Annotated in this window: 52 protein-coding genes (1 of these 52 running past the window's edge); 12 read left to right on the forward strand and 40 right to left on the reverse strand. The window is 41.9% G+C overall.

The genetic code is table 11. The annotated features are described in order from the left end of the window. From tilS to rpsB, 18 genes are all read right to left on the reverse strand, one after another. On the reverse strand, window positions 1–1,298 hold a 1,298-nt coding region (tilS, locus tag CCS02_RS13680; protein WP_198515382.1), incomplete at its 3' end, for a tRNA lysidine(34) synthetase TilS. 82 nt (window positions 1,299–1,380) lie between these two features. Further along, window positions 1,381–2,328, reverse strand: coding sequence for an acetyl-CoA carboxylase carboxyl transferase subunit alpha (accA, locus tag CCS02_RS13685; protein ID WP_100636875.1), 948 nt, complete (start codon window positions 2,326–2,328; stop codon window positions 1,381–1,383). Between the two features lie 126 nt (window positions 2,329–2,454). Then, window positions 2,455–5,931 carry a DNA polymerase III subunit alpha gene (dnaE, locus tag CCS02_RS13690; RefSeq protein ID WP_072839647.1) on the reverse strand — a complete coding sequence of 1,159 codons (3,477 nt, stop codon included), beginning with the start codon at window positions 5,929–5,931 and terminating at the stop codon, window positions 2,455–2,457. Window positions 5,932–5,935: 4 nt separating this feature from the next. Continuing rightward, window positions 5,936–6,535, reverse strand: coding sequence for a ribonuclease HII (gene rnhB, locus CCS02_RS13695; RefSeq protein WP_100636876.1), 600 nt, complete (start codon window positions 6,533–6,535; stop codon window positions 5,936–5,938). After that, window positions 6,535–7,692: a lipid-A-disaccharide synthase gene (gene lpxB, locus CCS02_RS13700; RefSeq protein ID WP_100636877.1), complete on the reverse strand. Its 1,158-nt coding sequence runs from the start codon at window positions 7,690–7,692 to the stop codon at window positions 6,535–6,537. The genes rnhB and lpxB overlap by 1 nt, the downstream gene beginning before the upstream one ends. Window positions 7,693–7,756: 64 nt before the next feature. Beyond that, the gene (gene lpxA, locus CCS02_RS13705) at window positions 7,757–8,533 is read right to left on the reverse strand and encodes an acyl-ACP--UDP-N-acetylglucosamine O-acyltransferase (protein ID WP_084122336.1); all 777 of its coding nucleotides are present in this window, start codon (window positions 8,531–8,533) and stop codon (window positions 7,757–7,759) included. Beyond that, entirely contained in the window at window positions 8,533–8,970 is a 438-nt protein-coding gene (gene fabZ / locus CCS02_RS13710; protein WP_072839643.1) for a 3-hydroxyacyl-ACP dehydratase FabZ, read from the reverse strand. Before fabZ ends, lpxA begins: the two co-directional genes overlap by 1 nt. 6 nt (window positions 8,971–8,976) lie before the next feature. Further along, the gene (lpxD, locus tag CCS02_RS13715) at window positions 8,977–10,008 is read right to left on the reverse strand and encodes a UDP-3-O-(3-hydroxymyristoyl)glucosamine N-acyltransferase (protein WP_072839642.1); all 1,032 of its coding nucleotides are present in this window, start codon (window positions 10,006–10,008) and stop codon (window positions 8,977–8,979) included. A 3-nt stretch (window positions 10,009–10,011) separates the two neighbouring features. Next, the gene (locus tag CCS02_RS13720) at window positions 10,012–10,506 is read right to left on the reverse strand and encodes an OmpH family outer membrane protein (RefSeq protein ID WP_072839641.1); all 495 of its coding nucleotides are present in this window, start codon (window positions 10,504–10,506) and stop codon (window positions 10,012–10,014) included. A 31-nt stretch (window positions 10,507–10,537) separates the two neighbouring features. Further along, complete coding sequence (gene bamA, locus CCS02_RS13725; protein ID WP_100636878.1) at window positions 10,538–12,883, reverse strand: outer membrane protein assembly factor BamA; 2,346 nt, start codon at window positions 12,881–12,883, stop codon at window positions 10,538–10,540. Beyond that, window positions 12,864–14,210, reverse strand: a complete 1,347-nt coding sequence (gene rseP, locus CCS02_RS13730) for an RIP metalloprotease RseP (protein ID WP_100636879.1) — start codon at window positions 14,208–14,210, stop codon at window positions 12,864–12,866. Before rseP ends, bamA begins: the two co-directional genes overlap by 20 nt. Beyond that, window positions 14,207–15,382, reverse strand: coding sequence for a 1-deoxy-D-xylulose-5-phosphate reductoisomerase (ispC, locus tag CCS02_RS13735; protein WP_198515386.1), 1,176 nt, complete (start codon window positions 15,380–15,382; stop codon window positions 14,207–14,209). Before ispC ends, rseP begins: the two co-directional genes overlap by 4 nt. Beyond that, entirely contained in the window at window positions 15,382–16,185 is an 804-nt protein-coding gene (locus CCS02_RS13740) for a phosphatidate cytidylyltransferase (protein ID WP_100636881.1), read from the reverse strand. Before CCS02_RS13740 ends, ispC begins: the two co-directional genes overlap by 1 nt. A 2-nt stretch (window positions 16,186–16,187) precedes the next feature. Further along, window positions 16,188–16,919, reverse strand: a complete 732-nt coding sequence (uppS, locus tag CCS02_RS13745) for a polyprenyl diphosphate synthase (RefSeq protein ID WP_072839637.1) — start codon at window positions 16,917–16,919, stop codon at window positions 16,188–16,190. 49 nt (window positions 16,920–16,968) lie between these two features. Next, window positions 16,969–17,526 (reverse strand): ribosome recycling factor, encoded by a 558-nt coding sequence (gene frr, locus CCS02_RS13750; protein WP_072839636.1) that lies wholly within the window; start codon window positions 17,524–17,526, stop codon window positions 16,969–16,971. Between the two features lie 7 nt (window positions 17,527–17,533). Beyond that, a complete protein-coding gene (pyrH, locus tag CCS02_RS13755; RefSeq protein ID WP_072839635.1) occupies window positions 17,534–18,256 on the reverse strand; it encodes a UMP kinase in 723 nt (240 codons plus the stop codon). 130 nt (window positions 18,257–18,386) lie between these two features. After that, complete coding sequence (tsf, locus tag CCS02_RS13760; protein ID WP_072839634.1) at window positions 18,387–19,247, reverse strand: translation elongation factor Ts; 861 nt, start codon at window positions 19,245–19,247, stop codon at window positions 18,387–18,389. A gap of 85 nt (window positions 19,248–19,332) precedes the next feature. Next, entirely contained in the window at window positions 19,333–20,067 is a 735-nt protein-coding gene (gene rpsB / locus CCS02_RS13765) for a 30S ribosomal protein S2 (RefSeq protein ID WP_072839633.1), read from the reverse strand. A 331-nt stretch (window positions 20,068–20,398) separates the two neighbouring features. Here rpsB and map point away from each other — a divergent pair, with 331 nt between their 5' ends. The 5 genes from map to CCS02_RS13790 all read left to right on the forward strand — a co-directional run bounded on the left by map (window position 20,399) and on the right by CCS02_RS13790 (window position 26,730). Beyond that, window positions 20,399–21,256 (forward strand): type I methionyl aminopeptidase, encoded by an 858-nt coding sequence (gene map, locus CCS02_RS13770; RefSeq protein ID WP_100636882.1) that lies wholly within the window; start codon window positions 20,399–20,401, stop codon window positions 21,254–21,256. 88 nt (window positions 21,257–21,344) lie between these two features. After that, entirely contained in the window at window positions 21,345–24,038 is a 2,694-nt protein-coding gene (gene glnD, locus CCS02_RS13775; RefSeq protein ID WP_072839631.1) for a [protein-PII] uridylyltransferase, read from the forward strand. 6 nt (window positions 24,039–24,044) lie between these two features. Further along, the gene (dapC, locus tag CCS02_RS13780) at window positions 24,045–25,232 is read left to right on the forward strand and encodes a succinyldiaminopimelate transaminase (RefSeq protein WP_072839630.1); all 1,188 of its coding nucleotides are present in this window, start codon (window positions 24,045–24,047) and stop codon (window positions 25,230–25,232) included. Between the two features lie 46 nt (window positions 25,233–25,278). Beyond that, window positions 25,279–26,316, forward strand: a complete 1,038-nt coding sequence (gene dapD / locus CCS02_RS13785; protein ID WP_072839629.1) for a 2,3,4,5-tetrahydropyridine-2,6-dicarboxylate N-succinyltransferase — start codon at window positions 25,279–25,281, stop codon at window positions 26,314–26,316. 69 nt (window positions 26,317–26,385) lie between these two features. Next, window positions 26,386–26,730 carry an ArsC family reductase gene (locus CCS02_RS13790; RefSeq protein ID WP_072839628.1) on the forward strand — a complete coding sequence of 115 codons (345 nt, stop codon included), beginning with the start codon at window positions 26,386–26,388 and terminating at the stop codon, window positions 26,728–26,730. On the opposite strand, the gene CCS02_RS13795 is transcribed toward CCS02_RS13790, so the two are convergent. Continuing rightward, a complete protein-coding gene (locus CCS02_RS13795; RefSeq protein ID WP_048813947.1) occupies window positions 26,727–26,930 on the reverse strand; it encodes a hypothetical protein in 204 nt (67 codons plus the stop codon). The two genes, CCS02_RS13790 and CCS02_RS13795, sit on opposite strands and share 4 nt — an antisense overlap. 79 nt (window positions 26,931–27,009) lie before the next feature. Between CCS02_RS13795 and dapE the strand changes: the two genes are divergently transcribed. The 4 genes from dapE (at window position 27,010) to panD (ending at window position 29,275) form a co-directional block, all read left to right on the forward strand. Further along, window positions 27,010–28,152, forward strand: coding sequence for a succinyl-diaminopimelate desuccinylase (gene dapE / locus CCS02_RS13800; RefSeq protein ID WP_100636883.1), 1,143 nt, complete (start codon window positions 27,010–27,012; stop codon window positions 28,150–28,152). 29 nt (window positions 28,153–28,181) lie between these two features. Further along, window positions 28,182–28,448 (forward strand): hypothetical protein, encoded by a 267-nt coding sequence (locus CCS02_RS13805; RefSeq protein WP_012068979.1) that lies wholly within the window; start codon window positions 28,182–28,184, stop codon window positions 28,446–28,448. A 4-nt stretch (window positions 28,449–28,452) separates the two neighbouring features. Then, window positions 28,453–28,827 (forward strand): hypothetical protein, encoded by a 375-nt coding sequence (locus CCS02_RS13810; RefSeq protein ID WP_072839626.1) that lies wholly within the window; start codon window positions 28,453–28,455, stop codon window positions 28,825–28,827. Between the two features lie 67 nt (window positions 28,828–28,894). Continuing rightward, window positions 28,895–29,275, forward strand: a complete 381-nt coding sequence (gene panD, locus CCS02_RS13815) for an aspartate 1-decarboxylase (protein ID WP_012068977.1) — start codon at window positions 28,895–28,897, stop codon at window positions 29,273–29,275. A 115-nt stretch (window positions 29,276–29,390) separates the two neighbouring features. Here panD and tpx read toward each other — a convergent pair whose 3' ends face one another. Together tpx and CCS02_RS22485 are read right to left on the reverse strand one after the other, a co-directional pair. Beyond that, a complete protein-coding gene (tpx, locus tag CCS02_RS13820; RefSeq protein ID WP_072839625.1) occupies window positions 29,391–29,888 on the reverse strand; it encodes a thiol peroxidase in 498 nt (165 codons plus the stop codon). Window positions 29,889–29,915: 27 nt separating this feature from the next. Further along, window positions 29,916–30,386, reverse strand: a complete 471-nt coding sequence (locus tag CCS02_RS22485) for a cold-shock protein (RefSeq protein ID WP_072839624.1) — start codon at window positions 30,384–30,386, stop codon at window positions 29,916–29,918. 289 nt (window positions 30,387–30,675) lie between these two features. Between CCS02_RS22485 and CCS02_RS13830 the strand changes: the two genes are divergently transcribed. After that, complete coding sequence (locus CCS02_RS13830; protein ID WP_072839623.1) at window positions 30,676–30,888, forward strand: SlyX family protein; 213 nt, start codon at window positions 30,676–30,678, stop codon at window positions 30,886–30,888. Window positions 30,889–30,899: 11 nt separating this feature from the next. Here the strand turns inward: CCS02_RS13830 and CCS02_RS13835 are convergent, their stop codons facing one another. The 9 genes from CCS02_RS13835 to cysM form a co-directional block, all read right to left on the reverse strand. Next, a complete protein-coding gene (locus tag CCS02_RS13835; protein WP_072839622.1) occupies window positions 30,900–31,694 on the reverse strand; it encodes a class I SAM-dependent methyltransferase in 795 nt (264 codons plus the stop codon). Window positions 31,695–31,887: 193 nt separating this feature from the next. After that, complete coding sequence (locus tag CCS02_RS13840) at window positions 31,888–32,688, reverse strand: undecaprenyl-diphosphate phosphatase (RefSeq protein ID WP_072839621.1); 801 nt, start codon at window positions 32,686–32,688, stop codon at window positions 31,888–31,890. A gap of 4 nt (window positions 32,689–32,692) precedes the next feature. Beyond that, entirely contained in the window at window positions 32,693–33,400 is a 708-nt protein-coding gene (tsaB, locus tag CCS02_RS13845; protein WP_100636884.1) for a tRNA (adenosine(37)-N6)-threonylcarbamoyltransferase complex dimerization subunit type 1 TsaB, read from the reverse strand. A 7-nt stretch (window positions 33,401–33,407) separates the two neighbouring features. Further along, the gene (adk, locus tag CCS02_RS13850) at window positions 33,408–34,064 is read right to left on the reverse strand and encodes an adenylate kinase (RefSeq protein WP_012068970.1); all 657 of its coding nucleotides are present in this window, start codon (window positions 34,062–34,064) and stop codon (window positions 33,408–33,410) included. 226 nt (window positions 34,065–34,290) lie between these two features. After that, on the reverse strand, window positions 34,291–36,921 hold the full coding sequence (gene ppc / locus CCS02_RS13855) for a phosphoenolpyruvate carboxylase (RefSeq protein WP_100636885.1): 2,631 nt from the start codon (window positions 36,919–36,921) through the stop codon (window positions 34,291–34,293). 85 nt (window positions 36,922–37,006) lie between these two features. Further along, on the reverse strand, window positions 37,007–37,810 hold the full coding sequence (gene mazG / locus CCS02_RS13860) for a nucleoside triphosphate pyrophosphohydrolase (RefSeq protein WP_100185999.1): 804 nt from the start codon (window positions 37,808–37,810) through the stop codon (window positions 37,007–37,009). Further along, window positions 37,807–40,056 carry a GTP diphosphokinase gene (relA, locus tag CCS02_RS13865; protein WP_072839617.1) on the reverse strand — a complete coding sequence of 750 codons (2,250 nt, stop codon included), beginning with the start codon at window positions 40,054–40,056 and terminating at the stop codon, window positions 37,807–37,809. The genes mazG and relA overlap by 4 nt, the downstream gene beginning before the upstream one ends. A gap of 16 nt (window positions 40,057–40,072) precedes the next feature. Continuing rightward, on the reverse strand, window positions 40,073–41,395 hold the full coding sequence (rlmD, locus tag CCS02_RS13870; RefSeq protein WP_100636886.1) for a 23S rRNA (uracil(1939)-C(5))-methyltransferase RlmD: 1,323 nt from the start codon (window positions 41,393–41,395) through the stop codon (window positions 40,073–40,075). Between the two features lie 154 nt (window positions 41,396–41,549). Further along, window positions 41,550–42,443, reverse strand: coding sequence for a cysteine synthase CysM (gene cysM, locus CCS02_RS13875; protein ID WP_072839616.1), 894 nt, complete (start codon window positions 42,441–42,443; stop codon window positions 41,550–41,552). A gap of 382 nt (window positions 42,444–42,825) precedes the next feature. On the opposite strand from cysM, the gene CCS02_RS13880 reads away from it, so the two are divergent. Continuing rightward, window positions 42,826–45,633 (forward strand): response regulator, encoded by a 2,808-nt coding sequence (locus tag CCS02_RS13880; protein ID WP_100636887.1) that lies wholly within the window; start codon window positions 42,826–42,828, stop codon window positions 45,631–45,633. A 20-nt stretch (window positions 45,634–45,653) separates the two neighbouring features. Here the strand turns inward: CCS02_RS13880 and acpS are convergent, their stop codons facing one another. The 8 genes from acpS to glgC all read right to left on the reverse strand — a co-directional run bounded on the left by acpS (window position 45,654) and on the right by glgC (window position 53,590). Continuing rightward, window positions 45,654–46,037 carry a holo-ACP synthase gene (gene acpS / locus CCS02_RS13885; RefSeq protein WP_100185996.1) on the reverse strand — a complete coding sequence of 128 codons (384 nt, stop codon included), beginning with the start codon at window positions 46,035–46,037 and terminating at the stop codon, window positions 45,654–45,656. Window positions 46,038–46,064: 27 nt separating this feature from the next. Then, window positions 46,065–46,802, reverse strand: a complete 738-nt coding sequence (recO, locus tag CCS02_RS13890; protein WP_072839613.1) for a DNA repair protein RecO — start codon at window positions 46,800–46,802, stop codon at window positions 46,065–46,067. 5 nt (window positions 46,803–46,807) lie between these two features. Then, entirely contained in the window at window positions 46,808–47,710 is a 903-nt protein-coding gene (gene era / locus CCS02_RS13895) for a GTPase Era (protein ID WP_072839612.1), read from the reverse strand. Then, window positions 47,703–48,386, reverse strand: a complete 684-nt coding sequence (rnc, locus tag CCS02_RS13900; protein WP_072839611.1) for a ribonuclease III — start codon at window positions 48,384–48,386, stop codon at window positions 47,703–47,705. The genes era and rnc overlap by 8 nt, the downstream gene beginning before the upstream one ends. Before the next feature lie 17 nt (window positions 48,387–48,403). Then, window positions 48,404–49,228, reverse strand: coding sequence for a signal peptidase I (gene lepB / locus CCS02_RS13905; RefSeq protein WP_100636888.1), 825 nt, complete (start codon window positions 49,226–49,228; stop codon window positions 48,404–48,406). A gap of 50 nt (window positions 49,229–49,278) precedes the next feature. Beyond that, entirely contained in the window at window positions 49,279–51,084 is a 1,806-nt protein-coding gene (lepA, locus tag CCS02_RS13910) for a translation elongation factor 4 (protein WP_072839609.1), read from the reverse strand. Window positions 51,085–51,331: 247 nt separating this feature from the next. After that, entirely contained in the window at window positions 51,332–51,964 is a 633-nt protein-coding gene (locus tag CCS02_RS13915; protein ID WP_072839608.1) for a riboflavin synthase subunit alpha, read from the reverse strand. Between the two features lie 372 nt (window positions 51,965–52,336). Then, complete coding sequence (gene glgC, locus CCS02_RS13920) at window positions 52,337–53,590, reverse strand: glucose-1-phosphate adenylyltransferase (protein ID WP_100185995.1); 1,254 nt, start codon at window positions 53,588–53,590, stop codon at window positions 52,337–52,339. 93 nt (window positions 53,591–53,683) lie between these two features. Between glgC and glgA the strand changes: the two genes are divergently transcribed. Next, window positions 53,684–55,120: a glycogen synthase GlgA gene (gene glgA, locus CCS02_RS13925; protein ID WP_100185994.1), complete on the forward strand. Its 1,437-nt coding sequence runs from the start codon at window positions 53,684–53,686 to the stop codon at window positions 55,118–55,120. Between the two features lie 60 nt (window positions 55,121–55,180). Here the strand turns inward: glgA and CCS02_RS13930 are convergent, their stop codons facing one another. Both CCS02_RS13930 and CCS02_RS13935 read right to left on the reverse strand, forming a co-directional pair. Beyond that, window positions 55,181–56,008, reverse strand: a complete 828-nt coding sequence (locus CCS02_RS13930; RefSeq protein WP_100185993.1) for a substrate-binding periplasmic protein — start codon at window positions 56,006–56,008, stop codon at window positions 55,181–55,183. A gap of 284 nt (window positions 56,009–56,292) precedes the next feature. Next, window positions 56,293–57,671, reverse strand: partial view of a transglycosylase domain-containing protein gene (locus CCS02_RS13935; RefSeq protein WP_232617055.1) — the 3' portion only. The gene runs 799 nt beyond the window's last position; 1,379 of the gene's 2,178 nt are visible here — the last part of the coding sequence; its start codon lies off the right edge, out of view; it ends in the stop codon at window positions 56,293–56,295.

The raw sequence follows: 57,671 nt of genomic DNA on the forward strand, positions 1-57,671 counted from the left end.
GGCAGTGGTAGCGCTGAACTTGGTTGCCACTTAATTTCGAGATAAGAATAATCTGGATGTAACCATAGATCACCAATAGCAACCAATGCATCACCTAAGTACAAGTAAGGAAGATGTTCACGCCACCAGTTTGGTATCGCTTCATCGTTAAGCCATTTTTTTAACTTACGAGTTTTGCCATTGGGCATCATTAAACTCTCACCCTGAGGACGAGCCTTCAACACACAAGCATCACTGCCACTTACACAAATTTCGTCAAATGGGCGTGGCAAAGTCTCACCAGAAAACAAAGCTGCCAGCTTAACGGCTTCATCAGGTGGCAGGAGGTAAACCGCATTTTGATGGCGCATTATCCGTCCATGGGAAAATTCAAATTCAGGCTGTTTATCTTCCGCACTGGAAAACATCGCCTCAATACTTTCCAGCTGAGCTTGCGGTAATGACACCCCTTTATCCTGTAAAAAATGTCGCCACCAAAAAAGCCGTTCTTCAATCGATTTATCAGCAATATTAGATAAAACCAAACCGCCAAGTTCGTTGCACCAAGCAACTAACTGCCGCTGAGCAAACAGAGAAAGCATGGCATAATCCGTCGCAATTCGTTGCGCACTGGAGACGATATTTTGCTCCATTTTTGGAAAGCGTTCTTTCAGAACCGGCACAACACTTTGACGAAGAAAATTACGCGTAAAATGCTCGTCGGCATTGGACTCATCATGAATCCAAACAAGTTGGTGTTGCTGAGCGTAATCTTCAATATCGTTTTTTGAAGCAGCTAACAAAGGACGTATCAAACGAGTACTACCATAACCAAGCAGCCTTTCGTATGGAATACCAGATAAACCCTTTCCGCCCGTTCCTCGCAATAAACGAAACAACACAGTTTCAACCTGATCACCAGCGTGATGAGCCAACAGAATCACATCCCGATCACTCATTAACTTTTGAAAGGCTTGATAACGAGCATTACGAGCCGCATCTTCTAGAGAAGCCTGAGCATCTAACTGAACTCGTTGTGCGATAAAAGACACGCCAAGGTTGTCACAAACAACCTCACAATGCTTTAGCCAATCATCGGCATTAATACTCAAACCATGATGGACATGAAGCGCTACAAGCTTTTGTTTTTGCTCCACTGATATTTGATTAACCAAAGCATGCAGCAAGACATGGGAATCTACGCCGCCACTAAAGCCAATCCAGACTCTATCTACCTCAGAAAATAAGGAATCTATCCACTCAGCATTAAACCTAAGAGGCGACAAAGAAATTAGTGATTTAGGAGTTGAGCGTTTCATCATAAAGTCTGGGAGCAAAGTGCCTTAAACGTAAGAAACAAAAAAGCCCCCAATATAGGAGGCTTTTTAAGAAAACAAAAACTTATAGACCGTAAGACATTAAACGGTTGTAACGACGAGCCAATAGCTCTTCTGTAGTCAAGGCTTCCATACGATCCAATGCTGCAAGAACATTTTTCTTTAAACTCTGTGCAATTTCTTCATGGGAAATATGCGCACCACCAAGAGGCTCTTGAATAATGTTATCAACAAACCCCAACTCTTGTAGACGCTGAGCCGTAATGCCCATTGCTTTCGCCGCATCAGAAGCACGGTCTGCACTCTTCCAAAGAATAGATGCACAACCTTCCGGTGAAATAACAGAGTATGTGCCGTATTGCAGCATCATTAGCTCATCACAAACGCCTATTGCCAAAGCACCACCAGAACCACCTTCACCGATTACTGTAGAAATAATCGGAGTTTTAAGGCGAGACATAACTGCCAAGTTAAAAGCAATTGCTTCACTCTGGCCACGCTCTTCCGCGCCAATACCAGGATAGGCTCCAGGTGTGTCAATTAATGTCACGATAGGCATATTGAAACGTTCAGCCGTTTCCATAAGACGTAGCGCTTTACGGTAACCTTCTGGGCGAGGCATACCGAAGTTACGAAGTACTTTTTCTTTTACTTCACGGCCTTTTTGATGGCCAATAACCATAACTGGACGACCATCTAAACGGGCAATACCACCGACAATGGCACGGTCATCGGCATAATGACGATCACCATGCATTTCTTCAAAATCAGTAAAAGCGTGTTTAATATAATCAAGAGTATATGGGCGCTTTGGGTGACGCGCTAACTGAGAAACTTCCCATGCCCCTAAATTACTAAATAAACTCTTAGTTAACGCTATTTTTTTATCTTCGAGACGACTGATTTCATCGCCTATGTTGAGTTCATTATCGTTACCGACTAAACGTAACTCTTCAATTTTCTGTTCGAGCTCAGCAATCGGCTGCTCAAATGGGAGATAATCTAAATTCATGGTTTAATTACACTACTGTTTGGTTGCCATCAAATACAAGGACAAAAGGCGGCTAGCCGTTTGCTCTATAGCTCTATTAAGCGTATTTCTACGCTGCACTCCATTGCAAAAACTATTTAAATGAGTCTAAGTATACACTAACTGAACATTTTGTTTACCGTATTGTTTCTGAAGTTGATGAATTAATTCGTCATCCGGACGAACCTTCCAACCCGATCCTAAACGGATATCACCACATGCTTGCGGCGTATCAAAACCTATCACCACATCGCAGCCATCACCTCGATATGATTCCATATAGTTTGCCAATGTCTGTATTTCTGTTGGTGTTACTGTCTCTGACGTCCACGTAATTCGCAATGCTTCTACATAACGAACTCGAGCCTGAGCAATATCAAGAATATTTCTTGCTATAACTTTTTGTCCGCCACGAAATTCGTCAACGGTAATTTCACCCTCCACAACTACAACCTCATCTTTGACAATAACGTCTTTGAAGGTATCGTAGTTATCAGGAAATACAGTCACTTCTATTCGAGCGGAACGGTCATCTAGTGTTACAAAGGCGATGTTACCACCTTTTTTACTCTTGGTAATACGTAAGTCAACAATCAAACCCGCCATGACCTGCGTATCACCACGTTTTGGTTGTAAATCCACAATTTTTGAACGAACAAAGCGACGAATCTCTTTTTCATATTCATCTATTGGGTGACCTGTCACATACAAACCAAGCGTATCTTTTTCGCCATCAAGACGCTGACGTGGTGGCCATTCATGTTGAATCCCAATTTCCCTATAAGCATCCTCGGTATTTTCTTCTACCGCGATACCAAATAAATCCATCATGCCAGCATCTTGGTTTTTAGCATCTTGAACGGCTCGTTTCAGTGCCTCATCAATACAAGCAAATAACGTAGCTCGATTCGGGCCTATAGTATCAAACGCCCCAGAGCGAACCAAAGCCTCCATTACTCGCTTATTAACTTTACGACCAACTCGTTGGCAGAAATCAAAAATATGCTCGAAAGGACCTTCTTTGCGAGCTTCTACAATGGCCTCAATCGGACCTTCACCCACGCCTTTAATCGCTCCCAGCCCATAGACGATGGCACCTTTTGGATTAACAGTAAATTTGAAAACTGACTCATTGACGTTAGGTAACTCTAACGCTAGCTTCATTGAACGACACTCTTCAATGAAGATAACGATCTTATCCGTATTCTGCATATCAGCAGACAATACAGCTGCCATGAAAGGTGCTGGATAATGATTTTTTAGCCAAGCTGTTTGATAGGAAACCAGTGCATACGCCGCCGAGTGAGATTTGTTAAAACCATAACCAGCGAATTTCTCCATCAAATCAAAGATGTTACCTGACAAGTCCCTATCGACATTATTTTTAAGTGCGCCTTCCATGAAGATCAAACGCTGCTCAGCCATGACCTCGGCTTTTTTCTTACCCATCGCACGACGAAGTAAGTCAGCACCACCCAGAGAGAACTTAGCCAATACCTGAGCTATCTGCATTACTTGCTCTTGATACAAGATAATGCCGTAAGTCGGTTCCAATACAGGAATCAGATCTTGATGTTGATAATCTGGATGAGGGAAAGCCAGCTCAGCACGACCGTGCTTACGGTTGATAAAGTCGTCCACCATGCCCGAACCCAATGGCCCTGGACGATATAAAGCCACCAAAGCGATAATATCCTCAAAGCGCGAAGGCAAAAGCTTTTTAATCAACTCTTTCATACCGCGAGATTCCAGCTGGAATACCGCGGTAGTTTCCGCTCTTTTTAGGAGGTCATACGTGGACCTGTCTTCCAGATCGATCAAAGAGATATCGAGCGGTGGCTTACCCTCTAACGCATTAATAGTATCAATGTTTTTAACGGCCCAATCGACAACCGTCAGCGTTTTCAAGCCTAAGAAGTCGAATTTTACTAAGCCAGCTTCTTCAACGTCATTTTTATCGTATTGGGTAACCAGACCAGAACCGTCTTCTTCACAATAAAGCGGGGCAAAATCAATTAGCTTAGTCGGTGCGATTACTACACCACCAGCGTGCTTACCAAAGTTACGTACCACGCCCTCTAAAGATATCGCCATTTCCATGACTTCAGCTGCGTCTTCATCGCCCGCTAAAAATTCCGGTAATGCTGGTTCTTCTTCCAAGGCTTTTTTAAGCGTCATACCGATTTCAAAAGGTATCAACTTAGATAGCTTATCTCCCAGACTATAAGGCTTACCTTGCACCCTAGCTACATCTCGAACCACGGCTTTTGCTGCCATTGCACCGAAAGTGATAATCTGAGATACAGCATCACGTCCATAGGTACGCGACACATAATCGATTACTCGGTCACGGTTATCCATACAGAAATCAATATCAAAGTCAGGCATGGATACCCGCTCTGGGTTCAAGAATCGCTCAAATAACAAATCGTATTCGAGTGGATCAAGGTCGGTAATTTTAAGAGCATAAGCGACCAAGGAACCAGCACCGGAACCACGACCTGGGCCAACTGGAATATCGTTATCTTTTGCCCACTGGATAAAGTCCATTACGATCAAGAAGTAGCCAGGGAACCCCATCTGGTTAATAATAGTTAATTCAAAATCCAAACGATCCCAATATTCCTGACGGCGCTTTTCGATACGTTCGCCATATTTTTTGGTGAGAAAGTTAAAACGCTCTATCAAACCATCATATGATAGCTTGCTAAAGAACTCCTCCATCGTCATGCCTTCAGGCACTGGATAGTCAGGCAAAAAGTACTCACCCAACAGAACATCAACACTACAACGCTTAGCAATCTCTACGGTATTTTCTAAAGCTTCAGGTATATCTTGAAAAAGCTCCGCCATTTCTTCAGGCGTTTTAAAATATTGCTCTTCGGAATAACGACGCTTGCGACGCGGGTCATCTAAAGTCACACCATCATGAATACAAACTCGCGCCTCGTGGGCTTCAAAGTTCTCACGCTTTAGAAAACGTACATCATTGGTTGCCACAACAGGACAATCTAGCTCGCCAGCCAAAGGTACTACGGCATGAATATAGCTTTCTTCTCCGGGTCGGCTGGTTCGTTGCAACTCGACATAAAAGCGATTGGGGAATACTGACATCCAATGAGCTAAACGGTTTTTAGCCTGCTCGTGTCGACCTTTTTGCAGTAGGTAACCAATATCACCAAAACCTGCGCCAGATAAAGCAATGACATCCTCACTGTGCGTTTCTATCCACTCTCGTTGAACGATTGGACGACCTTCTACCTGGCCTAGCTGGTACCCCTTCGAAATGATGGCAATTATGTTTTTATAGCCCTTATTCGACGTAGCCAATAAGGTAAAGCGGTAACGAGAATCCACATCATCGTCTTCGGCAACGACAACATCCGCACCACAAATAGGCTTAATGCCTTTTTCCATAGCCCCTTTGTAAAAGCGTACAAAGCCACATAGGTTATTTTCGTCCGTAATAGCGACGGCAGGCATAGACATAAACTCGGTAGTGCCGAGCAAGCCTTTGATTTTTACCAAGCCATCCACCAAAGAAAACTCGGTATGGACTCGTAGATGTATAAATGACGTGGACAAAATTTTATCCCTCTAAAATCTTCTTAACTGGACCAAAACTGCGTCTATGAATCGGCGTGATGCCATGCAAACGAATCGCTTCTAGATGCTGGGCAGTAGGGTAACCTTTATGTTTTTCAAAACCGTATTCTGGATGAGTCTTAGCGGCTTGAACAATATCTCTATCACGTGTGACTTTAGCCAAAATAGAGGCGGCAGAAATAGCCGATTGCCGAGCATCGCCTTTAACCACAGCTTCTGCAGAACAAGGTAAATTAGGCGGAATACGGTTACCGTCAACCAATACATGTTCTGGAACTATGGAAAGTAAAGCAACCGCACGAGACATAGCCAGCATACTGGCATGAAGAATATTTATCTCGTCAATTTCCTCTATCGTTGCGCTGGCAATGCCATAAGCCAAGGCTTTTTCTTGTATTTCAACAAATAAAGCTTCGCGTTTTTTTTCACTTAGTTTTTTGGAATCAGCTAAGCCAGCAATGGGTCGTGACGGATCTAAAATCACTGCTGCAGCCACAACTTCTCCCGCTAACGGCCCTCTTCCAGCCTCATCAGTCCCGGCCAATAAATTTCCAAAATATACCTGACTAACAAAAGGTTCCATTATTTATCTTTTCCTTCAAGCATACTAACAATAGCTTGAGCCGCCTGCGCACCAGCATTTTTGCGCAACATGGTATGCAAATCTAGATACTTGGCTTGAATGGCTTTATCGGTAATAAAAGACCGCCAAGTTTGTAACAATCGTGTCGCCAAATTATCTGGCGTCGCATCATCCTGAAGAAGCTCAGGCACTAACGCTTCATTAGCCAACAAATTAGGCAAAGAAACATAAGGAACTTTAACCATTCTAGACATAATAGCGAAAGTAAGCTTATTGACCCGGTAGGACACAACCATTGGTCGTTTCACTAGCATAGCTTCCAATGCTGCCGTACCAGATGCAAGTAGAATAGCATCTGATGCTGCCATCACAGTGCGTGATTGCCCATCAATCAAAATAGCTTCGGCATTGGCTTCATGCAATATTGCTTCTATTTGAGTTCGACGCTCTTTATTCGATGCAGGAATCAAAAAAGTAGCAGAAGGTTCTTTTTGCTTAATCAATTTAATGGTATCGATAAAAAGCGGCGCTAAACGAGACACTTCACCTTCACGAGACCCAGGTAAAATACCAAAAACAGGACCATTAATAGGCCCTAGATTAAGCTTCTCTCTGGCAATAGTGACATCACTTTCAAAAGGTATATCATCAGCTAACGTATGCCCAACACAAACTACCGGAATGTCGTGCTCATGATAAATAGGTAATTCAAACGGAAAAAGTGCCAACATAAGGTCGATGGATTTTTTGATATTAAAAATCCGTTTTTGACGCCATGCCCAAACTGACGGACTAACATAATGAACTGTCGGTATACCTGCTTGTTTTAATTTTCTCGCAAGCGGCATATTAAAATCAGGTGAATCTATACCAATAAAAGCAGTAGGGGGATTGTTTAAACAAGACTGGTATATGCGCTTACGAATACCCAAAAGCTCTCTGAGCCGCCCTAAGACTTCAACCAAGCCCATGACAGACAATCGATCCATCGGCACAACACTCTTGAAACTTTGCGCCTCCATTAGTGGACCACCAATACCTTCAAAAATTGCTTCGGGTTGTAACATCTTTAGGTGAGCGATCAAATTTGCACCCAAAATATCACCCGAAGCTTCACCAGCTACCAACACATACCGTGTCGCAGACGTTACTTGCATTTATACAACCTCTAATAATAAAAAACCCCGAAATAGTCCGGGGTTTTCTTTTAAAACATGGTGCCTATCGGACAATTCCACGTTTTGAATGCCGAATTGACAAAATGTACTCTGCCACTTCAGGAATATGAAACATATCCCCGTGCTCAAGCTCTAGTAACGCAGATTCTAGGGTTAAACCTTTTAGGTACACCGTCTTATATGCAGTACGCAATGCTCTAATGACTTCTGCAGATACACCTCGACGGCGCATACCTTCAAAGTTCATACCATGCGCTTTAGCAGGACTACCAGAAACCATGACATACCGAGGCACATCTTTAGAAACCATTGACCCCATACCACACATGCTAAAAGAGTTAACCTGACAAAACTGATGAATACCTGTATACCCACCAAGGATGACATGATCACCAACCACCACATGCCCAGCAAGAGCAGCAAAGTTCGCTAATATATTGTGATCTCCCACAATACAATCATGACCAACATGCGTACTTGCCATAAACAAGTTATGGCTACCTACCGTTGTAATACCATTATCTTGGATGGTACCACGATGAATCGTCGCATTTTCACGAATAACATTACTGTCACCAATCACAAGCTGTGTTGGTTCACCCTTATACTTTTTGTCTTGGTTCGCTTCTCCAACAGAAGCAAACTGATAAATCTCATTATTACACCCAATTGTCGTATGACCATTAATAACAACATGAGATTTAATAATACTACCAGCACCAATTTTTACATTCGGTCCGATCACACAAAAAGGACCAATCTCCACACTGGAGTCAATCTCTGCTTTCGAATCGATCAAAGTAGTTGGATGTATCGCCACTATATTTTCCTGTCTGCACACATAATAGTTGCAGAGCAAGCTAACTGACCGTCAACTGTAGCTCTACATTCGAACTTCCAAATGCCTCGTTTTTCGGCAATAATTTTTGCTTCCAATTGCAAACGATCGCCAGGTACAACTGGTCGCTTAAAGCGCGCATTATCAACACCGACAAAATAATAGATAGAACCATCTTCAGGTTTCTTACCCATTGTCTTGAAACCCAATACACCGGCAGCCTGTGCCATAGCCTCAATAATCAAAACACCAGGCATTACTGGATGATTAGGAAAGTGGCCATTAAAAAAAGGCTCGTTAATCGTCACATTCTTATAGGCAATAATGGAATCGTTCAGATTTATCTCAACAATACGATCTACTAGTAAAAACGGATACCTATGAGGTAAATACTGACGAATTTCATTTACGTCCATCATTAAACATCAACCTTTGTCTGAAAGCTTTTTAATTTGTTGTCCCAGTGATGAGATCTGTTTTGCCATTTCATCAATTCTTCTAATTCGAGCTGCTGTTCTACGCCATTTACCTGTGGGCTCCATCCCCATCCCTGAAGAGTATGACCCAGCTTCATCAATGGATTTGGTAATCATAGTCATTCCTGTAATATGGGTGTGATCAACTATCGAAAGATGACCTGCAATTCCAGCCCCACCTGATATAGTACAGGAAGCACCTATTTTCACACTCCCAGCAATCCCAACGCATCCTGCGATGGCTGTATTATCGCCAATTACGACGTTGTGAGCAATTTGAACTTGGTTATCTATCTTAACACCATTACCTATTTGCGTATTCTCTATAGCCCCGCGATCAATTGTTGAATTCGCACCTATTTCAACATTATTACCAATAATTACAGAGCCTAATTGATCAATTTTTTCCCAAAAACCGTCATTCGGTGCAAAACCAAACCCATCCGCGCCAATCACAGTACCGCTATGAATAATACACGCCTCACCAACCTCTACATCATGATAAAGAGTGACATTAGAATATAGACGAGAACTTTTACCTATCTTAACACCTCGGCTAAGCACACACCCTGCGCCAATAACACAACCCTCAGCAATCAAGACATCATCATCAATAACGGCATTAGGCCCCACCACGACATTTTCTGCTATCGTTGCTTTAGGTGACACTACAGCACTTTGGTGAATGCCTGACCAGCAATGTGTTGCAGGTACAAAAAGATGTGATATCTGAGCAAATGCTAAGTAAGGATTTGAAACAACAATGGCATTATCTACCAATTGAGCCAACTCATCCGTCTTTACAAGAACTGCACCAGCAGATGTCGATCCAAGTAGACTTTGATACTTAGAATTAGCCAGAAAGCTCAACTCTTTCTGGGTCGCTTTTTCAAGCGATCCTAATTTCTCTATAACTAGATCAGCATCACCTTTTACAACACCTTGAACCTTGGCTGCTAATTGCCCTAGCGTATAACTCATAGATTAATTATCCTTATTAATACGTTTTACTAGTTCATCTGTAATATCTGCATCTGCGTTCGCATATAGACTTAACTGTCTATTAAGTACCAATTCCAATTTACGCTCTTCAATCAAAGACTTCAGGGCAGCCTCACCTTTAGGAGTCAAAGATTGTATTAATTGTTGCTCTAACGCTTTAGCCTGCTGCTGCATATTGGCAGCCATTGCTCGCACTTGATTCTGATGCTCAGCTAACTGTTGACGGCGCTTGTTAAATTCATCTTCGGATAGCGTCAATTCATCGCGCTTCAGATCTTTTGCTGATGCTTCAAGTTTTTCCTGCTCTTTTTTCAAACGAGCGTCCATTTCAGCCACTTTTTGCTTTGGTTCCTTAGCAGCCTCTTGACCTATATTACTTTGTAAAAGTGCCGATCTAAAATCAACAACAGCGACTTCAGTTGCTTGTACGCTATTAATAAAGCATAGAGTGAAAATTACAATTATGAGTTTTTTCATTTTCAAATCCTATTAAATAATACTTTCTAAATTAAAAAGTGGTTCCCAATTGAAATTGGAAAAAATCTGTTTTATCGCCACTTCTTGAATTCAGAGGACGTGCAAAGTTAAATGACAACGGTGCAATTGGAGTAATCCATGTCCAACTTAAACCAACACTGTAACGTAGCTCAGCGGGGTCAATACCTTCGTTACACTCGGAATTACCTGCAAGACAAGTGTCAGTAAAGACGTTACCACCATCCAAAAATAAAGCCGTCCTGACGGACTTATGGTCTTCTACCATAGGTAGTGGAAAAATAAGCTCCGCCGTACCCGTCATCAGAATATTACCACCTAATGCCGAACTACTATTCGTTGAGCCAGCATCATAAGAGTTTTTAGGCCCCAAGGATGAAGAACCATAACCTCGGACTGAATAAGAGCCACCCGCAAAATAGTTTTCAAAGAAAGGCAAATTTTCAGTGTCACCATATCCCATACCATAGCCCAAACGACCTTTTAGTCGAAACAGCCATAAATCAGAGCCATTCAAATTCCAGTATCGTTGAGAGTTCAAGCCAAGTTTTATGTATTGCTGATCGCCGACTGGTAAAGCCACTTCTAATGTTGCTTTTGTAGAATACCCATCAGTTGGCAGTACACCACCAACTAAATCGCTATCACTCCAAGTTAAGCTTGCAATGACGTCATCATAATTATCACCCTGACTATTTACGTAGTCTTTTGTTTCATTAGATGGGTCATAACCTAACTTCACAGTACTTTCTTTTATTGTCATACCGAATGATAAGCGCTGAGTATCCGAAATTGGATAACCATAACTAACACCTGCACCAATTTCATCTAAATCGTAATCTTCCACATCATCATCGGCATGATCACTGGTTTTATAGAAAATCTGGAAGCCTCGACTAACACCATCTACAGTAAAATACGGATTATCATAACTAATGGAATAATCTTGTGTTTGGTTTGTTCGTGACGCATTAAAAGATAACTTATTACCTGTGCCTAAAAAGTTACGCTTAGATATCCCGAAGCCTAGTACAGTGCCATCTTCTTGCGAGTAACCGATACTCGCTTGGATACTACCTGAAGCCTGCTCCTGAACCACAACATCAAGATCAACCTGATCTGAAGTTCCCGCTACAGGTCGAGTGCGTAAATCAACATTGCCAAAAAAACCAAGTCGTTCAATACGACGTTTAGAAGATTGAATTTTAGAGTGAGTTGCCAAAGCCCCTTCAAATTGAGTCATCTCACGGCGCAATACTTCATCTTGTGTTTCGCTATTACCGCTAAAAGTAATTCGGCGAACATAGACCTTAGGACCAGGCGCAATTTGATAACTAAGGTTAACAGTATGATCATCTAGCTTCTCAGGAATCACGTTCACGTTAGTGAACAAATAACCGTCATCACCTAGCTCAGTCGAAATACCTTCGATGATTTTTGTCACTTCGCTACGAGAGAAAACATCTCCTTTTTTCTGAGAGATTTGCTTCCACACCCTATCTTCTGCAATAGGCAAACTACCACTTAAAGTAACGTTATTGATATTATAAGGCTTGCCCTCTTCGACATTTATTACAATATAAACATCACGTTTATCAGCTGACAAACTCACCTGACTAGAGACAACATTAAAATCCAAATAGCCATTATCTAAATAGAAGCTTTTGAGCGTATTGATATCACCTTCTATTTTACCTTTCGCATATTCGTCGGCAGAGCTAAAAGGATTCCAAGAGCCAGTCTCTTTGGATTCAAAATCTTTTGTCAACGTCTCTTCATCAAAGTCTTTGTTACCAACGATATTGATGTGAACGATTTTGGCTGTATCACCTTCGTCGATTTTAATGACAATCCCAGTACGATTACGAGGCATGTCCTTTACTACAATATCCACCTTGGCACTATAGCGACCCAAAGCATAATACTGACGTTGAAGCTCTTGGACTATTTGGTTTAGCGTCTCTGGTTTGTATATTTCACCAATCTCTAACCCAGATAATTTTAAGCCTCGCTCTAAATCTTCTGTTTTAATTAGTTCATTACCTTCAATAGTCAGATTACCAATCGAAGGACGCTCCGCAACCTCAAAGACCAAAATATTATTTTCTTCATAAACATCAATGCCACTAAAGTAACCCGTGTTAAAAAGAGAATTAATAGCTTGATAGACTTTATCAGAATTATAAGACTCGTTCTTATCAAAGCCTATCACATCAAATGCCCTAGATGATGGCATTTGCACTAACCCATCAATCCGGACATCCTCTACGGTTTTTGCAAAACTTTGCACGCTTATTAAAGCCAAAAATACTGCTGAAACGACTTTCACATATACCTCTCTACAAGCGGGCAATATCATTAAAAATGGCGACAGCCATTAGAGCAAATAAAAGAGAAGCACCAACTCGATACGCCATACTCTGAATTTTCTCAGAAACTGGCTTTCGACGAATAGCTTCAATGCCAAAAAATAACAAATGCCCACCATCCAACATTGGAATAGGCAACAAATTAAGCACACCCAAACTAACACTGAGGTAAGCCATAAATTTCAAAAAAGATTGCAAACCGGAATCTGCAGACGCACTCGCTACTTTTGCAATCGTTATCGGCCCAGATAGATTATCGACCGAAATCAATCCTTGTAACATTTTCCCTATAGAAGAAACGGTCAAAGATACCATCTTAGATGTTTGTGCAACACCATAAGAGAGCGCCTCAAGCGGACCATAGTAACGCTCCCTAATAAGACCCTCATCCCATTTTGGCGGAACTACTGCCAACCCAGCATACCCTATCGTTTTGCCATTTTGCTCAGTAGATTTAGGCAATAATAATAATTCCAAAAAATCTTGTGAGCGCTGAACCTCAACCGACAGCATCTTATTGGGATTCGCCTGAACCAGCCCAACAACTTGTTGCCAGTTAGATATAGGTTGATTATTTATTTCTAAAATCTTATCACCAGACTGAAAACCCGCCGCAGACGCAGCACCATCATCAACAACTTGAGCAATAATAGGAAGCACCTCAGGCTGCCATGGAGACAAACCAAAGGCTCGAATCAAATTACTTGGTTCATCACCAACTAACCACCGATTAAGCTGCACAGTATCTTCCTGCAAGGAACTTAATCCATCAGGTTGATAGCGAACGATAATGGTTCCTGTTTTACCAATCAAGCCCGCTAGCACTAAATTTACATCTTCCCATGAGGTTACAGATTCGCCAGCAAGGGAAATAAGCTCATCTCCGGCTTGAATCTGAGTTTGAGCAATCGGGGTATTTTGATCAACTTTACCGACTTTTGGCGCAATAGATTGCACACCTAATAAAGCGACAACTGCATAAATAACGATGGCCAAAATAAAATTAGCAACAGGTCCAGCCGCCACAATAGCGATTCTCTGCCAAACATTTTTTGCATTAAAAGCTTGGTTTCTCAATTCTGCAGAAACATTTCCCTCACGCTCATCAAGCATTCGAACGTAGCCACCAAGAGGAATCATAGCCAATGTAAACTCTGTTCCTGTTTTGCCGACATAACGATAAATCGGCTTTCCAAAACCAACTGAAAAGCGCAGCACTTTGACACCACAACGGCGAGCGACAAAAAAATGCCCAAACTCATGAAAGGTGATTAATAGACCTAAAGCTACAACAATAGAAAGAATATTTAAAATCATGAAAAGCTACCGCGAGAAATCATATCGAGAGCCAAATGACGAGAGTATCGATCTGCCTCAAAAACATCATCAAGATCATTCACAACAACAATATCTGCAGCCATCAATACCTTTTCGTTTACACGAGCAATGTCAAGAAAACCAATCTGGCAATTCAAAAAAGCCGCGACCGCAATTTCATTTGCTGCATTCAAGGTTGCCATTGCTGTACCGCCCATAAACCAAGCGTCAGCAGCTAATTTCAAATTTGGAAAACGAATTAAATCAGGTGATTCGAAGTTCAAACGAGCAATATCAATCAAATTCAAAGGAGGGACATTTGTCTCAACTCGGCTGGGCCAGCTCATACCATAAGCTATTGGAATTTTCATATCTGGATTACTCATCTGCGCAATAACAGACCCATCAAGATACGATACCATAGAATGAACAATGCTTTCTGGATGCACAACAACATCCACTTGGTTCGGCGTAATATCAAACAACCAACAAGCCTCAATCAACTCTAAGCCCTTGTTCATCAAAGAAGCAGAATCAATGGATATCTTTTGCCCCATAGACCAGTTTGGATGCTTACACGCCTGCTCAGGAGTCACTGAAGCCATTTGATCTAGGGGCCAAGTTCTAAAAGGCCCACCGGAAGCTGTCAAAATCACCTTAGATACATCTTGCTTATGTGCGCCACGAACTGTTTGAGGCAAGCTCTGATAAATAGCATTATGCTCACTATCTATTGGAAGAAGCATGACATCATGACGAGCTACTTCGTCCATAAAAAGCTTACCAGCAGTAACCAAGGACTCTTTATTTGCTAACAATGTTCGCTTACCAGCACGTATACCGGCCAAAGTAGGCTTAAGTCCAGCAAATCCCATAATGGCAGCCATAACCTGGTCAACTGAAGAGTCAGAAGCAATACTATCTAAAGCCTCTTCACCCCACTCAAAGGAAATAGCTAAACCATGACACTGCTGAGCCAATTCATCGCACGCCTTTTGCGACCCCATCACTACACGCTGAGGCTTAAAACGACGACATATATCGGCCATTTTATCCACACTTTCATTCGCCGATGCATTAATCAAAGCAAATTTATCAGGGTGCTGAGCAATAATATCTAGCGTGCTTTGACCAATAGAACCAGTCGCACCTAACAAGCAAATACCTTGCATCAAAGCCATCCAGCTAAACTTAGCAATAAAACATAAATAGGAGCAGCAGCTGTCAAACTATCAACACGATCCATAACACCACCATGACCAGGAATAAGATGGCTAGAGTCCTTCAATTCTTCATGGCGCTTAAATAAACTTTCCGTCAAATCACCTAATACAGACACAGACGATGTTATTAACGCGATAACAGCTAACACACACCAATTAAAAAGAGTGAAATCACTTAAGAAAGCAAAAATAATCACACCCACTTGAGTTAACAGCAAACCACCAATAACGCCTTCCCATGACTTACCAGGACTAACAAAACGTGCAAGTTTTCTTTTACCAAAGGCTCGACCAGCAAAATAAGCACCTGAATCAGCGCCCCAGATCAACCCCATAAGAAGCAACACCCATACAACAAAATTGTCTGACTGTTTTAATACCACCAAGGCCGACAAAGTCGTAACCAACACAAAAACGCCAAACAACAAACGACTAAAAACGTGCTTCCAAATTAGTTGTGTTGGGTAACGTATTACCCAATACAAAGCTAAGCCCCATAACAGAGGACTCAAATAAAGTGATGTTTTCTGCAAATTATAATTCAATACAACAAAGCAAACTGCACCGATAAAAGCAGCGTATAAAATACGGCCAACTTGATTGCTTACACCAGATAAACGCGCCCACTCCCAGCCTGCTAAACAAACAACAGCAGCCATGGCAAAAATAAAGTTAGAAGCTTCTAATACAAACACGGCACAAACAAACAATACAGCCATAACAATGGCACTGAGAACTCGAGGAAGTAACATAGTTATCGACCACCGTAACGACGTTGACGCTTTTGATAAGTTTGAACAGCCTCATCAAAATGCTGTTGATCAAAGTCCGGCCATAACACCGGAAGAAAGACAAACTCAGAATAGGCTGTTTGCCAAAGCAAAAAGTTACTAATACGCTCTTCTCCTGAGGTTCGAATCAAAAGATCAGGTGGAGGCAAATCAGCTAATTGCATATGCTCTCCTAATATCACCTCATCAATATCCTCTGTAGAAAGCTCACCTAATGCAACGCGCTTAGCTACAGCTTTTGCAGCTTGAGCAATATCCCAACGACCGCCATAATTCGCAGCAATAACTAAGGTCATCTGATCATTATCTTTCGTTGCGTCTTCAACATTCTTGATTTGCTTTTGCAAACCACCGCTGAAACCTGAAAGATCTCCTACCACCCTAAGTCTGATCTTATGCTCATTTAATCGTTTAAGTTCTTTTTTCAAAGACCGCATAAACAACGTCATAAGCCCATCAACTTCTAGTTTCGGACGCTTCCAATTTTCACTAGAGAAAGCAAACAGCGTCAACACCTCAACACCGGACTTAGCTGCAGCTTCAACCACACGACGCACAGCAGCCGCACCAGCTGTATGGCCAGCAATACTCGGAAGGTGTTTTTTCTTTGCCCAGCGATTATTACCATCCATTATGATAGCAATATGAGCTGGACTGACGGCTGAATCAAAATCAGCGCCATCCAATTCAGACATAGCAGTACCCTAGTCAATAAAAAAAGCGAGCCAAGGCTCGCCTTTCTCATTAAATTTCCATCAAGTCTTTTTCTTTTGCAGCAAGACGCTCTTCTATCTGGGCGACATACTTGTCCGTAACTTTTTGAACTTGATCCTGTCCACGACGATCATCGTCTTCAGAAATTTCTTTTTCTTTCACTAGGTCTTTAAGACTACCGTTTGCATCACGACGAATATTACGTATAGCAATACGGCCATTTTCAGCTTCATTCTTTGCTTGCTTAAAGTAGTTCTTACGAGTTTCCTCTGTCAAAGCAGGCATAGGAATTCGGATCAAATTACCGTTTGTAGCAGGGTTCAAGCCAAGATCAGATTTCATAATGGCTTTTTCAATTTCAGGAACCAAGTTATTTTCCCAAGGAGAAACCCCCAAAGTACGCGCATCTTCAACCGTAATGTTAGCCACTTGACTTAACGGTGTTTCAGATCCGTAATAGTTCACTTTAACTGAATCTAAAATACTAGGGTGCGCACGACCTGTACGGATTTTTTTAAACGCAGACTCAACAGAAGCAACTGCTTTGCCCATGCGGTCTTCTGCGTCTTTAAGAATTTCGTTAATCATAACTTCCTCACTTAATCAGTGTACCTTCACTGCCACCAACCATGATATTTACCAAGGCTCCTGGCTTATTCATATTAAATACACGTATTGGCATACCGTGATCACGGGTCAAGCATATTGCTGTTAAGTCCATGACACCTAATTGTTTTTCAAGAACTTCATCGTAGCCCAATGTATCATATTTCACTGCCGCAGGATCTTTCATTGGATCTGCGGAGTAAACACCGTCTACTTTAGTTGCTTTCAATACGACATCTGCATCAATCTCAATACCGCGTAAACAAGCAGCAGAGTCAGTCGTAAAGAAAGGATTACCTGTACCTGCAGAGAAAATGAGCACATCACCTTCTTTCATTAAGCGCATGGCACGACGTCTATCATAAGGCTCTACAATACCTGTCATAGTGATAGCCGACATCACACGAGTAGCAATATTTGCACGCTCTAAAGCGTCTCGCATTGCCAACGCATTCATTACCGTTGCTAGCATCCCCATATGGTCACCAGTAACACGATCCATCCCAGCCTGACTTAATGCCTGGCCGCGAAACAAGTTACCACCACCAATAACGATACCAACTTCAACACCAATACCACGTAACTGCCCGATTTCTAGAGCAATACGATTCAACACTTTAGGATCGATACCAAAGGACTCATCACCCATCAAGGCTTCGCCGCTCAGCTTAAGCAAAATTCTTTTGTATTTTGGACTCTTTTCTTTTGGCATATCAACCTCCAGCAATGATTTCATTTCTTGAATAACTGAGGTCAATATAACCGACACTCATCGCATTCATCTCTCATAAAAAGGGGCAGTCAAGCTGCCCCTTTTTTTTGCAAGACATTACAACTAAAGATTAACCTCTAAGTTGTGCTGCTACTTCTGCTGCGAAGTCCACTTCAGCAACTTCAATACCTTCACCCACTTCAAGGCGAATGAAAGAAGTTACAGTTGCACCAGCATCTTTAACTAACTGACCAACTTTAATTTCTGGATTCTTAACAAAAGGCTGCTCAGTCAAGCTGTTTTCAGCCAAGAACTTCTTCATACGACCAACAATCATTTTATCAACGATTTCTGCTGGTTTACCAGCCATGTCTGGCTGTGCACGAATAATTTCTTCTTCTTTTGCAAGAACTTCAGCAGGCATATCTTCACCGCGAACAACGCGAGGAGATACAGCGGCAACGTGCATAGAAACATCTTTAGCAAGTTCAGCAGAACCGCCTTCCAATTGAGTCAATACAGCGATCTGACCATTACCGTGAAGGTAACCACCTACTAAGCCGCCCTCAATGATAACAGCGCGACGAGGAGAGATGTTTTCACCGATTTTCTGAACTAATGCTTCGCGTGCTTGGCCAATTTCGCCAGCAAGCAATACTTCGATGTCAGTTTCTTTCGTTGTGAAAACAACGTCAGCTACCTTGTTAGCGAAAGCAATAAAACCTTCATCACGAGAAGCGAAGTCAGTTTCAGAGTTAACCTCAACTAAAATAGCGTAAGAAGAATCGTCTGCTACACGCATAACCATCGTACCTTCCGCTGCAGTACGGCCCGCTTTTTTAGCTGCCTTCATGCCACTTGATTTACGTAGTTCTTCGATAGCCACTTCGATGTCAGCGTTAGCAGCGACAAGTGCTTTTTTACACTCCATCATGCCTAGGCCAGTACGTTCACGTAGCTCTTTTACCAATGCTGCAGATACTGCGGCCATGTTAAATCCTCTTTATACCAATTCAAATTTAAAAAAGGAGGTAAGACACCTCCCTTTAGAAACCAGAACAAACTAGAAAGTTTGCTTACGCTTCAGTAGCTTCGCTTACTTCAACGAATTCATCAGCAGTACCAGCAGTCGCATTACGACCCTCTAGAACAGCATCTGCAAATGCACCAACGTACAATTGAACTGCGCGAATCGCATCATCGTTAGCTGGAATAATGTAATCAACGCCATCTGGATTACTGTTAGTATCAACGATACCGATAACAGGAATACCTAATTTGTTTGCTTCTTTAATTGCGATACGTTCATGATCAACGTCAACTACGAACAATACATCAGGAAGGCCGCCCATATCCTTGATACCACCCATAGAAAGCTCTAATTTTTCAAGCTCACGAGTACGCATCAAAGCTTCTTTTTTAGTCAGCTTATCGAATGTACCATCGGACATTTGAACTTCAAGCTCACGTAGACGCTTGATAGATGCACGAATCGTTTTGTAGTTAGTCAACATACCACCTAACCAACGGTGGTTAACGTATGGCATACCAGAGCGAGCAGCTTGCTCTTTAATCGTTTTAGATGCAGCACGCTTAGTACCAACAAACAAAACCTTGTTCTTGTTTTCAGCCATTTTTTTAACAAGCTCAAGAGCGTTATTAAGAGCTGGAACAGTGTGTTCAAGGTTAATGATATGAATTTTGTTACGAGCACCGAAAATGAAAGGCTTCATTTTTGGGTTCCAGTAACGAGTTTGGTGACCAAAGTGTGAACCAACCAATAATAGGTCGCGCATAGAAACTGTAGGCATTTTACTATCCTTTAAATTTGGGTTATTTATGCTTACCAGCTAAAAGCGTCAGTCAAATAAGGTTTAAGGCAACCTAAGACACCCAAGACACTTTCTTTAATAGCGGCAAGATCGTTGATTTAAGTAAATTCACTTATTTTAGGCACAAGCCCAACAAGCGGGCGTTTTATACCACATTTAACCCAAAACCAAAAGACTTGAACGTGTTTTTTACACATAACACAAGGCACGTTTTTTTCAATTAGAGAGGCGATTCTGCTGATTAAGTCATGTAGAATATACCGCAACATACTATCAACATAGATACAAACCAATTTAAGACATGTGAATTATGAGCAACGAAATCCTACAAAAAATTGAAGAGCTGACAAAAAACGGCCGCAGTGACGTCCCAAGTTGGACACCTAAAGCTCCTGCTACTCGCTTTACTGACATCAGCGATATTGAAGGCATGCGGGTTGCGGGTAAACTCGCAGCCGATGTTCTAGTAATGCTAGAAGAATTTGTTATCCCTGGCGTGACAACGGAGCAACTAGACATCATTGCTCATAACTATATAGTTGATGTACAAGGCGCAATTCCAGCTCCACTAAACTATCACGGTTTTCCTAAATCATGCTGCACTTCTGTGAATGATGTCATTTGCCACGGCATCCCGAATGACAAAGCCCTGAAAAAAGGCGACACAGTCAATATTGACATCACCATCATCAAAGATGGCTATTACGGTGATACCAGCAAAATGTTTTTTGCAGGTCCAGCCTTACCTCATGCAGAACGCTTAGCAAGCGTCACTCAAGAATGCCTTTATCTTGCCATTGATATGGTAAAACCAGGCATACGTCTTGGCGATATCGGCGCCGCTATTTCAGCGCATGCGCACAAACATCACTACACAGTAGTAGAAGAGTACTGCGGCCACGGCGTAGGAACGACCTTCCATGGCGAACCGCAAGTCGCTCATTATGGCAAAGCAGGAACTGGCGTTATGCTAGAAGAAGGCATGACACTGACCATTGAACCAATGATCAATGCAGGCAAAAAACAGGTTAAGCACACAGGTCCAGATAATTGGATTGCCAAAACCAAAGACGGCCGTCTATCAGCTCAATACGAGCACACTCTTCTCATCACTGCAGATGGGGTCGAAGTACTTACTCGTCGACCAGAAGAAACTCGTTTCTCATAAGAGAAGCGAGCTTTAAATAAAATTTTTTAGCAACCTTAGATTTATAACAAACACACTGTAACAATTATTCATTCTTTGAGGCTCTTGTATGGACTTCCCTGCTTTTCCAGACGCTCCGCCACTACTAACACAGGAAGAGAAACATGAGCTATCACTACCGAAGTGCTCTATTTCACGCTACAAAGCCATCATTGAAGAAAAGACAACCATATTCAACGACCTTTTCCACTCTTTATATCCAATAGAAAAGCTTGTAAAGGGTCTCTCCTCTTTTTATGACGAAGTAATGCAAGCAGCCTGGACATCAAAAGCACTGAATAGTGAACCGCATGTAAGCCTTGTTGCGGTTGGCGGATATGGTCGTGGAGAATTACACCCAAAATCTGATATTGATCTACTGATTCTAATGGAGAATGACATCTCCGCGCCCAAAGATAAAATCGAAGCTTTTATCACTTTCCTTTGGGACATTAATTTAGATGTCGGTCACAGCGTCCGCACCATTGACGAATGCTCCGAGATGGCAGCCAAAGACATTACCATCATCACTAACTTGATTGAGTCACGCACCCTTATAGGGCCAATTGATTTACTAGCCACACTCAAACTGCACGTTGATATATCCCAAATGTGGGATGGGCATTCTTTCTACCAAGCCAAGCTAGCCGAACAAAAGCAACGTCACGCAAAATACCAGAATACTGCTTACAACTTAGAGCCAAACCTAAAAGAGTGCCCTGGTGGCCTTAGAGACATGCAAGTGATTGACTGGGTTGCCAAGCGCCACCTACATACACATCGACTTAGCGCCTTAATAGATAAACACTTTCTATCTGAAGATGAATACATCCAACTTAAAGGCGCGGTTAGCCATCTATGGAGAATTCGCTGGGCTTTACACATGGTCGCAGGACGCAAGGAAGATCGACTTCTTTTCGACCACCAGCGCACACTGACTAAGCTTTTCGGGTTTGACGATGACGATTTAAAACGCAACGTTGAACGTTTTATGCAGGGCTATTACCAAAGTGTCGCCGCCATCCAACAGCTCAACGACTTACTTCTTCAACACTTCGAAGAGTCTTTTTTAGCCAAAGACGCCATCAACACAGTAGAAGTCATCAACGACCATTTTCAAATTGCCAACGGCCAACTTGAAGCCCGCTCCAAGACATTATTTCACGATAATCCATCTAGCATGCTGGAGATATATGTCTTACTTGGTGCCCATGAAAACATCAAAGGCATACGCGCCAATACAATGCGACAGCTGCGCGATAGTTTAGACCTGATTGATGACGCCTTTAGAAATGACAAAATAAACACCGACCTTTTTCTCGACATCATAGCCAGCCGATATCGACTGACAAGTATATTACGCTCAATGAAACACCTAGGCTTACTTGGTCGCTACCTTCCCGAATTCGGAGCGATTATTGGGCAAATGCAGCACGACTTATTTCATATTTATACAGTTGATGCTCACACACTACAGTTGGTAGAGAACTTACGTCGCCTCTGGCTACCTGAGTTCAAACAAAAATTCCCCATTTCAGGACAAGCAATCCGCCACGTAGCAAAAGTTGAGTTACTTTATATTGCTGGCTTATATCATGACATAGCCAAAGGTCGAGGTGGCGACCATTCTGAACTAGGTTGCGTAGACGCACAGGCTTTTTGCGAACGCCATGGACTTTCAAAACAAGACACCGACCTTGTCGTTTGGTTAGTGCGTAATCATCTATTCATGTCGGTTACTGCACAACGCAAAGACATTTCCGATCCAGAAGTCATTTGGGAATTTGCCAGCTACGTCAAGGATCAAGAACACCTAGATTATTTGTTTATTCTTACTGTTGCCGACATCAACGCAACCAACCCAACCATGTGGAACAGTTGGCGAGCATCCTTAATGCGTCAGCTTTATTTAGAAACCAAACGCGCACTTCGCCGCGGATTGGATTTCCCTATTGATGCAGACATGATAAGTGACGAACACAAACAACGCGCCTTGGAAATTATCATCGAGCGCAATGTAGATATAATGGAAGCGGAAGCAATTTGGGAAACAATTGAAGAAGAGTACTTTATTCGCTCAAACGGTGACGAAATAGCTTGGAACACCGAGGCTATTTTACGCCACCGCCCTAGCGATAAGCCGCTAATCGCCATAACACCATTGGGTGGCCGCAACTTTTCAGGCGCGAGTAAAATATTCATCTACACATTAATAAGCAAGCATCTGTTCGCCGTAACCGCAGCGACATTTGAACAACTCGGCCTCACAATTCTAGACGCTAAAATAAGTCACACCACAGACAACTACAGCCTAGATAGCTTTGTTGTCATGGACAGCAACGACAGTGATACGAATCTACATCTAGACAAAGAACGCATCACCCTTATTCGCAAAACATTGATGGAGCAACTAGAAACCCCATCACTTTACGAAAGCGTTGTTCAACGTCATACACCGAGGATTTTGAAGATATTCAACTCTCCATCAACCGCTCACTTTGTCAGCCAACCAGAAGAAGTCTGGTCGGCACTTGAAATAACAGCTCCTGATAGACCAGGCTTACTGGCTTTAATAGGACAGTTTTTCATGAACAATAACATCATGCTTCATAAAGCAAAAATCGCCACTCTCGGCGAGCGCGTAGAAGATACCTTCTATATCACAGAAGAAAACGGCGACCTTATTACTGACCCAGAAAGCATGAACAATATTTGCACCCTTTTAAAAGAGAAAATAGACCGTTTTTCTCAAACGATGGACTAAAGACTAATGAACCCCCTTATACACTCTTTGCACCCATACCCTTTCCAAAAGCTTGCAGAGCTTATAGAAGGGTTGACACCAAACCCAGAAAAGCCACTGATCAAATTAACGATTGGGGAACCACAACACGATGCACCAGCCATCGTGCTTGAGACGCTAGCCAAAAGCCTAGGCGGCGTCAGCAAGTACCCAAGCACCAAAGGCGAATTACCGCTTAGAGACGCCATTAGTAAATGGGCTAAGCGTCGCTTTCATTTAGAAAAACTCGATCCTGATACGGAAATTTTACCAGTTACTGGAACCCGAGAAGCACTGTTTGCTATTACCCAAACATTGGTTGGCGAAAAGCAAAACTCTCTAGTTGTCAGCCCAAATCCTTTTTACCAAATTTATGAAGGTGCAGGCATTCTTGCTGGCGCAGAGCTGCATTTCCTACCTTGCGGAGCAGAAACAAACTACAAAGTAGATTATCAACTAGTCGACGATGCCACGTGGCAACGTTGCGAAGTATTGTTTGTTTGCTCCCCTAACAACCCTAGCGGCAGCATTACCACGCTAGAGGAATACGCCTACCTGATAGAGAAAGCCAAAACCTTCAATTTCACCATAGTGGCAGACGAATGCTATTCCGAAATTTACTTCGGCTCTCAAGCACCACTAGGTTTATTAGAAGCCTGTGAAATTTTGGGACACAAGGATTATAAACATTGCCTTATTTTCCAATCCCTATCGAAACGCTCTAATTTACCAGGCCTTCGATCTGGCTTCGTTGCTGGTGACGCGTCTATCCTTAAACCATTTTTGCTATATCGCACCTATCAGGGTTGCGCGATGCCAATTCATCACCAAGATGCCTCAGTTGCTGCTTGGAATGATGAAGAACACGTTATAAAGAATCGCGAGATTTATACCCGTAAATTCGATTCGGTTTTAGAGATTTTGTCGCCAGTTATGCCAATATCCAAGCCTGAAGCCGGTTTTTATCTTTGGCCGAAGCTCAGCATGACAGATGAAGAATTTTGCACCTCGCTGTATCAAGAAGAATCGGTTTTAGTCTTACCAGGTAGTTATTTAGGACGAGAAGTAGAAGGTACAAATCCCGGCAGCCATCATGTCCGTATGGCACTGGTTGCAGAAGAATCAGAATGCGTTGAGGCAGCCAAAAGAATTAGAGACTTCCTCAGTCGCAGATAACCCATTAGTAACCCCCTTTAGACAGATAACTCAGTTGGAGAAACACATGAGTAATACAACTTTCGCGTTCGGTCTTGGCATCGGCTCACAAAACAAAGAAGGCAATTGGTTAGAAGTATTCTACTCAGCACCAAGTCTAAACGTAGAAAAAAATACGCTAGATGCACTTCTAGAAAGCACCAATTACGAAGGTGGTAACAACACACTGGTATTAGATGAAAGCGATTTAAATCGCTTACACATGAGCCTTTTAAAAGCTGGCAACATCGAACAAGCAGAATTGGCTTCTCGTCTAAAAGCTTCGACAAAGCCTGTTATTCTTTGTGTTTTAGCAACTGATGAAGCGCCAAGTAATCCTGCTGAAGTCTACTTAAAACTTCAACTGATTTCTCATCGCTTAGTTAAACCGCACAATACAGTATTGGATGGCATGTTTGGCCTATTGATCAATACAGCATGGACAAGCGAAGGCCCTATCGATGTTCGTGAACTAGCTGACCGCCAATTAAGCGCTCGCATGGAAGGACGCACTATCGAAGTATTCAGCGTCGATAAATTCCCTAAAATGCTAAACTTTATCGTCCCTACAGGCATCCGTGTTGGCGATGCTGCGCGCGTTCGTTTAGGTGCACACCTTGCTGAAGGCACTACCGTTATGCATGAAGGCTTTGTAAACTTCAATGCTGGAACGCTAGGCAACAGCATGGTTGAAGGCCGTATTTCTGCAGGTGTTGTTGTAGGTAACGGTTCTGACCTTGGTGGCGGCTGTTCTACTATGGGGACACTATCTGGCGGCGGCAATATTGTTATCGCTGTTGGCGAGAAATGCTTGATAGGCGCGAATGCCGGTATTGGTATTGGCCTTGGCGATCGTTGTATCGTTGAGTCTGGTCTTTATATTACAGCCGGCTCTAAAGTTGCTGTTCTTGATGAAAACAACCAAGTTGTTTCTACTGTAAAAGCTCGCGAACTTTCTGGTCAATCTGATCTATTGTTCCGCCGCAACTCAGCAACTGGTGCAATCGAATGCAAAACCAACAAAACCGCTATTGAATTAAACGAAGCGCTTCACGCTCATAATTAATAGCAGTAAAAAAACAACCAAAAAGCGCCATTTTGATTACTTTCTAAATGGCGCAATTCGAGGTCAAGAATGATTAAAATATTTGGCATCAAAAACTGTGACACCATGAAAAAAGCTTTTCGCTGGCTCGATGACAACAATCTAGAATACAGTTTTCATGATTATAAAAAAGAAGGCCTAGATGAAGCCACAGCAAAAGCTTGGGTAGACGAACTAGGATGGGAAAACATCATCAATAAGCGTGGCACCACTTGGCGCAAACTGGATGAAGAAACAAAAGGCACTATGGACAATAACAACGCCGTCCATATCATGATGACTCAGCCTTCCATCATTAAGCGCCCTTTACTAGTGGTTAAAGAATCCATTTATTTAGGCTTCGATGCAGAAAATTACGCGCAAAAACTACTTTAGCGCAAAACAGGCGTGTAAATACGTGGTCTTTCTCTATTGGACTTAGGTGCCGACATAGGTGTCACTGTTGGCGTATAACCCGAAGACGAAACATCCGAACGGATCACTGGGACAAAATACGACTCCTGAATAACCGGCTGCTGAAAAAGACTACAGCCAGATGAAATCAAACCCAAAAAAACAACGACACCTAATTTCATAACTCCACCTTTATTTGAATCTCCTGTTATAGTAACAGAATCTTCCATAAGGTAGCGAAAACCAATACAAAGGTAAAGAATGTCTGACTTGTCCCCCACACTAAAACTTGCCCTAGATCTTATTTCTCGCCCGTCTGTCACTCCTGAAGACGCAGGCTGTCAGGATCTAATGATAGAGCGATTGAAAAACATTGGTTTTGAAATCGAATACATGCCCTTCGGTGAAGTAAAAAACTTCTACGCAAAGCGCGGAACATCTGGACCAAATCTTTGCTTTGCGGGGCATACAGATGTGGTGCCAACAGGGCCTGAAGAGGAATGGAAAATACCTCCATTTTCCCCAGCAATTGTCGATGGAATACTATTCGGCCGCGGCGCTGCCGATATGAAAGGTAGCCTTGCCGCTATGGTGACTGCTGCTGAAGATTTTGTAACCAAGCATCCATATCATGATGGGCAAATTTCTTTTTTGATCACCAGCGACGAGGAAGGCCCTTTTGTAGACGGCACAACTCGTGTTGTGGATGCTCTTATGGAACGAAATGAGAAAATAGACTGGTGTATTGTTGGCGAACCCTCAAGTACCAAAACGCTTGGCGATATTATCAAGAATGGTCGCCGTGGGTCATTCAGTGGCGACTTAACGGTTTACGGTAAGCAAGGCCATGTCGCCTACCCACACTTAGCTGAAAATCCAATACACCTCGCAGCTCCAGCACTTGCTGAAATGGCGAGTGCACATTGGGATGATGGTAACGACTTTTTTCCACCAACCAGCTTCCAGGTATCAAATATTCATTCTGGGACAGGTGCAACTAACGTTGTCCCCGGCAAACTAAACGCTCAGTTCAACTTTCGCTTTTCCTCCGAATTAGACTTTGATGCTATTAAAGTTCGCGTACTTGAAATCTTAGACAGACACAAATTACGCTACGACATTGATTGGACATACAATGGCCTGCCTTTTTTAACTCGCCCAGGCGAATTAGTTGATGCGATTGTTGACGCCGTACAAACAACAGTTAATATCACCCCTGAATTATCCACCTCAGGCGGCACCTCAGACGGTCGATTTATTGCCAAAATGGGTACGCAAGTCGTGGAGCTTGGCCCCATTAATGCCACTATCCATCAAATCAATGAATGCGTTGACGCCGAGAGCTTAAACCAGCTTTCAGAGATTTACGCTCGAATACTTGAGAACCTTTTTACTAAAAAATAGCCTTACTGAGAGCATAGACCAGCATCCAAATGAGAAACGCAATACATAAATTAGCAATGAAATTGGGTAACAACCCTAGAGTTGCACTTATCAAGATGATCCAAGGCGGATTAATTTTCGTCTTTGGCGTTCTGATGCTTATGGTAGCTGATCGTGTTGTCGTTGAGTCTCTTGCTCAAGAGATTATTGCGATATTTGGACTGATACTTGCGGGTTGCGGCGTACTATGGACACTCATTGGCTATTTATCAATGAGCGTTCTCAGAATTTACCACATGATTAAAAAGAAGGATTAGAGCGATGCAAGCCGACATTGAAATATATGTATTGTCCTGCCCGACAGAGAAGATCATTTCCTGGCTAGAAAATACGTTCACTCTAGTCAGAAAAAGTAGCCCATCACCACTCTGCTCAAAAGTCATCATTGCATCTAATGATAACGAAATTGAGGTAACTATTTTAGAGCAAGCAGCAGGCAAGCGCTTTACCTCTATATGGTTCGACTCAGACAAAACCCCTTGGGACGACGACATTGCTTGTGCCAGACAAGCATTCGAATATCTAAACTGTGAAGTACGTTGCAACTTTCAGGGATGGGAAGAGGAAAGCAACCAAGATCCAGACCAATGGTGGCGTATAAATAGCCACGAAGAAGGCCCATTTATTTGGAATTAACTCAACAAATAAAAGCAGCCCCAAAAAGCAAAAATGCGACATAGCAACAATTATAGAGACTTTATACATGCAAATTACACTTCTTAAAGGCAAACTCCATATGGCAAGCGTAACCCAAGCAGAGCTTTGGTATGACGGCTCTTGCGCCATAGATAAGGACCTTGTAGAGCTCGCTGGTTTTAGAGAATTTGAGCAAATCGACATCTATAACGTCGATAACGGCGAGCGCTTTCACACTTACGTAATATTGGCCGAATCTGGCTCTGGTACTATTTCAATGAATGGCGCTGCGGCTAGAAAAGTACAAGTAGGTGATCGAGTTATCATTGCCGCTTATGGTCAAATGAACGAAGCGGAAGCCGATGAATTCAAGCCAAAATTAGTCTATCTAAATAAAGATAATAGTGTAGAAAGAACCACCAACACCATTCCCGTGCAAAAAGATTAATCTAAGCACTTTTATTTAAGAGCGCAATTGCTTTCTTGAGAGCCAAAAGCTCTTTTACAAGAAAAAAAAAGGCCGCTTCTAAGTTGATTAGAAGCGGCCTTTTTTATAATGATAATTACGCCAAGACAGCCAACGCCGCTTCGTAATTAGGCTCATCAGCCGTTTCAGCAACTTGCTCTGTATAAATTACAGAACCTTTTTCATCCAATACCACAACAGCACGAGACAAAAGACCGGCAAGAGGGCCAGTTGCAAAAGTAAGACCGTAATCGCCACCAAATGTTGAACGAAAAGTAGATCCTGTATCAACATTGTCGATGCCTTCAGCCCCACAAAAACGCGCTGCAGCAAAAGGTAAGTCAGCAGACACGCAAAGCACATTAACGCCTTTCAAAGAAGCCGCAGATTCGTTGAACTTACGAACTGATGTTGCACAAGTCGGCGTATCAACTGATGGGAAGATATTCAACACCAATTTAGCACCCTGATAATCCGCCAATGTAGCGACAGACAAATCCGTTTTAACAAGCTCAAACGCTGGCGCTACAGAGCCTACAACCGGAAGAGAACCAACCGTTTCAAAAGGATTACCTTTTAATGTTACCGTTGCCATAAATACCTCTTAAATCGAATAAAAAAATTAACCGCGGATTATAGATACATTTTCAGCTTGTTTGCCTTTCTCACCTTCAGTGACATAAAAGCGAACCAACTGCCCTTCAACCAAGAAGCGGCGACCACGACCACGGATTGCACGGTAATGAACAAACACATCATCACCATTTTCCATGGTTAAAAAACCAAAACCTTTTGAAGAATTGAACCACTTAACCGTTCCTTGCTCGCGGTCATCATCCTCATCTTCTTCAGACTCAGAATCAAAACCGGCAGAACTGGCCTGGCTGACCATAGCACCGACATAAACAGACACTAGAACAAAGCCAAAATATACTAGGAAATTTGTACCCATCTCTTCTTTCAACACCCCAGCCAAAAGCAGAGGCACGATCAAAGCAATAACAAGGCTGACTATAAATGTGCGCAACGAAAACAAACCGGAACCAACAGAAGACCCTTTATTACGCGAAACATTATCCTGATGATCATTCATAAAAGTATATCTCTTATTAAATTAAATATTATTGTGAAGCAAAGCTATTTATAAAAAAATAAACTCTGTGTTAGTACAAACGTGAATATATGAATATTTTTACTAAACTCTTTCCGAAATCACCATGTGAAGCTAAAGAAGATAGTAGTAAAATACCCAACTTCTTTATGAGAGCAATTTTCACGCCACTCTTACATTCTAAATGACCAATACTTGCGTCATGTTTTTGTATAGAATTGCTCATTAAATACGAATTTAGCCTAGTAAGGTTAACACACAGAAGGTATCTATGAACACCTCACAAATCAATCAACGTATCGACGAATTAGAATTCAAACTACAATTTCAAGAAGACACGATTGATAGTTTAAATCAGGCACTTATCAGTCAGCAAAAAGACATGCTATTGATGAGAGAAAAACTGGTTCTATTAGGAAATCAGCTAGAGTCTTATCGTCAACAACAGCCTATTCATGATGGCGACCGACCACCTCACTATTAATAACTAACATACTAAGTAGAAGGCGAGTCGAGTGACTTTAAAACGTAAATATCAAATCGACCCGACTTCCCTTCCAATTGATAGGTTGGCTCGGCGCTATTTAAAAATGGAGCGCCTTTAGGGCGTTTCACAACCACTCTATATTGAGCTAATCGCATAGCGTAAGGCAATAAACTATCTGCATCTAAATCCTTACCAACCAAATCTCTAAAAAAAGCCATCTCTTTCTTGGCTGCAGCTGATGACTTATCTGTGTGTGGATACATAGGGTCCAAATACACCACATCGAACATTTCACTAGTATCTATAGCAGTTATATCAGCATCTAACAAAGGCATCTTGGCAACGATCTCGGCCACTTCATGATGAAAAGAGGCTCTATACAAACCGTCTTCCAACATAGCCCTCACAAAGCCCACACGCTCACACAGAGAAACTGAGCAACCAAGACAAGCTAACACGAAAGCATCACGCCCCAAGCCCGCTGTCGCATCAAGAACAGATAAATTTGCGCGCTTATTCAACCCAACCGCTTTAGCAATATCTTGCCCTTTTCCACCACCAAATCGTCGTCTATGGTCTACAGTCCCAGAAGTAAAATCTACATAAACTGGTTTGGGCGCCCCTTTTCCAGTTTTAGCAACTGCGATGCCATCTAATGTTTTCAATAAAAGATAATCATATTTAGAAACAAACTTGAGAGGCTCATGCAACAGCACAAAATCAAGATTCAACGACTTAGCCAATAAGCGAGATTCCGATTCCAAAAACTTATCTGTTGTCGCAACCGCAATAGAATTAAGCAAAAATCTCTCTCCAAAAAAACATCATCAAACAATAATCAAAACACGAGTCACTACATAGTAATAACGCTAAATAAAGCGATTTTTTTATTCGGTTGCAAATAGAAAAAGCCTCTAAATATTAGAAGCTTTTCATCAAAATTCGCTGCTACTTCAAAGAACAAAGCACTTAATCTAACTAAATATCCTTAAGAATCTAAAGATAAACAATTAATAGAAGGGCTATACCCAAGACTAATCTGTAGACAAAGAACGGAAAAAAACCAATCTTATTAAGCCACTTCAAAAACAGATAGATACAAAGATAGGCGCTGATTGCAGACAGAATAACACCCATAAAGATACTCGCCCAATCGACCGCAATATCTGACGATACAAGTTCAATCGACTTTAAGCCACCAGCAGCCAGTATGAGAGGGATAGACAAAAGAAATGAAAACCGAGCAGCACACTCGCGACTAAAGCCAAGAAAACGAGCCGCCGTCATCGTAATTCCAGAACGAGAAGTTCCAGGAATTAAAGCCAGCGCTTGAGCAAAGCCAATATAGAGCACACTTTTCAAACCAAAATCTTCTTCAGTTTTTTGAGATGCACCATATTTATCTGAAAACCAAAGCAACACACCAAACCCAATGGTGGTGTAAGCAATTACTTCCAAAGAACGTAAATGAGTGCTTATTAAGTCATCAAATAACAAACCTGCAACACAAGCTGGCAAAGTAGCAAGACAGATCCACCAAGCTAAGCGACTATTAGATGTCGAGCGTTTATCTCTAATGGATACACACCAAGCCACCACGATTTGTGCGATGTCTTTTCTAAAATAGCCAACAATGGCGATTAAAGTTCCTACGTGCACAGCAACATCAAATGCCAATCCTTGATCAGGCCAATGCAGTAATTGCGCAGGAAGTATTAAATGAGCAGAACTTGAAATAGGCAGAAACTCTGTTAACCCTTGAATAACTGCCAAAAAAACAATGTGGTACCACAACATATAACTAACGCTTCCCTATACGCGGAGCCTGTTTTTCCCAGCTAATCTCATCCCTTAAATAAGTTGGAATAGCATCATAAGCAGACACCATTTCACCTTTTTTAAATAACAATAGAGCCAATTCAGCAATGCAAGCGGCACGAGGAGCTAAGTCAGTTAAAATATGAGTAGGATGATTAGGAAGTAGCGGTGTTAAAACATCTTCATAGCACCAGCCAGACCCGACTCCATCAAAGCTAGTTGAAAACGCAGACAAAGCCGCAGGCTTAACAACACACTCATCAATTAATGAATCTATTTCATAACACCCTTCTATCTTATTGACACTATAACCACCCATGTAAATTTCGCCCATACGAGCATCAAGAGCGGCCAGCCAATTATTTTTACCAGTCTTTTGAAAACCTTCCAATGACAAGGCTGCAAGCGTCGAAACGAGTATAACAGGTAAATCTGCACCAAAGGCAAGACCTTGTACAACCCCTGCACTGATTCTTAGCCCCGTAAAAGACCCAGGCCCTCGCCCAAAGGCGATCGCATCTAGATCGGATAAAGCTAAACCAGCCTGACTGAGAATCTGGTCTACCATAGGCAAAATCAGATCGTTATGAAGGCGTGGAGCCATGCGGAAGTCTTCCAACACAACCCCATCAATATTCAACGCCACTGAGCAAGCTGGCGTTGATGTATCTAATGCTAAAATAACCGTCATTGAATAATTAAGCCTTTAACGATGCTAATAGGCTTTGTTTAATTTCATTCAAATCACCGATACCATTAACTTTCACAAACTTAGGCGCTGTTGCGCTGTCTGCTTTTAGCCAATCTTGGTAGTAACCAATTAATGGCGCGGTTTGATCGTGATAAACACCTAAGCGTAAACGAACAGTTTCTTCTGTATCGTCTGCACGCTGCACAAGGTCCTCCCCCGTTACATCGTCTTTGCCTTCTACTTTAGGTGGATTATACACAAGGTGATAAGTACGACCTGAAGCTTCATGGACACGACGCCCACTCATGCGTTTTACAATTTCTTCATCAGCCACATCGATTTCTACAACGTAGTCAATTTCAACACCAGCATCTTTCAAAGCATCGGCCTGAGGGATAGTACGCGGAAAGCCATCAAACAAAGCACCGTTTGCACAATCATCTTGAGTCAAACGCTCTTTTACTAAACCAATGATAATATCATCAGAAACAAGCTGACCAGCGTCCATTACAGCTTTGGCTTTTAAACCCATTTCGCTTCCGGCTTTTACGGCTGCACGCAACATATCTCCTGTAGAGATCTGCGGAATACCAAACTCCTCCGTAATAAACTGAGCTTGAGTACCTTTACCAGCGCCTGGCGCACCTAATAATATTACTCGCATAAAAAGTCTCCAAAAGACAGCGTTAACTGAATAGCAAGGATGACTGGCACAATGCATCATCAACGCGCAATTAAGCACGGCAGCAAGGTGAACAGACAAACCAATTGCATACTAAAAAATTGAATGGTCGCCAAGCATACCCAAGCAGCCATCCAATATGCAAATTTACGTGCCTTTTTTTATCATTTTCTTACTCATACTGAGCATTTATCAACCACATTTGCAATTAGCCCGTATTTTGCATACCACTAGCAATACCTGCCATGGTAATCATTAAGGCTTTATTAACTTCAGCATTTTCTTCATCTTTTCGACTGCGATACAAAAGTTCCGCCTGCAAATAGTGCAATGGATCTATATACGGGTTACGTACATCAATAGACTGACGGATGGTTTTATTATCTTCAATGAGCCGCTCTTGCTTCTTAAGCATTTTCACCAGCTCACTCACCTGCTTAAGCTTGCCACGCAACAAACGCCCTAAGCCTTGCAATTCTTCACCCACTAGACGCTTTTCATAATATTCAGCAATCTCAGGTTCTGCTTTTGCCAATACCATATCAAGCATGTCCAAATAAGCACCAAAGAACGGCCATTTTTTGTGCATCTCGCGTAGTTTTTCCAAATTACCAGATTCGACACCCTGCTGTAGGGCACTCTCTGCGCCCAACCATGCGGGCAACATAAGGCGAATTTGCATCCAAGCAAAGATCCAAGGAATGGCACGCAAACTCTCTACACCGCCATCAGAACGACGACGTGCAGGGCGAGAGCCTAAAGGCAACTTGGCTAATTCTTGTTCTGGCGTTGTGGCTCTAAAGTAAGGCACAAAGTCTTCATGACCACGAATAATAGAACGATATTGATTCATCCCCACTTCGGCCATTTCATCCATAATCGCACGCCATTCCTCTTTAGGAGGCTCTGCAGGAATCAAAGACGCCTCCATCACAGCAGAACAGTAAAGTTCCAAAGAACGCACTGCGATATCAGGAATACCGAACTTAAATCGAATCATTTCACCTTGCTCAGTCACTCGAATAGCGCCATTAACAGAACCTGGCGGTTGCGACAAAATTGCTACATGAGCTGGGCCGCCGCCACGACCCACGGTGCCGCCGCGACCATGAAACAAAGTCAGATGGATACCATGCTTTTTACAAAGACGAGTCAGCGCTTCTTGTGCTCGATATTGCCCCCACGTTGCGGCAATTTGTCCAGCATCTTTGGCAGAATCCGAATAGCCTATCATCACTTCTTGGCGGCCGTTGATATAAGACTTGTACCAAGGAATTGAAAATAGCTGTTCGATAATAGGCTCAGCGTTATCCAAATCCGCAAGGGTTTCGAACAAAGGAACAATACGCATAGGAAAACTGACGCCAGACTCTTTTAGCATTAATGCAACTGCCAAAACATCCGATGGCGCACTGGCCATTGAAATAACATAAGAGCCAAACGAATTCTGCTGACCTTGGGAAATCATCGCGAATGTATCGAGCACTTCTTTCACTTCAGCTGTTGGCGTCCACTCCATAGGTAAAAGCGGACGTTTAGAATTCAACTCGGTCAACAAAAAAGCTTGTCGGGACGCTTCATCCCATTCGGCGTAATCACCAAGCCCATAAAAGCGCGTAATAGCAGATAAGGCATCGATATGACGAGAAGCATCTTGGCGAACATCCAAACGAACTAAGGTCGAGCCAAAGGTTGCCGCACAACGAATAAGATCAAGCAGTGACCCATTAGCAATCACCTTCATACCGCAATCTAACAAAGACTGATAGCACAAAATAAGATCATCGGTGAGCTCTTGAATATCAAGAAAAATATCCTCACCGGAAGTTGGTTTACCATCCAAGCATGCTTTCGCCCAGTTTTTGGTCGCCAACATCTTGTTTTCTAGATGTCGTAAGACTTCCCGATAAGGCTGAGTGCTATCGCCTACACGTGCGCGTAGGGCAGCATTACACTGCGTCATAGAAAACTCTGAACGCAGCACATTTAAATCTTTTATATAAAGATCCGCCGCCATCCAGCGAGCTAATAAAGTAACTTCCTTGGTTACTTTATGAGTCACATTCGGATTGCCGTCTCGGTCACCCCCCATCCAAGTTGCAAAGCGAATAGGCGCCAAATCGAGTGGCAAACGGTCTTCTTTTGAAAATTCACTAAATTGCTCATCTAATTGGCGAAAAAAACGTGGAACAGCTTGCCATAAGGATTGCTCAATAACAGCAAAACCCCATTTTGCCTCATCCACAGGCGTAGGACGATCTTCACGAATTTCATCAGTATGCCAAGCCTGAGTGATAATTTCTTTCAGGCGACGGATATGTTTGGTTTCTTCTAATGGCAGGATATTATCTTTATCGAGAGCTTCTAACTCACTGGAAATATTATCGTATTTCCGAATCAGTGAACGACGCACCACTTCCGTAGGATGAGCAGTAAGAACAAGCTCAATCGATTGAGATTGCAATGATGAAATCATTTGCTCTGCAGTAAAGTTCTGCTTAGAAAGACGGGTTAACAAATCGCCAACAGGATTGTGATACACACCTAAACTTTCATTAGTACGGCGGCGATGCACCCGATGATATTGTTCAGCAATATTAGACAAGTTCAAAAATTGATTAAACGCTCTAGCAACTGGCACGATTTCTTTATCATCCAGTGCTTCTAAGGCTTGAATAAGAGCGGCAGAATCACCAGATTGACGTCCATCTTTCGATAGCAATCGGATATTTTCCACTTTTTCTAGGAAACCTTCTCCCAAATGATTGCTCATGCTTTCGCCAAGACAGTCTCCTAGCAACCTAACATTTTCGCGTAATGACGCCTGACTATCACTCACTTCACCCTCCTAATGTTGCCAATAACGCCTTTACAAGCGCCCTATTATCTATCCAACAGATTATTCACTCAACAGATACGCCAGCCTACAAACCTTCGCGTTTGGCCTGATCCCAATAACTATCTAATTCTTTTAAAGAACAATCTGTTAGTTTTTTATTTTGTGCCGACACAAGTGCTTCAATTCTACCAAAGCGCCGACGAAATTTTATATTCGTTTTATTTAATGCCACATCAGGCGAGACCTCAAGATGACGAGCCAAGTTACTGACCGCAAACAGAACATCTCCCACTTCCTCTTCAACATGAAGGTGATTTTGCTCTCTCATCGCCTCTTCAAGTTCATCTAACTCTTCTCTAATTTTGTCAAAAACCGGTGCGACATCTGGCCAATCAAAACCAACTTTAGCGACTTTTTGTTGAATTTTTACTGCTTGCATTAACGCTGGCATAGAGACAGGCACTTCAGCTAACAGACTTTTATCTGTTGGGCCTTTTTCTTGCGCCTTAATCTGTTGCCATTGTTGCGCTATTTGCTGTTCGGTTAGCGTCGTTGGTTCACCAAAACGCGTAATATCGCCATCAGGAAAAACATGAGGATGGCGGCGCAGCATTTTTTCAACAATCCCAGCTGCGATATCATCAAATGTAAAGCGCTGTTCTTCTTCCGCCATTTGTGCATAAAAAATAACTTGGAAAAGTAAATCTCCTAGCTCTTCTTTTAAATGCTCAAAATCTTCACGCTCAATAGCATCTAACACTTCATACGTTTCTTCTAACGTATAAGGTGCAATACTTTTATAAGTCTGTTTTTTATCCCAAGCACAACCAAACTCTTTGTCCCTGAGGCAACTCATCAAATACTGTAGCTGTTTAACCTCGTTACTCAAAAGTCTCTCTCTCTGAAAACATTCAACACGTTAGGTAGCTGATTAATACGATGCAGTAACTTACTCAGCACGCTCAATTCACCCACTTCAATAGTAAAGCGAATGCTTGCCGTATGGTTCTCTTTGGCAGACAAGGTATTCATCGACAATAGATTTACTTTTTCATTTGCCAGTAAACTAGTGATGTCATTGAGCAAGCCAGTACGATCATAAGCTTCCACCTGTATATTTACAGGGTACTGGTTATCAAGCTCTTCACCCCAGCTAACATCAATAATACGTTCAGGCTCTTCTAAACCTAATTGAACAATATTAATACAATCCTGCCTGTGCACAGACACACCACGACCTTGGGTAATAAAACCAACGATGTCATCCCCAGGAATAGGCGTACAACATTTGGCCATCTGTGTTAATAATTTGCCTACACCTAAGATATGAATATCGTTATCTGAAGACTTATGACGGCTCTTTTTCAAACGAATTGGACGCGGTGTCGCAGTCTCACCATTCAGATTGTAAAAGTCATCAATAACACGCAACACTTTAGATAACTGAATGTCTCCCGCGCCAAGTGCTACGTATACCTCATCAGCATAAGAGAAGTTAAAGCGAGAAGAAATGGCTTGTAAATCGATACGATTATCTTCAAGACCCAGACGTTTCAATTGTTTATCGAGTAAATGCTTGCCGGCATCCAGATTTTTCTCTCGATCTTCTTTTCTAAACCAATTTTGAATCTTGGCTCTGGCGCGATTAGTTTGCACATAACCTAATGTCGGATGCAGCCAATCACGGCTAGGGCCACCCTCTTTAGTGGTGAGAATTTCAACTTTGTCGCCAGTTTTTAAGTGAGTGACTAAGGAAATAATTTTACCATTTACCTTGGCACCACGGCAGCGATGACCAATTTCAGTGTGAACTCGATACGCAAAATCAACCGCAGTCGCATTAATAGGCAAATCGACCACATGACCGTCAGGGGTAAAGACATAAATACGGTCTTGCTCGATGTCGCTGCGAACTTGTTCAGACAAAGATTCCAAATCGCCTTGCACTTCATGGAAGTCTAAAATGGTTCTTAACCACTGCAGTTTTTCTTCGTAGCTGCTGCTATTGGAACTTAAATCCGTACCTTTGTATTTCCAGTGAGCACAAACCCCAAGTTCTGCGTCTTCATGCATTTTGTGGGTACGAATCTGGATTTCAAGCGCACGGCCTTGAGGACCAATAACCGCAGTATGCAATGACTGATAACCATTCGATTTGGGGTTACTGATGTAGTCATCAAATTCCTGAGGAATTGGGCGCCATAAATTATGCACCACACCTAGAACACCATAACATTCCATCGGTTCGTCGACTAAAATACGCACAGCACGAACATCGTATACTTCATCAAAGCCAATGTTTTTGCGCTTCATTTTACGCCAAATACTATAGATGTGCTTTGCTCGCCCCATTAGATCAGCATGAATATTAATGCCTTTTAAACGGTCATCTAGCAGCTCAATAACATCATCAATGTACTGCTGGCGATCAAGACGTTTTTCGTCTAACCAAGTGGCGATACGTTTGTAATCAGTGGGATAAAGATAACGGAAAGAGAGATCTTCTAACTCCCATTTGATATGACCAATACCCAAACGATGGGCCAAAGGCGCATAAACACTTTGCACTTCAAGCGCAACAGCAACACGACGCTCTTCGTTTTGATGCTTGGCTTCTTTAATCGCGCATGCACGCTCAGCGAGTTTAATCAGCACAACTCGTACATCATCAATGATGGAAACCAGCATTTTGCGTAGTGATTCTAGTTGATTTTCACTACTGCCTAACACTTCAGCCGCGGAGTCAGCAGTCAAATTTTTCGAGACTTCACCCATTTTCATCACCCCTTCGACAATCGAAGAGACTTTACGACCAAACATTTCGGTAACACGGGAAATAGGTAATTGATCTTCTCGTACAACACGATATAAGGCGGCGGCTACCAATGAATCTTGGTCTGCTCGAAATCCAGAAAGGATTTCAACCATTTCTAGCCCAGCACGGAAAGTACTCGCTTGTGCCCCCCAATAAGAGGGTCGAGCACATTGTAATTCAGCTTGACGAGCCAACTCACAGGCCATACGCAAAGGAACTCGAGTACTGTCATCAATGAGGTGTGCAAAGTGCCCCATCCAAGCATCAATATCGACACTACCATCCTCTAACACAGGGTGATCTTTTCTTACCGTTACCATTTATCCGCCCTTAAATTTACTTCTTTTTTTGCAATAACATCATCGTTTCTACATGAGAGGTTTGCGGAAACATATCCATCAAACTAACACGTAAAACACGATATCCCTTTGCAACTAAATACTCGGCATCCCTAGCTAAAGTAGAAGCATTGCAAGAAACATACAATATTTGCGTCGGTCCAATTTTTATTATGCTGTCTAAAAACTCAAACGCCCCAGCACGAGGTGGATCCAACAATACTTTGGTAATGGTCTGCTTAAAAAGTTCATTATTCACAGGCTTAGTCAAATCCGCCGCCACAAACGACAGGTTATCCAAACCATTAACTCGCGCATTTTCTCGCGCGGCTTCAACCATAGTTTCTTGTACTTCAACACCAATGACTGATTGTGCATGCTGCGCCAACGGTAAAGAAAAATTCCCCACACCACAAAACAAATCCAATACAACATCTTGCTTACTTGGACTTAACCAGCTCATTGCTTGCGCAACCATCTTTTGATTCATAGTAGCGTTTACTTGAATAAAGTCTTGCGGGTGATATTTCAACCTTAAGTCAACAAGATCATAATAGCGCATTTTTTCAGGCGCCACTTCCGCCTTGCCCGCTTTTGGTGCTTGCCAATATAAAGCGACCTGCTCTTTTTCGGCCCAGTCTTCCCATGCATTTTTAAGTTCATCGGATATTGAAGACGTTAGTCGAAACAACACCGAAACACCTTTAGTGTCTTCAAGCAATTCCACATGACCTAGCACACCCGCCAAATCATTTTCTAACAGCGCGAGCTTGAGTGAAAGGAAGATACTTTGCAAATTAGGAGCAAGCACAACACATTGATCAATCGAGATGATTTCTTTAGATGCTTTACCACGAAAACCCAATGCCATACGACCTTTTTTGAGCTCAATCGCAATACGAGCACGCCGACGATAACCCATAGGTTTATCTGATAGCTGTTCAAGTTCTTGAGTTGTAATCAGATTACGCAGTTGTCCTTGCAACCAATCGGCTTTTGCATTTAGCTGTTGCTCATCAGCTAAATGCTGAAAACTACAACCGCCGCAGACATTAAAATGCTGGCAAGAGGGCTCAACTCGATAAACGCTCGGCTCAATGATATTTACTAAAACAGCTTCATCAAAGTTGCGCCCTGCTTTATTAACTTGCGCCTCGACTGTTTCACCTGGTAAAGCACCTTCAATGAAAGTTACTTTACCTTGGAAACGAGCAACGCCTTTTGCTTCATGCGTCAAACCGTCCACTTCGAAGGTCTGTATTGGACCAATCGACTGCGGCTTAGAGGTTGCTGTTCGACGTGGGGATGTTCTTCTTCTCAAAAGTGGCTCTCTTATTCCCGACTCTCTTTTTGGGATAAATAGGATAAATGCGCGGTTATTCTATCGCATCTGAATACAGAACAGTACGTGAAAGCGAGCCTTAAATAATTGAAAGGTACTGATACCCTGATGAGATGTCACAGACAAAAGTCACTTAGCTATCAAAAACACCTGTCGACAAATATCTATCACCACGATCACAAATAATTGCCACGATCACCGCATTATTGAGCTGTTTAGATAACTCCAATGCAATGGCAACAGAACCACCAGAAGAAACACCACAAAAAATACCTTCTTCTTTTGCTAAACGACGCATCGTCACTTCCGCAGCCTGTTGAGACACATCCATGACAGTATCCACTCGACTTTCATCAAAAATAGACGGTAAATACTCTTTTGGCCAACGACGAATACCAGGAATACTGGAACCGTCTTGTGGTTGCAGTCCAACAATCTGAATGTCTTTATTCTGCTCTTTCAGGTAATGAGAAACACCCATGATAGTCCCCGTGGTTCCCATGGAGCTTACAAAGTGCGTCACTGTGCCTTGTGTTTGCTGCCAAATCTCTGGCCCAGTTGTTAGATAGTGGGCGTTGGGGTTGTCTTGGTTCGCAAACTGATTCAAGACAATACCAACACCTTGATCTTGCATTTCTTGAGCAAGATCTCGCGCTCTTTCCATACCCTCTTCTTTTGTCACCAGATGCAATATTGCCCCATAAGCTGTCATCGCAGACTTACGTTCTTGGCTCATATTGTCAGGCATGATCAAGTGCATTTTATAGCCTTTAATAGCTGCCACCATGGCTAACGCGATACCAGTATTACCACTGGTTGCTTCGATTAAACTATCGCCCGGTTTTATATCACCGCGAAGTTCTGCCTGAAGTATCATATTTAAAGCAGGACGATCTTTTACTGAACCTGCAGGATTTTGTCCTTCAAGCTTTAATAAAACCGTGTTGCTTGGATTTGGGTTGATGCGCTGCAAGCGAACCAAAGGTGTTTGCCCGATTAAGGACTCGATACTAGGGTATTGGATCATAAAAAACTTCATTGACATTGATGACTTAGGGAATGAAACTTAACACTTTAAGCCTATTTAAGAACACTTACGCTAAACAGTACAATAAGAAAGCGTTATAAACTTAGTTTCAATATCGCATTCTAGAGTAAAAGATATGCTCATAACACGCATTTTCACCCTACTTTTGTTATTACTAATGATCAGTAGCTGTGACAAGTCCAACGAAGATCTCACTGGACTGAACAATCTAGAACTCAGAAAAAAGTGGCGTGAGTGTGCTTACATTCGCTCTCCATCTAGCAGCGAACAACATATATGCGGCAACTATGAAAGAGAATGTAATGACCGTAAAGACCAAGGCAATCTATCCTGCTATTAACCAACAGACTAGATTCTTAGTATGAAGAAATCACCTTTCTCAAACCTACCAACTCTAAGACTAAGCAGTAAACTTTTTTGGGCATTATTTGCACCTGTTTTCGTAGTCTCATTGCTAGCTGGCACTTTTCTCTTATCTACTCGCTTTAGTGATCTAAATCGTAATTTATACGAGCACACCTCACATATCACTGAACAAGTCGCTACAACCAGCGAATATGCCATTGTTTTTTCCGACCAAAACATGATGTATCGGATATTACAAAATGCACTAAACAATCAAGATATAAGTAGTGTTCAACTTTTTAATAGCGAACAAAAACTCATAGCAGAACTTGGTAAAGCGCCAGAATCAAGCGACACCAATTTTCCAGAAAATAGCTATATAAAACAATATGATAAATACATAGAATCGATTAGCGCCATTCATTACACCAACAACTCTCTTAATGGCACTTTTAACACTCAAGCAGACTTATTCAACACTGTAGACCAGCGCAGTTTAATCGGCTGGGTAAAAATTGAAGCTAACAAATCAGCAATTCAAATAGAAAAATACCAATACGCCTGCCTGATTATTTTTATTCTGCTTATCTTTAATATACTGGTTATTTTAGGTGCATTTCATCTATCAAGAACATTAACTCTGCCAATAAATAGGCTCTCTTCTGCGCTAAACAAATTGGTTAAAGGTCAATTTTCTAGTGCCAAGTTAATGAAATTACCACCAGAGTACGCAGCACTCCAAAAAGACCTGCTTGATTTAACAGAAAGATTAGAACATCACAATGAAGAACTGATTGCAGGCATTGAGCAGTCAACGGAAGATATTCGCCGTAGCATGGATAGCATGGAAGAAAAAAGTGCGCAGCTACATATAGCAAATCGCGAAGCAATGGAATCAAACCGTTTAAAATCACAATTTCTTGCCAATATTAGCCATGAAGTTCGTACTCCATTAAACGCGATTCTCGGTTATACAAAAACACTGCAGAAAGACATTACAGATACTCAGCAACGACTTTATGTGGACACCATTGAACAATCGACCAATAGCCTACTTACCATCATTGGCGATATATTGGATTTTTCAAAGATTGAGGCTGGTAAGCTCAATCTTGAAAGCAACCACTTCAATCTGAAAACATTATTAGATGATGTATATCAAATCCTCAGCATCAATTTGCTAACGAAAGAAAAACAGATCGATTTAGTACCAGAATTCAACCAGGATGTGCCAGAATGGTTTGTTGGAGACAGCACACGAGTACGCCAAATTTTAACAAATTTGATTGGCAATGCGATTAAGTTTACCCACCAAGGGTCAGTTCGCACAAGGGTATCCATCGCTTCACAAAGCCCACAAGAAATCACTTTATCTTTTCAGATTATAGATACAGGCATAGGTATTGCCGAACATAAAATCAACCGCCTTTTTAAGCCTTTTTCACAAGTAGACACCAGCACCACCAGACAATTTGGTGGAACTGGACTTGGGTTAGTTATTACCAAAAAGCTGGTTGAGCAAATGAATGGCAAAATTGAAGTTAGCAGCGATCCAAGCATAGGCTCAACCTTCCGATTCACTATCAATCTAAAAACGTCGCCAAAATTAAGCAATGATAAAAGCGCCCTAAATCGTCATGCAGTGCTACTAGAACCTAGCGCGACTTATAAAAGCTATCTGACCAACTACTTACAAAGCATTGGTGTTAGCTGTACAGCCTGTTCGGACTTAGAACAAATGGTAGCTCTACTAAATAAGCAGCATGACACCATTGACGCTATTCTACTAAGTGTTATGCCTGATGAGCAAAGTGTTGCCGAAGCTCGCGAGCTTATTACCTATTCTACGCAACAATTTTCTATTCCATGTATTTTAATGATTCAGCCTCCCGGCCAAATTGCTCATTATCCTGATTTAAAAGAACTATGTAGTGACATTCTACTTAAACCTATTAGCCATGATCGTCTTTACAACGCATTGCAATACCTTAATAACAGAAACGCCTCAACTACACTTCAACAACCCCAACAGCATCAAATAAATGTACTACAGGAAAAAATTAGTGGTCTCAAAATTCTTGCAGTCGATGATTCACCAATAAACTTACAATTACTAAAACACTGGCTAGTCCCTATCGGCATCGAAGTATCTTTAGCCTATAGCGGCCGACAAGCCATCGATATGGCAATGAGCGAAAGCTTTGATCAAATATTTATGGACATACAAATGCCTGAAATGGACGGCATGGAAACCACAAGACAACTCCGACAAATAGAAAACTATAAAAACACACCCATTATTGCACTAACCGCTCACGCCTTAGGGTCTGAACAACAACAAATACTCGCAAGCGGTATGAATGCGTATCTAACTAAGCCTATTAATGAAGAACTTCTTCTTAGTACCATCGAAACTTGGCGCTTAAATACAAAAAGTTTTCAAGATCAAGTAGATGACAAGCTAATTGGTATTTTCGATTTAGAAAAAGCACTTGAAATTGTCGATGGCAAAACCAACATTGCAAAAGAGATGTTTGATATGCTGGCAGACTCATTAGATGCTGAGAAAAAACTCATCCAACATCACTTAGAAAACCAAGACACAGAAAAACTCATTGAAGTAGTACACAGAATACATGGCGCCTCTAAATATACTGGCACCATCAACATTGCACGCCATGCTGGATTTTTAGAAACACACCTAAAAGAGTTAGGCTTGGAAGACGCTGACGGCGTAGCGGAAGACTTTATTGAAGCAATAGAAGAGCTACTAAGCCATAGACAGCTTATTCCTTGGCCTCAGCACTTAGATTCAACTATTTAGACTTAACTATTTAGATTCAACTATTTAGACTCAAGAACGACAAAAGCCTGAGCATAAGCTTTTTCATCGGTTAAACTTAGATGCCACGATACAGGGAAGTCATAACGAGCAATGATACTTTCATCAACGGTAAGAACCGGCTGACCAGAAGGCAAGTTACTAACGCTAAAATGCTGAAAACTAACACCTGAACCAATACCTGTTCCCAACGCTTTAACTGCAGCTTCTTTTGCAGCAAAACGCTTCGCAACGTAGGCATTTGCTTTATCTAGATTATTAATTTGTAGCCAACGTTCTTTCTCTGCAGCAGTCAATATCCTATCAATAAATCGCTCACCCAAACGCTCAATTGACTGAGCAATACGAGCAATTTCAACTAAGTCAGTTCCAACTCCGATAATCAAACACTCACCTCTTTATAGGACCAATCTTCACAAAGCACGAAAAATAGGCACTCCTAAATGCCGTTCCCCCTGAAAAGGCTGTTTTGGTAGCAAACGCCTAGAAACAATAGGTTTGCCATTCAACAAACTATCCAACCAATTACGATGTAACTCTTTTGCAAGACTTAAAACTTGCTTATCCATCCACTTGCCAGCATAGTAATCGAGCGCAACCTGCCCTTCGACAAACAACATCGGCATTTGCTTAGGTATCTCACCATAATAGGGTCGTAGACCAAACTTATAATGAAATTGATACAGCTGACGTGCCTCAAGCACCTCACCTCGACCAGTTGATATCATATTAATACCAACACCTAACTCCGAAAACAAACCAACCTCAAAACGTCTTAATAAAGGCGCTATCGGAGCCCCTGCATGCAAGCTTTCAATCAGCCATTTATAGAGCTCAAAAACATCAGGCAGTGGAAGATTAATCGGTAACAGCTTCTCAAGTAACTCATGCACATACAGCGCCGCATATAAAGGTAAGCCTTCCAAAGAAGACGCCGACTTTACCGACTCCAAGCTTTTCACCGTTTTTAAGTCGCTGCGGCCAGAAAACTCCATTTCATAACATAAAAAAGGCCCAGGTATGACCCGAGCCTCTTTTTTTGGTAATCGCCATACCCCCCTAATCAAACCCTGCTCAAGTGTTAACATATCAAGCAGGATTTTACTATCCTGAAAAGGGCGAGTATGAATCACATACGCAGAAACGCGCATCGGAATTATTCTTCCTGATAACCTAAACTGGCTAACGCTCGCTCATCATCGGACCAACCAGAACGTATTTTGATCCAGAGATTCAACATCACTTTATGCTGAAATAAATTCTCCATATCAATACGAGCTTCTTTACCGATAAGCTTAATTTTATCGCCACGTTCGCCGATAATTATGCGCTTTTGACCATTTCGCTCAACCAAAATTAACGCACTAATATGAATAGCAGATTCTTCGTAAACAAATTCCTCAATCTGCACAGCCACTTCATAAGGCACTTCTTGGCCAAGCTGACGAGTGATTTTTTCACGTACTATTTCAGCTGCCAAAAATCGTGAGCTACGGTTGGTAATCTGATCTTCAGGGTAAAATTGTACCCCTTCTGGAATATAGCTTTCTACCAAGCGCTCCAAACGATCTAAGTTGTTATTACGCAACGCTGAAATAGGCACTATCTGTGCAAAATTCATACGATCAGATAAGTTAGCCAAACGTGGTAATAGATCTTCTTTCTGATCCAATTGATCCACTTTATTCACTACCAAGATAACAGGGCAGCGCGCATGTTTGACCTTTTGAAGAACTGATTCATCTTCCTCAGTCCAACGATCAGCATCAATAACGAACAACACCACATCAACATCTTTCAATGCCGCTGCTGCAGTTTTATTCATAATACGGTTAATGGCTTTGGTTTCACCTAAATGCAGTCCAGGTGTATCAACATAAATAGCCTGAACGTGACCTTCGGTTTTCACACCAAGAATCTGATCACGTGTTGTCTGTGGCTTACGTGAAGTAATAGATAATTTTTGACCCAAGATGTGATTAAGCAAAGTTGACTTACCCACATTTGGGCGCCCAACAATGGCAATATAACCACAGTGCGTAACTTCAACTTCAGACATCTTTCTTTTCCAGTTTTTTCAATGCTTTTGCAGCTGCATTTTGCTCTGCAATTCGACGGCTATTACCCTTACCTTCAATAAACTCTTCACAGAGTTCAATGTGACAATGAACATAGAAAGTCTGATCATGGGGATCACCTACAATATTAACCACATCATATTGAGGCAACGCATGCTTACGAGCTTGCAAAAATTCTTGTAGACGAGTTTTAGCATCTTTAGTAACAATCTTTAGCGACGTAGCATCCAAACGTTCTTTGTACCACGCTAATATATGCTGGCGACAAACATCCATGCCGGCATCTAAATACATGGCACCTATAATCCCTTCTACGGTATCTGCCAAAATAGAGTCACGTCGAAAACCACCACTCTTCAATTCCCCAGCACCTAGTTTAAGGTAGTCACCCAATTCAAACTCTCTGGCCAATTCAGCTAAAGTATCGCCTTTTACTAACGAGGCTCTCAAACGGCTTAGTTCGCCTTCTTTGGCTTTTGGAAAACGGTGAAAAAGATCTTCCGCTATCACGTAATTAAGAATCGAGTCACCCAAAAATTCAAGGCGCTCATTATTTTTTCCACCAAAACTACGGTGCGTTAGCGCCAGTTCAAGCAGTCCAAGGTCAGCAAAAAAGTAACCAATTCGCCGACTCAGCTTCTGATACAATGAACTCAAAATGTCTCCAAAAATACTTATTCAATCAAACCGTTATTTTTAAAGCTTGGGATACTAAAAAAATTGTCCCAATGCAGCCAAACATAAAAGGCACGACCTTTCATGTTTTCATCTGGGACAAAACCCCAAAATCGGCTATCAGCGCTATTATCTCTATTATCACCCATCACAAAGTAATGCCCTGCTGGTACAGTCCATTCACCTTCATGGGGAGTAAATCGGTAACTATTATAAATATCGTGTTGTACACCACCTAAGTTTTCACTAAACAAGTCTACAGGCTCTTGGTCTGGGTTCAATGACACGGGCAACTTAGCTAAAAACTCTTTACTAACTTGCTGACCATTGATCGTCAAAACCTTATTGTGATAGCTCACTTGATCACCAGGCAGACCAACTAGACGCTTAATGTAGTTTAGACTAGGATCACGAGGATATTTAAAAACAACCACATCCCCACGTTTTGGCTCTGTAGTAGGAATAATAGTTGTATTTAGAACTGGCAAACGAAGACCATAATCAAATTTATTCACCAGAATAAAGTCGCCTATTTTTAACGTTGGCAGCATGGAACCGGATGGAATCTGAAAAGGTTCAACAACAAAAGAACGTAGACCAAAAATAACCGCAATAATAATGAAGTATGACTTCACTTCCACAACAAACTTAGGTGTTTCAGCCAATCGCTGCTGAGCATCTTTACTCAAAGCGGTTCGCGCTTCTGTCGCCATATTTGCTAAAACAACTTTACGCTTTGGTAAATACACAATGCGGTCGTAAACCCAGAAGACACCTGTCACCAAAAACGCAATGGCCAGTATCAATTCGAAATCAAAACCCATAGTTCATTTCTCCACCAAGGTGTGCATTGGCACACCTGTTGATTATCTGGCTAGCTATCTAGTTGCAAAACCGCAAGGAAAGCAGATTGTGGCACTTCAACGTTACCAACCTGTTTCATACGTTTTTTACCGTCTTTCTGTTTCTGTAACAATTTCTTCTTACGACTCACGTCACCACCGTAACACTTGGCAATAACGTTTTTACGCAGTGCTTTAACCGTGGTACGTGAAATCACTTTCGCGCCAACTGCACCCTGAATCGCCACATCAAACATCTGACGAGGAATCAAGTCTTTCATTTTTTCGCATAGGGCACGGCCTTTAAACTGCACATTATCTTTGTGCATAATAAGCGCCAATGCGTCTACGCGCTCACCGTTGATCAGAATGTCCAAACGACATAGAGGAGCAGCACTAAAGTGAGAAAAGCTGTAATCCAAAGACGCAAAACCACGGCTACACGATTTCAATTTATCGAAGAAATCCATTACCACTTCGTTCATTGGTAATTCGTAACGTAATTGCACTTGTCGACCAACGTATAACATGTCCTTTTGAACGCCACGCTTTTCAATACACAAAGTAATAACGTTACCTAAATATTCCTGTGGCACCAATATATTGGCTTCCACAATAGGCTCACGCATTTCTTTAATGGTACCTGGATCGGGCATTTTTGACGGACTGTCTACATTGATCACGTCACCATTATTCAGTTCAATTTCATACACTACGGTTGGAGCTGTAGAGATCAAATCAAGGTCATATTCACGCTCTAAACGTTCTTGGATGATCTCCATATGCAGCATACCCAAGAAGCCACAACGGAAACCAAAGCCCAAAGCATCGGAGCTCTCTGGTTCAAAAAACAATGACGCGTCATTCAATGTCAGCTTATTCAAAGCGACACGAAAGTCTTCATAATCATCAGAGCTAACAGGGAACAAACCAGCATAAACTTGTGGTTTTACTTTCTTGAAACCCGCTAACTGAGGCACATTAGGCGTCGAAGCATGAGTAATGGTGTCCCCCACTGGTGCACCATGAATGTCTTTAATGCCCGCAACAACGAAGCCCACTTCCCCCGCTCTCAACACGCCAGTTTCTTTACGTTTTGGTGTGAAAATACCTGCCATATCAACAGGGTGAGACTGCTTAGTAGATTTAATATAAATCTTGTCTTTCTTGCGTAAAGTACCCTGTTTGATACGAACAAGAGAAACCACACCTAAGTAATTATCAAACCAAGAGTCGATAATAAGTGCTTGAAGCGGCGCATCGACATCGCCTTCTGGTGGTGGAATGGTCGCAACTAAACGTTCCAGAACATCATCAACACCCATGCCTGTTTTTGCAGAACAAGTCACGGCATTCATCGCATCGATACCAATAATCTCTTCAATCTCAGCACTAACACGTTCTGGTTCAGCCTGAGGTAAGTCGATTTTGTTCAATACTGGCATAACTTCGAGGCCTTGCTCGATTGCGGTATAACAGTTAGCAACAGATTGAGCTTCAACACCTTGCGCAGCATCAACCACTAGCAATGCACCTTCACAGGCAGCAAGTGAGCGAGAAACTTCGTAAGAGAAATCCACGTGTCCAGGCGTATCGATAAAGTTCAATTGATAAACTTGGCCATCTTTCGCATGGTAGTCAAGCGTTACACTTTGCGCCTTGATGGTAATGCCTCGTTCACGCTCGATGTCCATAGAATCGAGAACCTGAGCTGACATTTCACGTTCGCTCAGACCTTCACAAGTCTGAATAAAGCGATCGGCTAAGGTAGATTTACCGTGGTCAATATGGGCAATTATAGAAAAATTGCGTATGTGCTTAAGATTATTGGAAGACACTATTTACTCACACTTTAAAAGCGATATTTGAATGATTACCTGTTGATAAATGAGTCACATATGCACATTTTTTAGTCTAAATAGCGCATTAGTCAGCTAACATCATCATGCCAGCCCAATGAAAAAACTTATCAACAAGTATTCAGGATAGAAATTGGCGAGCATTCTACCGAAAATCGAGCGCGGACTCCATTTATTTCAGAGATCAAACAAGATAGAGCCTCAGTAATTCAAGTGAAATTTGTCTTTAAGGTAAGACAATCCCTCGCTCTTTTAAAATACGCTCAACGGTATCGACTGTTGCCTGTGTATGCGCATCTATTTCAAGATTCACTTTATCGCCAACCGTCAAACTACTAAACGTCGTTAATCTTAGGGTTTCAGGAATCAAAGAAACCTCTAGCCAATCATTGCCAATATCACTGATCGTCAAACTTGCGCCATTTAAACCGACATAGCCTTTATTGAATAAGTAACGTCTAGCGTCTACTTCATTTTGGCGATCAGTCGTAAAACGAATATGAACGCTTTCTTCAATTTTTTCGATGCGTGATACGGTGACAGACGTCATGATGTGCCCGGACATAACATGACCGCCAATCTCGTCACCCATTTTTGCCGCGCGCTCAAAATTAACGACATCTCCAGTCTGCAACAAGCCAATATTGGTGAGTGCCAAAGTGGTATCAATAACATCAAACGTTAGTACGTCATGACCAATTTCCGCCACCGTAAGACAAACACCATTTATCGCCACACTGGCACCAAGTTGCTGGCTCAGCATAACCCCAGCAGGAAAAACTATTTCAAGACGCTTATTTCGACCGACCTGACTCTCTGCCTGAACAGTCGCTTTGCCCTGAACAATACCCGTAAACATAAAACGCCCTCATTTTCAGGTGAAAATATAAACACATTAGCCAAATAACATACGTTAAATCAAAGACTGCAGAAGAAATGAACACCCATGACCAAAGCAGCATAGTGACTGGTTTTGCGTAAGTTATCAAAGATTCACCAATAGGGTTATCCACAGGTTACGGGGATAACCGACATTCAATCCAATAACTAAAAATCTAAACCCTACTAATGCGCCCAATTTATCGTTTTTCAAGCACTAGCAGAACAATAGTTAAATAAAAAACAACCATCCACAAAATAAAATACGCTTTTATCACTTAATTTAGGTATAAAAAAACCGCTTAAAACAGCGGTTTTTCATCACATAAAACAGAACTAAATCATCAAAAAACTAGTCAGATAATGCCTCGATCATGCCCTGTGTCACCAAGGTAATACCATCTGAATTTCGATAAAAACGCGCTGCATCAGCAACCGGATCTTCACCGATAACAGTACCTTCAGGAATACAACAATCAGAATCCACGACCACTTTATTCAAGCGGCAATGTCGACCAATATCACAACGAGGCAATATCACCGACTTATTAACATGAGAATAAGAGTTCACTCGAACATTATTAAATAAGATGGATTGCTCAACCGTTGAGCCAGATACAATACAACCCGCGGACACCACAGAATTCAGCGCGGTGCCAATTCGTTCTTCGTAATTGTAATTAAACTTAGCCGCTGGACGCTGATATTGGGCAGTACGAATCGGCCACTCTTCATCGTATAAATCCAATTCAGGAACCAAACGAGTCAAGTCCATATTAGCTTCCCAATAGGCCGTCAAAGTCCCTACATCACGCCAATAAGGCTCATCTGGATAGCTCTTATTGTCAATGACACTGTTAGCAAAATGGTGGGCTTTAATTTTACTGCGACCAACAAACAAAGGGATTAAGTCTTTACCAAAGTCATGGCTCGATGCATCGTCACTCGCATCAGAACGCAAATTATCAGATAAAAATTTAGTGTTAAAAATATAAATCCCCATGCTCGCAAGCGATACATCCGGCTTACCTGGCATAGTGGGAGGATTCGAAGGTTTTTCCTCGAACGCAATAATATTGTCGTTTTCATCCACGTGCATGATGCCAAATTGATCAGCTTCTTTCAGCGGCACTTCTATGCAAGCCACAGTGACATCAGCTCCGCTTTCGATATGATCTTGTAGCATGAGACTGTAATCTTGCTTGTAAACATGGTCACCGGCAAGAATCAAAATATACTCACTTTCTAGGCCATCAATCATGGTCAAATTTTGATAAACAGCATCTGCAGTACCACGATACCAATCACTGCCAGTCTGCTGCTGAGCAGGCCATAGCTCAATGAATTCGTTGAAATCTGAACGAAGAAAGTTCCAACCCCTTTGAACATGTTGATTTAGAGTATGGGAGCGGTATTGAGTTAGGACTGCAATACGACGCATGCCTGAGTTGATACAGTTAGATAGCGGAAAGTCTATAATTTTATATTTACCTGCAATAGGTACTGCAGGTTTAGAACGATTATCTGTTAATTGTTTTAATCTTGAACCACGTCCACCGGCTAGAATAATGGACAGAGTTTTCATACGCGCCGTATTTAAATCCATGTGATGCCCTTAAAATTTTTATCAACACACTCTATTCGAAGTTTCATTTAGGTATACTCTTATCACTATTCCAAATCAATAAGATGCCTAATAATGAAAATACTATTTGCTGCCTCCGAAATTTACCCCCTAATTAAAACCGGTGGCTTAGCCGATGTAGCTGGCGCCCTACCCGTTGCTTTGAGAAAAAAAGGCCACGATGTCAAACTTATCATGCCTGCTTACCAAGGCATACTCGAAAAGGTAGCGCCAATTCAAAAGAGTATCAACCTAGGAAATCCATTTGGCGTTGGAGATTTGTTACTTCTTGAAACTCATATCCCCGAAAACGATACACCAATTTGGTTACTACAATGCCAAGCACTGTATGAACGTGAAGACGGGCCTTATGTAGATAAAAGCGGCATAGACTTTGAAGATAACCATATACGATTTGCCGCGCTATCATGGGCTGCAGCTACGTTAGCACTTCATGGACACCTTATGGATTGGCAGGCAGATATACTTCATTTAAATGATTGGCAAACGGGTTTTGCTGCTGCTTATCTTGAAAGTTGGAAAGTTGAACACATCCCAGTTGTCACGACCGTACATAATTTACGTTATAACGGTAGTTTTGATATGAATCAATTTTCCGCCATGCACTTATCACCAGAATTACTCAGTATGCACGGCATGGAGTTTTATGGCCGATTCTCTGGCCTTAAAGCTGGACTAGTCTACGCGAACGCTGTGACCACAGTCAGTCCCACTTATGCCAAAGAGATTCTCACCCCAGAGTATGGAGACGGTCTAGATGGCACACTCAGAGCGATGCAAGACAGGTTAGTTGGCATTTTAAATGGTGTCGACTACGATCAATGGTCACCAGAGAAAGACGCTCTAATCCCACATAATTACGGTATAGACACACTCAGTCAAAAACAGGCTAACAAGCTCGCTTTATTACAGGAAAATGGTCTATCAGAAGACCTCAACCAGCCAGTATTTGGTGTTGTTAGCCGACTAACAGAACAAAAGGGATTAGATCTTGTTTTGCAAGTTATGCCAACTCTGTTAGAAAAAGGCGCTCTACTTGTAGTATTAGGTTCAGGAGATAAATATTTAGAATCTCAGTATTTAGAACTTCAAAATAATTACCCAAACCAAGTCTCAGTTCGTATCGGATACTTTGAAGATTATTCTCATCGTATCCAAGCAGGTATCGATGCGCTACTAATTCCGTCACGTTTTGAACCTTGTGGCTTGACGCAACTCTATGCACTTAAATACGGAACTTTACCCATAGTAAGACAAACTGGTGGCTTAGCTGATACGGTATTCGAAGAAGGTGAGCGTGCGAATGGTTTTGTCTTTAAGGAAGCCTCAACAATGGCTTTACAAGCAGCGATGGAGCGCAGTATGGAGTGTTTCTATGATACTAATCGTTGGCGAGAAAAACAAAAAAATGCGATGAGTTATGACTACAGTTGGGATGTAGTGACAGATCAATGGATTCGCCTCTATGAATCACTGATTCATCAAAAGTAATCAATAAAAACAAAGGGATATCTCATCATATATCCCTTTTTAATTCATTTAAATTAACATTTACTTTAGAGTTATACCTGCTCGGCTACGGGCTTCCCATTCCTGTACACCATCAAGTACTGCCTGTTCAGTGAAGCCTTCTTGTTTCATTTCCTGCAAAGCAATAGCAATCTTGCGCTTAACACCGTTAACGTTGCAAGGTGACTTCTTAGACATAGTCAGATACAAACCTTCACTGCTGATATAAGGCAATACAGGAATGACGGCATCAGACAAACCCAACATAGTTGCATAAGCATGCGCTGGATTTTTTTCATACAAGACATAATCTACTCGATCCGCAGCCAACATCCTTAACGCTTGTGACAAGCTGGCTACCGCCAATATATTAAGGTTATGTTGAGCATATTGATCAAACTCTTGTCCAAAACTGTTATTAATAACAGTCACTCCCCACTTTCCAACCAGATCTTCTTTTCGACTAAATGAAAAAGGTTTGTCCTTACGCTGCCAAACCACACTTGCAGTATGTAACATCACTGGCGTGAAATAATCCATATAATCGGCTCGCTCGTTTGTATAAAAAGCACCAGCCATAAGATCAACACGACCATTCTTCACTTCACCTTGAGCTCGTGACCAAGGCCCAACATGAATAAGTCTAATAGGGATATCAATACGACGACTTAATTCATCAATGATAAGACGATTAACGCCATGTAACTCTGTTGAAGTGGACGTTTCTCGCCACAAAAAAGGAGGGTATTCTGAGTTACCAGATGCCGTAAGAGAGGCACAAGAAGACAAGTCGTCTTGTGCGAAAGCGATATCAGTATTAAAAAAAGTCACCGCTAATAAACAGCAAACCATGTGTGTGTGCAGCCGCATACAGCGCCACTCCCTTACAAATAAAATTCAAACGATAAGCGAAGCTTTTTTCTTTTGCATATATAAGGTGGTGTTATTTCTAAGAAGCATTTTAATTCACTTCTCATCTCGACAACTTTTCCCAAATCGCCTTAATATCCTAAGTCCATAAAGGCACCAATAACCTTCAACAACAATTACTTAACTTTAAAAATGAAAGTAATCTGTTTATTTTCAACAGCCTAAAAGGCTATATAAGAACTAAACAATTATCAATCTTCTTTTCTAGTTTCATATATATGAATTTAGAAAGGCCAAAAACATGAAGTACTATCTTTTGGCTCAGTACCTAAAATAAACGCTAGCGGTGTCTTGTCTTTACAGCGGTCTGCCGCGATTTCAAACTTACTATCTAAGACATTGTAGCGAGCGGCACCGTTAGGCAAAGTATCAGGTAAAGACCTCGAGTTTACATTTTTGGTGAAATCCACCCACACTTTTAATGCGCCGCTACTACCAGTAATGCTTAACGGTACGTTATTATCATCACCAAGCCATACCGTAGACGAATAATCACCAGTGATTCCGACAAACCAACTGTCTTTTTGCTGGTTTGTTGTTCCCGTTTTAGCCGCAAAATTTAGATCTGGAAAAGCAGCTTGAGCCGCCTTAGCTGTACCGATTTTTGGTGTTTTTGTCATACCATCCAAGGTCACAGCAAGTAAGGCATCAGTAAAAGGCACATCATTATGCTGATCAAATCGCTTCATGAGCTGATCCTTCTGATCCATAACAGCAAGCACGACCCCCAACTCACTACTCTTTCCTTGAGAGGCAATAGGTTGATATAGACGAGATACTTCAAAGGGAGATAATTCTAGTGCTCCCAGAGCCATCGCTGGATGCATAGTAAAAGGTCGTTTTACACCCAACTGTCGCAAGGTATCACCCACTCGATCAAAACCGATTTGCTGTGCTAATGAAACAGTCGCTAGGTTATAGGATTTCGCCATCGCCTCATAAAGATGTACGACACCATGAGTTCTTCTATCGTAGTTCTCAGGTTCCCAAACCTGACCACCTATGTTAAAGCGCAGTTTTTTATCTTCAATTTCAGTCCACCATGTATAGCGTCCAGTTGCTAACGCAGATAAATAAAGCGGTGGTTTCACCAATGAACCGATAGGCCTAACCGCCCCTAACGCTCGATTAAAACCAGTATAATGCTGTCCACTAGAACCAACCACGGCACGTACTTGCCCATTCAGCCTATCCGTAACAACCATAGCGCCTTGCAGACCATTTAATTTAGGATCACGCTTTTCCAATGCTGCCACTTGACGCTGCATCGCTAAACTTGCCGCTCGCTGTGCTCGTATGTCGACCCCAGTATAAATGCGTAAGTTTTTCGTCGCTAAAGTAGTTTCATCAAAATCTCGCGACAATTGCATAGCAACCAAATCTAAATAATCGCCAAACACTGAGCGTTCTTTTTGCTTATCAGCAAGTCGGATAGGTTGCTTTATAAGGCTATTGTAATCAACATCAGATAAACGGCCTTGGTTTTTCAATATAGCCAGTACGGTATTACGGCGATCTTTTGCACGATTTGGAGATCGCTCAGGATTGTAAAGAGATGGGCCTTTAACCATACCAACTAACAGAGCAAATTCATCGATATTTA

Source organism: Marinomonas sp. ef1 (assembly GCF_002806845.1).
In the GTDB taxonomy this organism is placed as follows: Bacteria; Pseudomonadota; Gammaproteobacteria; order Pseudomonadales; family Marinomonadaceae; genus Marinomonas; species Marinomonas polaris.

Bases quoted from the DNA above. Each gene is read 5' to 3' on its own strand.
- accA (WP_100636875.1), bottom strand. From the start codon at position 2,328: ATGAATTTAGATTATCTCCCATTTGAGCAGCCGATTGCTGAGCTCGAA.
- rnhB (WP_100636876.1), bottom strand. From the start codon at position 6,535: ATGGAACCTTTTGTTAGTCAGGTATATTTTGGAAATTTATTGGCCGGG.
- lpxB (WP_100636877.1), bottom strand. From the start codon at position 7,692: ATGCAAGTAACGTCTGCGACACGGTATGTGTTGGTAGCTGGTGAAGCT.
- fabZ (WP_072839643.1), bottom strand. From the start codon at position 8,970: ATGATGGACGTAAATGAAATTCGTCAGTATTTACCTCATAGGTATCCG.
- lpxD (WP_072839642.1), bottom strand. From the start codon at position 10,008: ATGAGTTATACGCTAGGGCAATTAGCAGCCAAGGTTCAAGGTGTTGTA.
- CCS02_RS13720 (WP_072839641.1), bottom strand. From the start codon at position 10,506: ATGAAAAAACTCATAATTGTAATTTTCACTCTATGCTTTATTAATAGC.
- bamA (WP_100636878.1), bottom strand. From the start codon at position 12,883: ATGATATTGCCCGCTTGTAGAGAGGTATATGTGAAAGTCGTTTCAGCA.
- rseP (WP_100636879.1), bottom strand. From the start codon at position 14,210: ATGATTTTAAATATTCTTTCTATTGTTGTAGCTTTAGGTCTATTAATC.
- ispC (WP_198515386.1), bottom strand. From the start codon at position 15,382: ATGCAAGGTATTTGCTTGTTAGGTGCGACTGGTTCTATTGGTCAAAGC.
- CCS02_RS13740 (WP_100636881.1), bottom strand. From the start codon at position 16,185: ATGTTACTTCCTCGAGTTCTCAGTGCCATTGTTATGGCTGTATTGTTT.
- uppS (WP_072839637.1), bottom strand. From the start codon at position 16,919: ATGTCTGAATTGGATGGCGCTGATTTTGATTCAGCCGTCAGTCCAGCT.
- frr (WP_072839636.1), bottom strand. From the start codon at position 17,526: ATGATTAACGAAATTCTTAAAGACGCAGAAGACCGCATGGGCAAAGCA.
- pyrH (WP_072839635.1), bottom strand. From the start codon at position 18,256: ATGCCAAAAGAAAAGAGTCCAAAATACAAAAGAATTTTGCTTAAGCTG.
- tsf (WP_072839634.1), bottom strand. From the start codon at position 19,247: ATGGCCGCAGTATCTGCAGCATTGGTAAAAGAGCTACGTGAACGTACT.
- rpsB (WP_072839633.1), bottom strand. From the start codon at position 20,067: ATGCCTACAGTTTCTATGCGCGACCTATTATTGGTTGGTTCACACTTT.
- map (WP_100636882.1), top strand. From the start codon at position 20,399: ATGAGCAACGAAATCCTACAAAAAATTGAAGAGCTGACAAAAAACGGC.
- glnD (WP_072839631.1), top strand. From the start codon at position 21,345: ATGGACTTCCCTGCTTTTCCAGACGCTCCGCCACTACTAACACAGGAA.
- dapC (WP_072839630.1), top strand. From the start codon at position 24,045: ATGAACCCCCTTATACACTCTTTGCACCCATACCCTTTCCAAAAGCTT.
- dapD (WP_072839629.1), top strand. From the start codon at position 25,279: ATGAGTAATACAACTTTCGCGTTCGGTCTTGGCATCGGCTCACAAAAC.
- CCS02_RS13790 (WP_072839628.1), top strand. From the start codon at position 26,386: ATGATTAAAATATTTGGCATCAAAAACTGTGACACCATGAAAAAAGCT.
- CCS02_RS13795 (WP_048813947.1), bottom strand. From the start codon at position 26,930: ATGAAATTAGGTGTCGTTGTTTTTTTGGGTTTGATTTCATCTGGCTGT.
- dapE (WP_100636883.1), top strand. From the start codon at position 27,010: ATGTCTGACTTGTCCCCCACACTAAAACTTGCCCTAGATCTTATTTCT.
- CCS02_RS13805 (WP_012068979.1), top strand. From the start codon at position 28,182: ATGAGAAACGCAATACATAAATTAGCAATGAAATTGGGTAACAACCCT.
- CCS02_RS13810 (WP_072839626.1), top strand. From the start codon at position 28,453: ATGCAAGCCGACATTGAAATATATGTATTGTCCTGCCCGACAGAGAAG.
- panD (WP_012068977.1), top strand. From the start codon at position 28,895: ATGCAAATTACACTTCTTAAAGGCAAACTCCATATGGCAAGCGTAACC.
- tpx (WP_072839625.1), bottom strand. From the start codon at position 29,888: ATGGCAACGGTAACATTAAAAGGTAATCCTTTTGAAACGGTTGGTTCT.
- CCS02_RS22485 (WP_072839624.1), bottom strand. From the start codon at position 30,386: ATGAATGATCATCAGGATAATGTTTCGCGTAATAAAGGGTCTTCTGTT.
- CCS02_RS13830 (WP_072839623.1), top strand. From the start codon at position 30,676: ATGAACACCTCACAAATCAATCAACGTATCGACGAATTAGAATTCAAA.
- CCS02_RS13840 (WP_072839621.1), bottom strand. From the start codon at position 32,688: ATGTTGTGGTACCACATTGTTTTTTTGGCAGTTATTCAAGGGTTAACA.
- tsaB (WP_100636884.1), bottom strand. From the start codon at position 33,400: ATGACGGTTATTTTAGCATTAGATACATCAACGCCAGCTTGCTCAGTG.
- adk (WP_012068970.1), bottom strand. From the start codon at position 34,064: ATGCGAGTAATATTATTAGGTGCGCCAGGCGCTGGTAAAGGTACTCAA.
- relA (WP_072839617.1), bottom strand. From the start codon at position 40,056: ATGGTAACGGTAAGAAAAGATCACCCTGTGTTAGAGGATGGTAGTGTC.
- cysM (WP_072839616.1), bottom strand. From the start codon at position 42,443: ATGATCCAATACCCTAGTATCGAGTCCTTAATCGGGCAAACACCTTTG.
- CCS02_RS13880 (WP_100636887.1), top strand. From the start codon at position 42,826: ATGAAGAAATCACCTTTCTCAAACCTACCAACTCTAAGACTAAGCAGT.
- recO (WP_072839613.1), bottom strand. From the start codon at position 46,802: ATGCGCGTTTCTGCGTATGTGATTCATACTCGCCCTTTTCAGGATAGT.
- era (WP_072839612.1), bottom strand. From the start codon at position 47,710: ATGTCTGAAGTTGAAGTTACGCACTGTGGTTATATTGCCATTGTTGGG.
- lepB (WP_100636888.1), bottom strand. From the start codon at position 49,228: ATGGGTTTTGATTTCGAATTGATACTGGCCATTGCGTTTTTGGTGACA.
- CCS02_RS13915 (WP_072839608.1), bottom strand. From the start codon at position 51,964: ATGTTTACGGGTATTGTTCAGGGCAAAGCGACTGTTCAGGCAGAGAGT.
- glgC (WP_100185995.1), bottom strand. From the start codon at position 53,590: ATGGATTTAAATACGGCGCGTATGAAAACTCTGTCCATTATTCTAGCC.
- glgA (WP_100185994.1), top strand. From the start codon at position 53,684: ATGAAAATACTATTTGCTGCCTCCGAAATTTACCCCCTAATTAAAACC.
- CCS02_RS13930 (WP_100185993.1), bottom strand. From the start codon at position 56,008: ATGCGGCTGCACACACACATGGTTTGCTGTTTATTAGCGGTGACTTTT.